We start from the raw sequence: 51,851 nt of genomic DNA, 5'->3' as shown, positions 1-51,851 counted from the left end.
GCGGCGGCCGCCGCCCGGCCCGCAGCTGGGCCCCGGCGCGTTCGTCCCGGGGCTCGGCACGTTCGCGGACTCCGGTCTCGTCCCGATCCCGTCCCTGCACGCGCAGGCGAACGGGCTGGGGCTGGCGGTCAGGCTCGACGCGGTCGACCCGTACCTGGCGGGCTTCGGCAGGCGGGGCGAGGCGGACCCGGTGTGGTGGCAGCGCGAGCTCGGCCGCGCCTGGCAGGTGCTCTGCGAACGGCATCACCACGCCGCCGGGACGATCGCGGCGGTCTTCACCACGCTCGTGCCGCTGGAGGGCCGTGATCGAGCGCGGCCCGCCAGCGCGACGTCCGGCTGGGCGTACGGGGCGATCGCGCTCTCGCCGCCGCCCGACCCGGTCGCGTTCGCGGAAAGCCTGGTCCACGAGGTGTGGCACCTGGTACTCGGCGCGGTCGAGGACATGGTCGAGCTGACCGATCCCGACGACGGACGCCGCTGGTACGCGCCCTGGCGCTCCGACCCGCGACCGCTCGGCGCGCTGCTGCAGGGCTGTTTCGCGAACTTCGCGATCACCGCGTTCTGGCGCGCCGAACGCCACGCGGACCCGCCCGACGAACGCCACGCCAGCCCGGCCGACGAACGCCACGCGGGCCCGGCCGTCGAGCGGGCGGAGGCGGAGTTCGCCTACCGCCGGGCCATCACGTTCGAGGCGCTGACCCGCGCGAGCGGCTCGGGCGGCCTGACCGGGCCGGGCGAGGTGCTGGTGGACGGGCTGCTGGGCCGGCTCGGCGAGTGGCTGCACGAGCCGGTGCCCGCCTCGGCCGAGCGGCGGGCGGCCGAGCTCCGGGACGGGCACCGTGCGCGCTGGCTGAGCGCCAATCCCGGGTTTTCGATCTAGGCCGTCAGTCGTTCATGGGCTCGATGCCCAGGTTGACCCGGCCGTACTGGGCAGCCAGCCGGGCATGCGGGTGGTCGGGCATGATCGAGCGCTGGTAGCCGTCGAGCATCTTCTCCCGCAGGCTCTGGGCGCCGTCCTTGTCTCCGTCGGCGTTGCGGTCGAGGGACAGGTTGGCCATGGCGGCCAGGGTGTTGGGGTGGTCAGGGCCCCGCGTCGTGAGGTTGCGCTCGAGCACGGTCTCGCCCAGCCTCCGGGCCTGCCCCACCTCGCCCAGCGCGGCCAGGTCGCTGGCCAGGTTGTACATGGCGATCAGGGTGTTGGGGTGGGTGTCGCCCAGGAGGGCCTTCATCCCCTCGGCCGCCCGCTCGCTCAGCCCGCGGGCGCCGCCCGGATTGTTCCTGACGCGCAGCACGATGGCCAGGTTGTTGTAGGCCGCCAGCGTGTTGGGGTGGTCGGGGCCGGCCACCTTCTCCAGGCTCAGCACCGTCTCCTCGCCCAGCCGCTGGGCGCCGGCCAGGTCTTCGGTGAGCCGGTAGTCGTTGATGAGGTTGGTGGCCGACTGCAGCGTCTGGCGGTGCTCCTGGCCGAGGGTCGACTTGTGCCGCTCCCAGGCCTTCACTCCCTGGACGAAGGCGTCCTCGTAGAGGCCGACCCGGTTGAGCGCCACGCTGAAGTCGATGGCGACCAGGAGCCGGAACTGGTTCCACGGCTGGTTCTTGCGGTCGATGGCGTTGCTGATCCGCCGGATCAGGTCGAGGGACTCCTCGTAGCGCCCCAGCCCGCGCAGGTCGCGGGAGCGGCCGAACTGCGAGCTCAGCGTCGCGTGCTCGACCGGGCCGAAGATGCGCTGCCGCTCGGCCAGCGTCTCGTCGTCGTAGCGCAGGGCCTCCTGGAAGCGGCCCAGGCAGCGCAGGCTCACCGCCACGTTGCTGCGGATCCGCAGCGTGTCGGGGTGGTCGGGGCGCAGTTGCTGCTCGAAGAGCGGCAGCAGCCTCAGGTCGTTGTCCAGCGCGTCGGCGTAGCGGCCGAGCAGCCGCAGCCCGACGTCGTGCACCCGGGCGCAGCTCAGGTAGACGGCGTCCAGCTCGCCGAAGTTGTCACGCAGCCGCTGGAGGGTGTCGGCGTGCAGGCGCAGGCTCTCCTCCCACTGGCCGGCGGTGCGCAGCGCGTTGCCGACCTGGACCGCCAGGGCCAGGGTCTGCTTGTCGTCCTGGCCGAACCGCTGCCGCCACAGCTCCAGCGTCGGCAGGCCGATCCGCAGGCTCTCCTGGTGGCCGCCACGGCGGTAGAGCTGCTCGACCTGGTTGATGATCAGCTTGCGGACCAGGCGGTCGGCGGACTCGACCGCCCGCGAGGGCACCAGGTGCTGCAGGGACCGCTGGTAGATCTGCTCGCTGTCCTCGCGGTCGACCGCTCCGGGATCAGAGGCGGCCATCAGGAGGTGGGCTGCCTCCTGGAAGCGGGCCGCGGCCTCCGGGTCCTCGCGCACCATGCGGTCCCTGGTCACGGCCTGCACGACGCGGTGCAGCTGCACGACGTTGCGCACGCCGTCGAGCTTGAGCATGGAGTAGCGGCCCAGCTCCCTGGCCGCCCTGCGGAACTCCGTCACGCCGCTCAGCACCCGGTCGAGCGGCGGCGGCAGCTTGGAGGCCACGGCGGGCTGCACGAGCAGCTCCTCGGCGATCGGCTCGGCGGAGAGGCTGGCCAGCAGCTTGAACAGCGCGTCTGCCTCCGGCGAGATCTTGCTGCGCGAGACGCTCCACGTCGTCGCCACGGTCTGCGGGTATTTGATGTCGACCGAGCTGGCCAGCAGCGCGTGCGCGTTGTCGCGGAACAACTCCAGGTATTCGGAGATGCTGGTGCCGGTCTCGTTCAGATACGCGGCGGCGTGCTCGGCGGCCAGCGGGAGGTTTCCGAGCTGATTGGCCAGCTCCTTCGCGTCGGCCTCGGCTTCCACGGAGCCGGACCTACCCGGGTCGGCCAGGGCGGTCACCCGCCTATGAAAGAACTTGACCGTTTCGTCGGGAAGGAACTCCCCCACCTCGATCCCGTCGAGGTCCATCGCCCGCCGCCAGTGCCGGTCGCGCGTGGTGATGATGACGTGGCCGCCGCCGCTGGGCAGGTAGTGCTGCACCGCGTTGGCGCTCTCGACGTTGTCGTAGATCAGCAGCCATCGCTCGTAGAGCTCGCGGTTGGCGAGGGCGGACAGGACCAGCCTGGCGGAGTAGTCGCGATCGTCGGGGCGGAAGCCGTCGAGGGACATCTTGCGGCCCAGCCCGATCAGCGAGTTGACGATGGTCTCCTCCTGCTCGGCCCTGATCCACCAGACGAGGTCGTAGTCCTCCGCGTGGCGGTGCGCGTATTCGGCGGCGATCTCGGTCTTGCCGATGCCGCCCATGCCGTAGACGGGCTGGGGCGGCTGGCCGACCAGCGCGGTCGAGTGCTGCGCGAGCCGGCTGTGGAGCTCGGCGAGCTCACGCTCACGACCGGTGAAACAGCGGTTGCGGAACGGGATCTCCCGCCCCCAGAGGGTGGGGCGGCGTTCCTGCCGCGCGACGTCCTCCATCACGATCACCGCCACTGGTCGCTATTCGGCTTTCGCCACCGATCCTAATGCGATATCTGCCCGCCGCAGGTCGCGTCCGCACCCAGCGGAAAGAGCATTTCCCTCCGAAGCGGACCGCCCTTAATGGCGGTTTGCTGCGTCACTTAAAGCGCTCTTTGTCGGGATTACTAACATATATTGGGCTATGTCGGAGATGACGCCGCGCCACCATGCGGCCATTCTCGGCTATTGACTGCGGCGGCCCTTTCATGGACCCTCTGAAGGGTTCCGCACCTCGCCGCCATGACCCGGAAGGCGGTGACGCGTGCACGCCGGTGGCATCGACCGCGAGAACGAGGCCGCCTGGGATCTGCTGATCGGGGATCTCAACAATGGTGACTGCATCCCCTTTCTCGGCGCGGGAGCCAGCGCGGAGCGGCTCCCGCTCGGTGGTCAGCTCGCCGCGAAATGGGCCGGCAAGATCAACTACCCGTACGCGGATTCCGACAACCTGGCACGCGTGATGCAATACGCGACCACGATGGTCTATCGTGACGCAACCAGGACGAAACGCGAATTCCTGAGGGCCGAGTTCGCCAACGCGACCCCGCCCGACCGGACGGATCAATTCCCCGTGCACGCGGTGCTGGCCCGCTACCCTCTCCCCCTGTACATCACCACGAACTACGACGACTTCATGTTCCTGGCGCTGCAGCAGGCGAGGAAACAACCCATTTGGGACTTGTGTCCGTGGTATGCGATGTCTTCCGACGACTGGACCGGGAGTCCTTTTCGTGAACCAGCCTTCACCCCGTGCGTGGAGCGGCCACTCGTGTTCCATCTGCACGGCCACCACAAGGAGCCGCACTCGATCGTGCTCATCGAGGACGACTACCTCGACTTCCTGGTCAGGCTGGCCCAGGACGGCAGGCACACCAACGCGTCGTCCGCTGCCCTCCGCGGCGGACACCCGATGACGCTGCTGCCCTTCCCGGTCCGCACCGCGCTGCGGACGAAGGCGCTGCTGTTCATCGGCTACGGCCTGCGCGACTGGACGTTCCACGTCATGTTCCGGACCCTGCTGCACGGCCTGCCCGGCACCATGCGCAGGGAGCACACGAGCATCCAGCTCAACCCGGACGACCACTCCGCCGAGGAGCGCCAATACCTCGCGCGCTACTTCCAGGCCCAGAGCATCCGCATCCTGTGGGAGACCCCGCGCTCGCTCAACGACAAGCTTGCCGCCGGACTCCGGGGGACGCCATGACCAGCAATCCCGAGCCGTACGTCGGCCCGCGCCCCTTCCGCCGCACCGAGTCCGCCCTGTTCCACGGCAGGTCGGAGGAGGCCCGCCACCTGCGGGACGCCTGGCTGTCCGAGCGGGTGGTCGTGCTCCACGGCCCCGCCGCAGTCGGCAAGACGTCCCTGCTGCACGCCGGGGTCCTCCCGCTGCTCGACGACGAGCCGCGCACGCTGACCCTGCCCGTCGGACGGCTGATCCACCAGCCCACCTGGCCCCTCGCGCACGCGTCCGGGCCGGGCGGCTACCGCTTCACCCTGATCAGCAGCTGGACCCCCGCCCGCCAGACCCCCGACCCCGGGCAGACGGTCGGCTCGGCGCTGGAGAGCATCCTCGCCGGCGCCGCCCCGCACCGGGTGCTGGCCGCGATCGACCACATGGAAGAGCTGTTCACGGCCTTCCCCGCCCGGCTGCCCGAGCGCGACCGCCTCATCGGCGAGCTGGCCCAGGCCCTGCGGGACCTGCCGCTCAACCTGCTGCTCCTGGTGCGCGACGACCAGCTCGCCACGCTGAGCGGCTACGAAGGGCTGCTGAGCCCCCAGCCGTTCGCCTATGTGCGCCTCGACGGCCTGGGGCAGGCGTCCGCGGTGGCCGCGGTGACGAGACCGGCCTCGCAGAGCGGCCACCGCTACGCGCCCGGCGTGGCGGAGCGGCTGGTCGAGCGGCTGCGCAAGACGACCTACACCGACCGGCTGGGCGAGAGCGTCGAGATCGTCAATGAGCGGGTCTCGCCCTTCGAGCTGCAGATCGCGTGCGCGGCGCTCTGGTCGGGCCTGGGCGACTACGACGACACGATCACCGCGGAGCTGCTCGCCCAGCTCGGCGACCTCACCGGCATCCTCGCCGCCTACTTCGACCGCGCGGTCCGCGACGTGAGCCTGGAGACCGGCGTGTCCGAGCCGGAGCTGCGCGCCTGGATCGAGACGACCTTCATCACCGAGCGGGGCACGCGCGGCACCGCCTACCGCGGCCTGACGCAGACCGCCGACATGCCCAACGCCGTGGTGGACGCCCTGGTGGCCCGGCACATCCTCACGGAGGAGCAGCGCGCCAGGAGCCTGTGGTACCAGCTCGGCCAGGAACGCCTGGTCGAGGCCATCCGCACCGCTCACCACGTCACGCCTGCCCGCGACCGACCGCAGGAGCACACGCCCGCCGACTTCCGCGCCGCCGCCGAGGCCGCGCTCGGTGAGGGCAACTTCATCTCGGCCCGCCGCTTCGCCGACGTGGCGGCCAGCCGCTCCTTGGAGCAGGGCGACGAGCGGCAGTTCGCCAACCTGCTGGCGTTCAAGGCGGAGGTCGCCAGGGTCGAGGGCGACCTGGAGGCCGCCAGGGAGACGCTGACCGCGGCGCGCTCGCAGTTCGAGAGCCAGCAGGACGCCCTGGCCACCGTACGGGTCCTGACGGCGCTCGCCGAGGTCTGCCTGTCGATGGGCAGCCCGGACGAGGCGGTGGACCTGGGCCGGCAGGCGGTGGCCAGGATGCCGGGAGACGTCCCGGCCCGCACGCTCCTGGCCCACGCGCTCTGGCGGGCCGGCTCGCCCGCGGACGCGGAGGCCGCCTTCAACGATGCGCTCGACCTGGACCGCAACGCCGCCCGGGCACTCTACGGCCGGGGCCAGGTCCGGATCGCGCTCCGCGATTTCCGCGGCGCGCTGGCGGACCTGGACCGGGCACTGGCGCTCGGCCTGCCCCGGTCCGAGGAGGACCTGGCCAGGGAGGCGCGCGAGCAGGCACTGAGGCGGCTCGTCGGCTATCCGGAGAGCTGAACCGTCGCGATCTCCCACGGCTTCAGCGCCAGGCGGAGCACGCCGTCCGCGACCGGGAGCCGATCGCCGGGGCGGCCGCGCAGGTCGGCGTGGCGGGCCTCGGTGAAGGCGCCCTCGATGACGGCCTCCGTGGCGGCCGGCGTGAGGGCCACGACCCTGAGCTCCTGCCGGTCGTCACGCATCCGCAGCGAGGTCATCACCACGCCGTCGCCCGTCACCGACAGCCCGGGCGCGGGATCGGGCAGCGCCGAAGCGCGGTCGCCCCGGCCCGGGATCACGAGCAGGTCGTGGCGGAAGGTCTCGGCCTGCGGCACGACCTCCTGCCAGGACTCCGCGTACGGCATCAGCGCCAGGCTCACCGAGCGGATCCCGCGTGACTGGGCGGCCGGGGTCGGCAGCTGCGGCCCGGCCGGCTCGGGACGCAGGGCGTTGCGGTTGCGGGACAGGTAGGCGACCGAACGCAGGAGCGTGAGGGCCAGCTCGCCGTCCGCCACCTCGTACTCCGTCACGTGCTCCAGCAGCGCCGCCACGCCTCCGGCCGCCACCCACGAGGAGGCGGGGAAGGTGGGCAGCGGGGTCTCCCCGCAGCCGCCTTCCGAGGTGAGCCCGCGGGTGACGACCGCGAACTGGCCCTCGGCGTGCGACTCCGTCGCCGGGGCGGGCAGCGGCACGTGCAGCCGAACCCGATGGTCCGCGCACCGGTTGTCGAACTCGACGCGCAGGCGTGCGTACGGCTCGCCGGCCCGCAGCTCGACGCGGGTGGTGACGACGATCTCCTCGGTCCGCGGGGCCCGCGAGGGAGCGGGCAGCTCGGGCGCGCCGTCGATCCCGTCCCCCGACGCCGGCCACCGGTACGTACGCCGTACGTCCACCGCCGCCACCAGCGGACCCGAGCAGATCAGCTCCGTCTCGACGGACGACGGCTCGGACACGAGCAGGTCGTCGGCCGGAGGCGCGTGGTTGTAGGTGTCGCCGACGTCGCCGCCGTCCACGATGCGCCCGGCTCCCGTGACCGTCGTGCCGTCGGCACCCACCAGCGTCAGCGTGCCGTCGCCGGCGATCGTGACCCGCAGCAGGCCGTTGTCCAGCACCTCCTCGTCGCCGCGCACCGGCGTAGGAGCCGGCCGGCCCTCGCCGGCGGGTGACCCCTGCACGTGCTCGCGGGGCACCGGCCGGATGCTCGTGTGGCCCAGCGGCGGCACCTCCACCAGGGCGGCGACCGTGCGCCTCGGCTCGGCGAGGATGCGCACCCGCCGCACGCCACCGGTCGCCGCGCGCAGGTCGTCCAGGTCGATCACGGCCGACGTCTCCCGCGCCACCGTGAACGTCAGCGTCCCGCCCTCCACCGACCACGCCGTGATGTGCTGCCCGTACAGCTCGGTGCCGTGGACGAAGGTCAGCGCCGTGGCGGCGTCCATCTCCTCGTCCAGCAGCAGCGTGGGCGCGTACTCCAGCGGCTGCACCGGCACCGGCGCGCCCGAGGGGTCCACCAGCGGGTCGGTGCCGGCCACGTCCACGACCACGACGCCGCTGCGCGCGGCGGGCGTCGGGTTGACGAGGAGCACCCCGTCGGAGGGCACCGATGCGGCCAGCCGGGCGGTCACCATGTCGCGTACGGCCTGGCCGAGGTGCTCGGCCTCGGCGATGCGCGCGGCCACCTGCTGGGCGGTGTCGTCCACGCCGCAGCCGGTCACCGAGTCGTGGCCGCTGGCGTCGACCAGCCGCCACCACGCCATGTCGAGGAAGCGGCCCGGCCACTCGGCGCCCCAGAGGGTGGCCAGCGGCTCGGCGTAGCGCTCGACCATCCGCTCGGCGCGGCCCATGGCCTGCTTGACGTGGGCCCGGACCGAGATGACGCCGGGCAGGATGTTGGCGCGGGCGTGGGAGCGCAGCTCGCCTTCGACGCGCGGCAGCCCGTCCACCTCACCGGAATATTTCCCGATATATCCGGACAGGGTGTCCATCCGGGCGCCGATCGCCGCCACCATCTCCGGCAGCCCGCGCACCGGCGCCGAGTGGTCCGTGCCGTACATGGCCAGCAGCGCGCCCTCGGGCCCGTGCCACTCCCGCATGGTCGTGACGAACGCGGCCGCCCGCTCGGTCAGCCCGGCCGAGTCAGAGAACAGGTGCGCCCCGTTCCCGTAGCCGCCCGCGGGCAGGTACTGGGTGCGCAGCGCCGTCCCGTCCGGCGCGACCCAGGCGAAGGCGTCCGTGGTCACCGAGGACGGCACCCCGCGGTAGACGCACGCGTGCAGCAGCCCGGCCTTGCGCAGGATCTGCGGCATCTGCGCCGTGTGCCCGAACATGTCGGGCAGGTACCCCACCGGCATCGCCCCGCCGAGCTTGTCCGCCCGGCTCATGCCCAGTTCGAGGTTGCGCACGATGTTCTCGCCCGAGCACAGGAACTCGTCGAGCAGGATCTGCCACGGCCCCACCGCCAGCCGTCCCGACTCGACGAGCGCGGCGATCCGGTCGCGGTTCTCGGGCCGCACCTCCAGATAGTCGTCCACGCAGGCCAGCTGCCCGTCGAGGGTGAAGTGGTAGGCGGGCTCGCGCTCCATGGTGTCGAGCACCTCGTCGAGCAGCGCCACCAGCCGCAGCCGGAAGCGCTGGAACGGCTCGTACCACTCCCGGTCCCAGTGCGTGTGCGGTACGACGACAATCTCGGTGCTCACGCGCCCTCCCCTCCGATGGGCAGATCATGCTGTACGGCGTAACGAGCGGCGATCCGCTGGGCGGTCACGATGTCCTCCAGCCCGCCGCCCGCGTCCGTGAGGGGCGGCTTGCCATCGTTCACGAAAGCATGAAAGGCGGCCAGCTGTACCTCGAACGCCTCGGTCACGTCGCGGTATTCGGTGCGGCTCTCGGCGCCGGAGACCACGGTGAGCGTGGTGGGCGCGTTCATCAGGTAGGGCGAGGGGAAGACCAGCTCCAGCGAGCCCCTGTCGTGGTGGATGGCCACGGTCTCGCGGTAGGCCGGGTAGTCCTCCAGGTAGTGCCAGCGGATGGAGAACCGCCCCCGGACGGGCAGGGGCCCGGTGATCTCGATGGACCCCGGCGCGGGCCCCCACGCCTCAACGTACGAGATTTCCGTAGGCGACCCGGTAAAGCGCCTCAAGAGCGACAAATCGTGGCATATCGAGCCCAAGGCCACCCCGTACAGCGCCCGTACCTGCTCCGGCGCCGACTCCCCCAGCGCCCGCGAGACCAGGTCGCGCTCGGCGGCCCGCAACGAGTCGAGCAGCCCCGGATCCACGTCCCGCGCCTGCGTCAGGTTCGCGAACGCCAGCTGCGACTCCCCGCTCGGATGCAGCACGGTCACCTCGACCGACCTGATCGCCTCCGGTCCGCCCAGCTCGGCCAGCAGTTCCTCGGCCCGGCGCACGGCCGGGTCGTACTGCTTCATGTAGCCCACCATCAGCCGCCCCTCGGGGAGGCCGGCCACCTCGGCCCTGGTCAGCGCGAGCGGCTTCTCGCACAGCACGGCGTACCCGCCGGCCAGCGCCCGGCCGACCGTCTCCCCGTGCGAGCCCGAGGCGAGCACCAGCACGGCCTCGAAACCCCCGGCCGAGAGCAGCTCAGCCACCGACGTGAAGCGCCCGGCCGCGCCCAGCCGCTCACCCACCGCGTCGGCGAGCGTCCGCGACAGGTCGCAGACCGCGACCACCTCGAACAGGTCGCGCCGCCTCGACAGCAACGGCACGTAGACCGCCTGCGTGACGGCGCCGCATCCCACCAGCGCGATTCTCACAGTCCCAAGTCCTCCAGCCTGCGGCGGTTGACCGCCTGGTCGGCGATGTTCTGGGCGACGGTGCGGCGTCCGGGCAGGGTGTCCTGCTCGATGACGACCCAGCCCGCGTAGTCGATCTCGTCCAGGACGCGCACCACGGCGGGCAGGTCGAGCTCGCCCTCACCGAGCGGGGCGAACCCGCCGCGCCCCATGAGCTCGCGCAGGTCCACGCCGTCGGCCAGGGCCTGGGCGAGGATCTTCGTGTCGCCGTCCTTGATGTGCACGTGCCCGACCCGGCCCGACCAGTCGCGCAGCGCGCTCACCGGGTCGCCCCCGGCCAGCAGCAGGTGGCCGGTGTCCAGGCAGAGCTGCACGTCGGTCAGCTCCAGCAGCCGCTCGACGTCGTCGGGGGTCTCGACGTAGGTGCCGAGGTGGTGGTGGAACACGGGCTCCAGCCCGCGCTCGCGGCACCGGTCGACCGCGTCCTGCACCCGGGCCGCGTAGCCCGCCCACTCGGACACCGCCAATCCTGGAACGCTCCCACCCGGGCGCGCGAACCGCTCCGGCGACCCCGAGCAGGCCAGCGTGGGCCGCGGCCCGAACCCCTCGGGCGCCGGCGGCGCGGCGGCGAACACGTCGAGCGCGGCCTCCAGCGAGGGCCGCCCGGCCTCAAACGCCGCCGCGTCGCTGTAGGGCAGGTCCACCCAGCCGCCCGCGAGCAGCAGCCCGTTCCCGGCCAGCCGGTCGGCGAGCCCGGATCCGGTGCCCAGGTAGCCGATCGGCCCGGAGTCGATGCCCTCGTACCCGGCCTCGGACAGCGCGCGGACCATCTCGTCGGCGCTCAACGGTGGCGGCTCGGTGGCCAGCTCGAAGACACCGAAGCTCACGGGCGCGTTGGCGACCTTCACTCGCATAGCGCGATCACCTCGTTCTCGTAGGTTTCCAGGCGGTGGCGTCCGTCAAGGGCCCGCAGCAGGACGCGCTCCCCGCGTACGACCTGCCGGGTGCCGTCGGGGCGTACCAGGACCAGGCCGTCGGCGTCCAGGGCGAGCAGTTCGTCGCCCAGCCTGAGCAGCAGCGGCCCGTCGGGGCCGGGGGAGACGGCGGTGTGCCCGGCGCGGACGCCGTCCAGCACCGTGCTCGTGTCCTCGGCCAGCACCCACGTCGTCGGTCCGCCGGGCAGGCCGTCGGAGCCGTGGCGGTGGAAGTCGCTGCCGCCGATCGCGATCACGTCGTCACGCCAGGCGTCCGCCCAGGCCAGCGGCGCGCCCCAGCGGCGGTCCCACCAGCCGGAGCTCCAGACCTCGGCGATCCGGGGCCGCCGGGTGATGGGCAGCAGCCAGGCGCAGTCGCCGCCGAGCGGGTGGTTGATCGAGATCAGCCCGCCCGCGCGCTCGGCGTGCTCGACCCAGGAGTCGGCCGGCTGCCGGAAGTCCACCCAGCCGACCTCGCCGAACACGTTCGCGTGGCCCCGGTCGGTGGTGACCTCCTGACCCGGGATGAGCGTGATCCCACGGTCGATCTTGCCCAGCCAGGGGTGGTGGCTGACGGTGTTGTGGTCGGTGACGGCCAGGAAGTCGAGGCCGCGCCCGTGGGCCAGCTCGGCCAGTTCGGCGATGGTCAGGCTGCCGTCGCTGTGCAGGGTGTGGGCGTGGAAGTCGCCCGCGAACCACCGCAGGCCGTCGACCGACGGCACGTCCCGCCGGGGCGGGCGCTCCCCGTGCGGCGGCTCCTCGGCCACCGGCCCGGCGGGGGCGACGGCCGAGGTGGTGATCTCCAGCGAGTAGTCGAGGCCCTGCGGCGGGATGCGGTGCAGCCGCAGCCACACGTGCCACGTGCCCGCCTCCGGCTCGCCCGGCAGGTAGCCGGGCGTTGCCCAGTCCGGGGTGATCGTGTACTCGTCGCGTGCGCCGCCCGACCAGCCGCGGAAGCCGTCAGGAGCGCCGCAGCCGAGGTCGATGACACCCGCCGACCGGTCGTACGCCAGCCGCACGGTCACGGCGGCGGTCCCCGCGGGCACCTCGAAGGGCACCTCGCGCAGGATCCGCTCCAGCCGGTCGTCCAGGCTCCAGTGCCCTCTCAAACAAGCTCTCCGTCCCGGTAGACGAGGGCGCGGTCACGCCGGGGCGTCGCGTAGCCGTCGTCGCCGATCTCGGGCTCGCTCCCCTCGGGCACGACGGCCTGCACGGTCACGTCGTTGACGTCGAGGGTCACCAGGTGGGACGCGCCGAGGTTCTCCACGATGGCCACCTTGCCGCCCAGCGCGCCCCCGCCGGGCTCGGGCGAGTAGGCCAGGTATTCGGGTCGCACGCCGTACACGATCTTCTCCCCGTCGGAGAGCCGTCCCTCGGCCGAGGCCGGGACCGCCACCTTGCACCCTGCCACCTCCAGCGTGTCACCTCGTACGACGCCGTCGAGCAGGTTCATGGGTGTCGAGCCGATGAATCCGGCCACGAACGTGTTCGCGGGCCGCTGGAAGACCTCGGCCGGCGTGCCGATCTGCCGGATGTGCCCGGCTTCCATGACGGCCATCCGGTCGGCCATGGCCAGGGCCTCCGCCTGGTCGTGGGTGACGAAGACGGTGGTGACGCCGAGCTCGCGCTGGAGCTTCTTCAGGAACGTACGCGCCTCCAGCCGCAGCCGGGCGTCCAGGTTGGACAGCGGCTCGTCGAACAGGAACGCCTGCGCCTGCGTGGCCATCACCCTGGCCAGCGCCACCCGCTGCTGCTGCCCGCCCGAGAGCTGGCCCGGCCGCCGGTCCATGAGCTGTTCGAGCCCGAGCCGCGCCCCCACCTCGGCGGCCTTGTCGCGGCGGGCGCCCTTGGCGACCTTCTTGATGCGCAGCGGGTAGGCGATGTTGTCCGTGACGTCCATGTGCGGGAAGAGCGCGTAGTCCTGGAAGACCATGGCGACGTCCCGGCCGCCGGGCTGCACGCCCGTCACGTCCCGGTCGCCGATGACCACGGCTCCGCCGGTGGCGGTCTCCAGGCCGGCGATCGTGCGCAGCAGCGTGGTCTTGCCGCAGCCGGAGGGGCCGAGCAGGGCGAAGAACTCGCCGTCGGGGATGACCAGATCGAGCGAGTCGAGCGCCTTCACCCCGCCGGGATAGACCTTGGTCAGCCCGCGTAGTTCGATTCCGGCCATTAACGCTTGATCCCTCCGTGGAAGCGGAAGCCGTACTTCTTGCTGACGAACAGGTACATGAGCACCACGGGGACCGAGTACAGCAGGCCGAACGTGGACAACATGCTGAGGTTGGCCTGGCCGCCCTCGGTGTAGAGGGTGTACGTGATCACCGCCGCCGGCTGCTTCTCGACGTCGCTCAGCAGCAGGTACGGCATGAGGAAGTTCCCCCACACGTTGGCCACCGCCCAGACCCCGACCGTCGCCAGGCCGGGCCGCACCAGGGGCACCACCACGTGCCGCACGATCTGCAGCGGCGTGGCCCCGAAGACCCGCGCCGACTCCTCGTACGACTTCGGCGTGGAGTCCATGAAGTCCTTGAGCATGAAGATCGCCGCCGGCAGCAGCCCGCCGGTCAGGATGAGGATCAGCCCGAGCTGCGAGTCGATGAGGTTGAGCTCGACCGCGAGCTGGAACAGCGGCACCATGGCCGCCGTCCCCGTGATGATCGACGACAGCAGCAGCAACGCGTAGAGCAGCGCGTCCCGGCCGGGCAGCCGCACCCGGCTCAGCGCGTACGCGGCCAGCGCCGCCAGGATCACCACCAGCACGGCCGTGCCGACGGACAGCACCAGGGAGTTGTAGAGGGACGGCAGCGCGTACGGATGCTCGGCCACCGCCCTGAAGTTGTCCAGGGTGAAGTCGGGGACCTTGACCTCGTAGGTCGGGTCGGAGGTGAAGGGCGCCGTCACCAGCCACAGCAGCGGGATCGTGAAGAAGGCCAGCAGCACCGCGATCAGCGTGTAGAAGCCGATCCGGCCCAGCACGAAACGGGTCATTTCCTACTCCGGAGCAGCCGCAGGTAGAACACGGCCACGACCAGGTTGATCAGCAGAATGATCGCGGAGACCGCGGCGCCATAACCCAGCTCGCCGCTCTGCAGCGCGACCTTGTACACGTGCACGGCCAGCACCTCGGACTTGCCGTCGGGGCCGCCGGCGGTCAGCAGGAACGGGGTGAAGTCGTTGAACGTCCACAGGCTGATCAGCAGCAGGTTGGTCAGGATGTGTCCTCTGATGTGCGGGAACACCACGTCCCTGAGCTGCTGCCAGCCGGAGGCCCCGGCCAGCCGGGCGCTCTCCAGGTGCGACGGGGGCACGTTCCCGAGCGCGGCGCCGTACAGCATCATCGAGAACGCGGTGCCGCGCCAGATGTTGAACACGATGATCGAGAGCATCGGGTGGTCGAGCAGCCAGGCGAAGCCCTGGATGCCGAGCAGCGCGTTGAGCGTGCCGCCGTCGCGGTCGAGCAGCGCCACCCACAGGAACGACACGATCGCGCCGGGCAGGATCCAGGCCAGGATGACCAGGCCCTCGACCAGCCGCTTCAGCGGGCCCCGCCGGTCGCGCAGCAGCCAGGCGATGGTGAAGCCGAGCCCGACCTGCCCGATGACCGCCGAGCCCAGCACGAACTCGACGGTCAGCCAGGTGGAGCTCCAGAACTCGGGGTTGGCGGCCGCGTCAAGGAGGTTGGCGAGCCCCACGAACTGCGGCTCCGCGGCGGCGGCGCCGGTCAGGCGGTAGTTCGTGAGGGCGAGATAGAGCACCCAGAGCGCGGGGAAGACCAGGAACGCGGCGACGAGCAGCAGGGCGGGGGCCACGAAGACCCCTGCCCGCAGCCTGCCCAGGCCCGCCGCGTCCGAGCTGTAACGGCTCGGCGCGGCGGCCTCGGTGGCCTCAGGAGGCGATGTTGCCAGGGCCACCGACGATTCCTTCGAGCTTCTTCTGGTAGTCGGCCGCCGCCTGGTCGGGCGCCGTGCCGCCCACCACCGCGGCCGTGGCCTCCTGCAGCGCCACCGACACCTGCGGGTAGACGGCCACCGGCGGCCGGTAGGCCGTCAGCGGCAGCACCTTCTCCGAGATGAACGTCAGCAGCGGCTCACCGGCGAGGATCTCCTTGTTGACGTCGGTGCGGGGCGTGATGCGGACGTTGCCGTCCTTGGTCTCCTCCTTCAGCCCCTCCGGCGAGAGCGTGAAGGCCGCCAGCTCGAAGGCCTCCTTCGGGTGCTTGCTGTTGGGGTTCACCGTACGCAGCGCGCCGCCCGACATGCTGACGAAGTCCTGGCCGCGGATGCCCTTGCCGGGCTCCATCGCGGGGATCATGGCATAGCCGACGACCTGGTCGCGGTCGGCCATCTTGGCCACGCCGGTCGCGGGGTTGACGACGCCGCGCCAGAAGTAGTCGCCCTCCATCAGGATGCCGATCTTCCCCTCGGCGAACTGCTGGAACGACTTGTCGCGGCCCTTGGCCTCCTGCTGGAGCTTGGGGTCGCCGAGGCCGCCGCCGTAGATCTTCTGGTAGAGGCCGAGCGCGTCCTTCAGCGGCTGGGAGGCGCCCGCCCACTTGCCGTCCTTCTGCACCTCGCCGCCCGCGCCCGCGAGCAGCGGCAGCACGCCCTGCATGGAGGTGGCCTCGCCCATCGCCGTGCCGGCGTTGATCTGGATCGGCACGGGCACGCCGGAGGACTTCAGCTTCGTCCCGGCGTCGAGGACCTCCTGCCAGCTCTTCGGCTGCCAGTCGGCCGGCAGCCCGGCCTTCTGGAAGAGCGTCTTGTTGAAGTAGAGCACCCGGCCGTCGGTGCCGACGGGCAGCGCGTACTTCTTGCCGTTGAACGTGGCCAGGCCCTGGACGGCCTCGGGGATCTGCGACCAGCCGTCCCAGCTGTCGGCGTCCGCGCCGGCCAGGTCCGCCAGCGGCTTGAGGTAGCCCGCCTCGGCGAACTCGCCCGCCCAGATGCCGTCGATGTCGATCACGTCGGCGCCCTTGCCTGACTTGAGGTCCAGGGAGAGCTTGGTCTTGTACTGCTCGTCGTCGACGCCGCTGGGGACGAACTTGACCTTGACGTTCTTGCCCTTCGCCTTCTGCGCCGCCTCGAACTTGGGGATCACCCAGTTCGCGATGAAGTTGGCGCCGGCGGCGTTCTTCCCGCCCGCGATGGCGTTCTGGGTGATCGTCAGCTCGATGGCGTCACCGCCTCCGCCGCCGCCGGACGACTGGCCGCAGGCTGCGAGCCCCAGCCCGGCCGCGGTGATGACCGCGACCACACCTATCGACCGTTTCCGCAATGCCATCCAAACCCTCCGACAGGTCCGTAAGGAGGTAACACCCTGGGCCAATATGTCATGACATCCATATGACGTAAAGGCCTGGCCAAATTTGCGGAGAGTGCTCACACGCTGTGTCTTTGCTCAGCGGGCCGGGAGCCAACCGTCCGAACAGGCGCGTTGTGCGTCGCCCGGGGGTTTGAGCGGAGGGACATTAGGTTACATAGCGGACATCCGAATGTCATGACAATATGCCATAGTGTCGAAGGTAAGCTCCATCCTGGAGGTGCTTTGTACGACCTGATCACGTTCGGGCGCTCCGGCGTCGACGTCTACCCGCTGCAGACCGGGGTCGGCCTGGCCGACGTCGAATCCTTCGGCAAGTTCCTCGGCGGCAGCCCCACCAACGTCGCCGTCGCCGCGGCGCGCCACGGGCTGCGCTCCGCCGTGATCACCGGCGTGGGAGCGGACCCCTTCGGAGAGTTCGTCCGCAGGGCGATCCGCGGGTTCGGCGTGGACGACGCCTTCGTGAGCACCATCGAGGGCCGGCCCACTCCCGTGACGTTCTGCGAGATCTTCCCGCCCGACCACTTCCCGATCTACTTCTACCGCGGCGAGCATCCGCCTGACCTGCAGATCTCCCCGTCCCATCTCGACCTCGGGGCCATCGCGGAGACCAGCCTGTTCTGGTTCTCGCTGACCGGGCTGAGCCAGGAGCCGAGCGCCGCCGCCCACGCCGCCGCGCTGTCGGCGCGCACGTCGGGCTGGACCGTGTTCGACCTCGACTGGCGGCCGTCGCTGTGGAAGTCGCGGGAGGCGGCCCACGAGGCCGCGCGGCGGACGCTCCCGTACGCGAACGTCGCGGTCGGCAACCTCGACGAGGTGGAGAACGCGGTCGGCGTGCGCGACCCGGAGGCCGCCGCGCAGGCGCTCCTGGACGCGGGAGTGAAGGTCGCGATCGTGAAAATGGGCCCTGAGGGGGTTCTCGCGCGTACCTCCGAGGAGAGCGTGGTGGCGGAACCGGTGGAGGTGAAGGTGGTCAACGGCATCGGAGCGGGTGACGCGTTCGGCGGGGCGATCTGCCTCGGGCTGCTGCGCGGCTGGCCGCTGGAGCGCACGGTGCGCTTCGCCAACGCGGCGGGCGCGTTCGTGGCCGCCCGGCTGGCCTGCGCCGACGCCATGCCGTCCACGGCCGAGGTGGAAGACCTGCTGAACGGAGCGGGCTCGTGAGCGACCTCACCCTGCCCAGGACCTCCGGCTACGAGCGGCTCACCCAGATCCGGGCCACCCGGCCGGAGGAGATCGCCGAGGCCGCGGCCCGGCGGCAGCGGCGCGGCCTGCCCGGCGAGGGCGAGCGGCTGCTGATCATCGCCGCCGACCACACGGCCCGCGGCGCCCTCGGCGTACGCGACCGGCCGATGGCCATGGCCAGCCGCGCCGACCTGCTCGACCGCCTCCAGGTGGCGCTCACCCGCCCCGGCGTGGACGGCATCCTCGCCTCCCCCGACGTCATGGAGGACCTGCTCCTGCTCGGCGCCCTGGAGGGCAAGCTGGCCTTCGGCTCCATGAACCGGGGCGGCCTGCTGGGCTCGGTCTTCGAGGTGGACGACCGTTTCACCGGCTTCGACGCGGCCTCGATCGACGAGATGCGCCTGGACGGCGGCAAGATGCTGCTCCGCATCGACCCGGCCGACCCCGCCACGGTGGCCACCCTGGAGTCCTGCGCCCGGGCCGTCACCGACCTGGCCCGCCACCGCCTGCCGGCCATGGTGGAGCCCTTCTGGGCGCTGCGCTCCGAGTCGGGGGCGCTGCGCAACGACCTGTCCCCCGAGGCCGTGATCCGCGCGATCAGCATCGCCCAGGCGCTCGGCACCACCTCCGCCTACACCTGGCTCAAGATCCCGGCGGTGGCGGAGATGGAGCGCGTGATGGCCGCCACCACCCTGCCCGCGCTGCTGCTCGGCGGCGACCCGCCGGACATCGACGCCGCCTACGCCGACTGGGACCGCGCGCTGAGCCTTCCCGGCGTACGCGGCCTCGTCGTGGGCCGAGCCCTGCTCTACCCTCCGGATGACGACGTAGCGAAAGCGGTGGACAACGCCGCGGCACTGGTACGGGAGACCCGCGCATGACATACGTTCCGTTCGGCAAGGCCGCGAACGGCCCCTGGTCCGTCGAGATCACCCCGTCCCTGGCGGGCTGGACGTACTCGGGCCTGCGCATCGTGGACCTGGCGGACACGCCGGTCTCGTTCGACACCGGCGACGAGGAGACGCTGGTCCTTCCGCTGTCGGGATCCTGCACGGTCACCACCTCCGCCGCGACGTTCGAGCTGACGGGACGGCCTTCGGTCTTCAGCGGGCCGAGCGACTTCGCCTACGTCCCGATCGGCTCCCACGTCACCCTCCGGGGCAGCGGGCGCATCGCCCTGCCCTCCGCCCTCGCCACCCGCGCCCTCGAGCCCCGCTACGTGCCCGCCGACCAGGTCTCGGTCGAGATCCGCGGCGCGGGCCAGGCCACCCGCCAGGTGAACAACTTCTGCGCCCCCGGCGCCTTCGACTGCGACAAGCTCATGGCCGTGGAGGTCATCACCCCGGGCGGCAACTGGTCGTCGTACCCGCCGCACAAACACGACACCGACAACCCGGGCGAGGCGGTCCTGGAGGAGATCTACTACTTCGAGGTGGCCGGCCAGGGCAACGCCTACCAGCGCGTCTACTCCTCCGAACGCGGCCACATCGACACCCTGGCCGAGGTCTCCTCGGGCGACGTCGTCCTCGTCCCGTACGGCTACCACGGCCCCGCCATGGCCGCCCCCGGCTACGACCTCTACTACCTGAACGTCCTGGCGGGCCCGGCGGAGGAACGCTCGATGGCCTTCTGCGACGACCCCCGCCATGCGTGGATCCGCTCCTCCTGGGAAAGCCAGCCCACAGACCCGAGACTGCCGTTCGGGAGGACTTCATGACCCGATTGACTGTTGCCCAGGCCGTCGTGCGCTTCCTGGCCCAGCAGTGGAGCGAGCGCGACGGCGTGGAGCGCAGGTTCTTCGGCGGCTGCTCCGGCATCTTCGGCCACGGCAACGTGGCCGGGCTCGGCCAGGCGCTGGCCACCTCCACCGAGGACCTCCCCTACCACCTGAGCCGCAACGAGCAGGCCATGGTCCACACGGCCGCCGCCTACGCCCGGGCCAGCAACCGCCTGGCCACCCTGGCCTGCACCACCTCCATCGGTCCTGGGGCGACCAACATGATCACGGGCGCGGCGGGCGCGACGATCAACCGGCTGCCGGTGCTGCTGCTGCCCGGCGACATCTTCTCCACCCGCGTGGCGGGCCCGGTGCTGCAGGAGCTGGAGGACCAGCGCTCGTACGACATCTCGGTCAACGACTGCTTCAAGCCGGTCTCCCGCTACTGGGACCGGATCAACCGCCCCGAGCAGCTCCCGTCGGCGCTGCTGGCCGCCATGCGCGTGCTCACCGACCCGGCCGAGACCGGCGCGGTGACGCTGGCGCTGCCGCAGGACGTGCAGGCGGAGGCCCACGACTGGCCGGAGGAGCTGTTCGCGCGCCGCGTCTGGCACGTCCCCAGGCCGCTCCCCGAGCGGGCCGCCGTGTTCCGGGCGGCCCAGCTGGCCAAGTCGGCCGTGCGCCCGCTGATCGTCGCGGGCGGCGGGACGATCTACAGCGAGGCCACCGAGCAGCTGCGGATCTTCGCCGAGACGTACGGCATCCCGGTCGCCGAGACGCAGGCCGGCAAGGGCGCGCTCCCGTACGGGCACCCGCTCGCCGTGGGCGCGATCGGCGCCACCGGCACCACGGCCGCCAACGCGCTGGCCCGCGAGGCCGACCTGATCATCGGCGTGGGCACCCGCTACAGCGACTTCACCACCGCCTCCCGGACGATCTTCATGCCCGACGCCCGCTTCCTCAATCTCAACATCACCGCCTTCGACGCCGCCAAGCTGTCGGGCCTGCAACTGGTCGGCGACGCCCGCGACGGGCTGGCGGACCTGGTGGAGGCGTTCGCGGGCTGGAGGGGCGCGCCGGAGGACTACCGCGCGCGGGCCGCCGAGCTGACCAGGGAGTGGGACGCGGCGGTGGACCGGGCCTACTCGCTGGAGGGCTCGCCGCTGCCCCAGTCCGCGGTGATCGGCGCGGTCAACGCCGCGGCGGCCGAGGACGGCGTGGTGGTGTGCGCGGCCGGTTCGATGCCCGGCGACCTGCACAAGCTCTGGCGGCCGAGCGGGCCCGGCAACTACCACGTCGAGTACGGCTACTCCTGCATGGGCTACGAGATCGCCGGCGGGCTGGGCGTCAAGATGGCGGTGCCGGAGCGCGAGGTGTTCGTCCTGGTGGGCGATGGCTCGTACCTGATGATGGCCCAGGAGCTGATCACCGCGATCTCCGAGGGGATCAAGCTGGTGGTCGTCCTGGTGGACAACTCCGGGTTCGCCTCCATCGGCCGCCTGTCGGAGAGCGTGGGCGCGGAGCGGCTCGGCACCTCCTACCGGCACCGCGACGGCGGGCCGCTGCCCGTCGACCTGGCCGCCAACGCGGCCAGCCTCGGCGCCACGGTGCTGCGCCCCGAGTCGGTCGCCGACCTGCGCAAGGCGCTCGAGGAGGCCCGCTCGGGAACCGGGACCACGGTGATCTACGTGCGCACCGACCCGATGGCGGACGACGCCCCGTCCTCCGAGGCGTGGTGGGACGTGCCGGTCGCGGAGGTCGGCGGCACGACCGGCGCGGCGCGGGAGACGTACGAGGAGAGCAAGCGCTCCCAGCGCCTCCACCTGACGCCGCCCGACTGACCAGGGTTGCCCTGCGCCCCCTGTGGGAAGGCCTCTGACCAGGCACGATAGGGGGCAGGGATGGAGCCGTGGCGGCTGCTCGGGTGGATCGCGCTGGCGGCGGTGGTCGGCTTCTGCCTCTACCAGGTCGGCACGATCGTCGTCGCGATCGTCGTAGGCGTGTTCATCACGGCGCTGGTGCTGCCCCCGGCCCGCTGGCTCAGGAAGCGCGGGCTGAACCGGGCGCTGGCCACCGCGATCGTCTACGTCGGCGGGCTCGTGGTGGCAGCGGGGCTGATCGCGCTGCTGGTGCCGCCCACCATCGACAGCGTCGAACAGTTGCGGGTCAGCTTCGGCAAGGTGCTCGACAACCTGTACAAGCTGACCCACGAGTTCGGGATCGACCCGCGCAAGCTCGCCGCGCAGGCCAAGCAGTACCTGTCCACCGAGGGCCGCCAGATCACCACGGGGGCGCTGGCCGGGGTCAGGACGGTGGGCGAGATCGTGGTGGGGGCGGTGGTGGCGTTCGTCCTGTCGGTGTACTTCGTCCACAGCGGCGACCGGCTTTTCAGCTGGCTAGTGGACCTCGCGCCCCCTTCGGCCAGGCCGCACATCACCGAGACCGCTCGCGTGGCCTTCACCGTGATCGGCCGCTACATCCGCGGCATCGCGATCGTGGGCGCGGTGGAGGGGTTCCTGATCGGCATCACGCTGTGGATCCTGGGCGTGCCGATCGCGCTGCCGCTGGCGGTGCTGACGTTCGTGGGGGCGTTCCTGCCGATCGTGGGGGCGTTCACGGCGGGGCTGCTGTCCGCGGTGGTGGCGCTCGTGGCCAAGGGCTGGATCGTGATGCTGATCGTGGTCGGCGTGACCGTGGCGATAGGCCAGCTCGAAGGACACGTGCTGGCGCCGCAGATCTACGGCAAGGCGCTCGCCCTGCCCAGCGCGGTCATCCTGGTCGCGATCGCGGTGGGCAGCCTGCTCTGGGGGATCGTCGGCGCGTTCCTGGCCGCCCCGGTGACGGCGGTGATCGTGGCCCTGCTGCACAGGCCGCGGGCCGAGCCCGCCCCGGTCACTCTCGCTCCGCCGCGGCCTCCTCCAGCGACTCCCGCGACCACGTGATCCGCCCGGCCCGCAGGTCGTCGATGACCCCGCGCAGCCACCGGGTCTCCGCGGCCGTCACCTCGCGCAGATATTCGATCTCCAGCATGGCGATGCGCGGCAGGTCGGCATCGTCGGCCAGGCCCGCCTCCAGCCCGGCCAGCGTTTCGGCGACCGCCCGCTCGCGCCGCTCGAGCGCCGCCGCCAGGTCTTCAGGGGCGAGCATGAGCGCGTTCGCCAGCGCGGCCGGGAACTGCGGAAACTCCTGCTTGGGCGTGCTCAGCATCTCGTCCAGCCACTTGAGCAGCGCCGTCGTGCCCTCCGCCGTGAGCTCGTAGACCGTGCGCTCGGGGTACTGCTGGTCGCGCCCCGTCTCCCGGACGCTGATCAAACCGGCCTCCAGCAGCCGGTCGATGGTCCGGTAGAGGCCGGCCCGCTGGCCCACGTTGACCACCAGGTCCTTGCCCCACTGCTTGAGCAGGCGCTGGATCCCGTACGGGTGCAGCGGCTGGTGGCGCAGCAGGGCCAGCACGGTCAGGGCGAGCGGCGAGCCACGGTCGAGTGCCATGGGCCAATATTAGCTTCACCATTACTAGTTGACGAGAGACTAGTTTCACTGAAACTATCCAATCCATGAGCGACATCGAACGCATCCACACCGACCACGCCGTCACCCGGCGCCTGGGCAACTGGACCACCGCGGGCCGCTTCGAGGTCCGCACCCGTTACGGCCAGACCACCCTCGACCTGCGCTCCCCCGGCCTGCCCGCCGAGATCGAGCTGCGGCTCGACCTCGACCGCGGCGTGGTCAAGCTGCTGGTCCCCGAGGACGCCACCGTCGAGCACCAGGACCTGCGCTGGAGCGGCAGGGGCCAGGTCAAGGACCACCAGGCGCCCACTGAGGGCTCCGCGCGGCGCATCCGCCTGCTGGGCAGGGCCGCCGGCAGCGAGATCCGCGTCCGCCGCGGCGGCGTCGCGATCCTCACCGCGATGCTGTCCCCCGAGTACGTACGCGACGTCCGCCAGGCCCACCGCAACGGCACCCACCCGACCGTCGACGACCCCGCGCGCACCCTGGAGAAGGCATCATGAAGCAGACCCCCGTCCTGATCGTCGGCGGCGGCTACGCCGGCCTCGCCTCGGCCCTCTTCCTCTCCCACCAGGGCGTGCCCTGCCTCCTGGTCGACCGCCACCCCGGCACGTCGCTCCTGGGCAGGGCCCGGGGGATCAACTTCCGCACCCTCGAGATCTACCGGTCGCTCGGCCTGGACGAACGCGTGAAGGAGGCGGGCCGGCCCTTCGACGAGGAGGCCGGCGTGGCCCGCTGCGCGACGCTGGCGGGCGAGTGGCAGTGGCTGTTCGGCGACGACTCCCCGCGGGCGCTGCCCGAGCTGACCGCCGGCGAGTTCTGCATGGCCGACCAGAGCACGGTCGAGCCCATCCTGATCGAGGCCGCCCGCGCCAAGGGCGCGGAGCTGTGGTTCGACACGCAGTGCCGGTCGATCGAGCCCGACACCGACGGCGTGACGGCCGTGGTGGAGGACCGCGCCACCGGCGAGCGGCACACGATCAGGGCCCGGTACGTGATCGGCGCCGACGGCTACGGCGGCGCCACCAGGGAGCGGCTCGGCATCGCCCGCTCCGGCCTCGGCCCCCTGCGGCACTTCGTGACCTACGTCATCAAGGCGGACCTGTCCGAGATCATCACCAAGCGGGCCCTGTTCTGGATCGTCGGCGAACCCGGCGGCACCGCCTCGGCGGCGTTCGTCTCCCACGCGCTGCCCGACCACTGGGGCCTGTCCCTGCTCTACGACCCGGAAACGGAGTCGCCCGACGACTTCACCGACGAGCGCTGCGCCGCCGCGGCCAAGGCGGCCATCGGCCGCGACGTACCGGTCGAGATCATCAGCAAGGCGTCCTGGACGGAGGCGGTCGGCGTGGCCGACAGCTACCGCTCCGGCCGGGTCTTCCTCGTCGGTGACGCCGCGCACGTGTGGCCGCCCGCCCAGGGGCTGGGCGCCAACTCGGCCGTCCAGGACGCGCACAACCTGGCCTGGAAGCTCGCCGCCGTGCTCGCGGGGCGGGCCTCGGACGCGCTGCTCGACACGTACGAGGCCGAGCGCCGCCCGGTGGCGCTGGAGCTGGCCGACGTGACCGTGCGCAGCCAGGCCGCCAGGTTCGGCTCCGGCCCGGAGGACGACCCGGTGGACCCGATCACGTGCGTCCTCGGGCAGCGGTACGCGTCCACGGCGATGGCCGGGACCGCGCCCGAGTCGGTCTTCGGCGACGGGGTGTCACGACACGCCCGTCCCGGCACCCGGGCCCCGCACCTCTGGCTCTCCCTCGACGGGCGGCGGATCGGCGTCCACGACCTGTTTCACGACTCGTTCGTGCTGCTGTGCGGGCCCGGCGGGGAGGAGTGGGCGCGGGTGACGGTCGAGGGGGTGCGGGTGTACCGGGTGGGGTCGGAGCTGGTCGACGTCGAGGGGCACTGGGAGTCGCGGTACGGCTGCGACGCCGTCCTGGTGCGCCCGGACGGCTACGTGGCCTGGCGCTCGGACGATTCGGCGAGCGAGGCCGACCCGGCGACCCGCCTGACAGCCACCCTCCACCAGATCCTCCACTGACCCCGCCGGCCCTCACCGGCCCGCGGCACCCCCCACCGCTCAATGCCCGCCCCAGATCGGCCCCCGGCGCCCCTCACCGGCCCGCGCGGGGAGCGGGAGGGTCAGAGGAGCAGCTCCAGCTCCAGCTCGTGCCGGATCGGGATGCCGTCGGCCTCGGCGGGGATGCCCGGCTTGAGCTCCCGCGCCCGGTCCACGCCGTTGCGGTGCAGGGCGATCAGGTCGAACCCGTACCGCTGGTAGAACCGCAGGGCGTGCGTGTTGTCGTTGGTGGTGACCAGCCAGAGCCTGGCCGCCCCGCCCTCGGCCGCGACGGCGCGCACCGCGTCCAGCAGCGCCGCCCCCACCCCCCTGCCGGGCACCACCGCGTCGATCGTGATGATCTCCACGGAGTCGCCACGCCGGGCGTACGTGATGATCCCGGCCGGCTCGCCCTCGCTCTCGGCGATGAAGCCCGGCTGGGCGGCGGCGTCGACCAGCTCCCCGCGGCCCAGGGCCACCACGGTCGAGCCGCCCCAGCTCTCGGTCAGCACCCGGGTCACGTACGCGAGATCTTGCGGCTCGATGGGACGCACGGATATCGCCATGTCCCTCATTATGAGATCTATGCGATGGGTAACGTTCGACTGCTTCGGAACACTTGTCGACTGGCGCCACGGCATCCGCACCAGCGCCGAGCTGATCGCGCCGGGTCAGGGGGCGCGGCTGCTGGAGGCGTACAACCGGCACGAGCACGTCGTACAGGCCGAGTCCCCGACACTCCGCTACCGCCACGTGCTGGCCGAGGCGCTCCGCAGGGCCTGCGCCGACGAGAAGGTGGAGCTGAACGAGGACGACGCCCAGGTGCTGGGCACGACGATCCCGTACTGGCCGGTGTTCCCCGAGGTGGGCGCCGAGCTGTCGGCGCTGCGCGGCGCGGGCTGGCGCCTGGCCCTGCTCACCAACTGCGACCGCGACCTCATCGCCGAGACGCGGCGGCGGCTGCCCGTGGCGTTCGACGCGGTGCTGACGTCGGAGGACGTGGGCGCGTACAAGCCGGCCGACGCGCACTTCGAGACGTTCAGACGCTCGTACGAGCCCACTCAATGGGTGCACGTGGCGCAGAGCTACTTCCACGACATGGTCCCCGCCCACCGCCTCGGCATCCCGCGCGTGTGGATCAACCGCCAGGGCGAGCGACCCGCCGACGAGAAGATCATCCAGCAGCGGCTGCCCGACCTCGGCGGGCTGCTCTCCGTGGTCGAGAACGCCTAACGGCGCTGCTCCAGCACGTCCGCGATGCCGGCCAGGAAGGAGTCCACGTCCGCGATGAGGTAGCCGGACCGGAACAGCACGGTCGAGAACTTCGCCGCCCGCACCTCCTTGGCCGTCACCGGGAAGTCGGTCGTCCCGCGCAGGGTGGCCACGATGCGGTCCAGGAAGGCGTCGATCTCGTCCTCGTTGTAGCCGGTGCCCATGCGACCCGGGCGGAAGGCCACCCGTTCGACGCGGGCCGCCTGGGTCTCGAACCACTCCTCGCGCAGCATCTCGCCTGTAGGCTCGGCCATGGCGAGGCGTACCGGCCGCTTGGCCTGGGTCTCCAGCGCCACCACGAACGCCTCCAGGGCGAAGTCGACCGCGGTCTCGACATATCCGCCACGCTTGGCGCGGAACGTGGCCCGTCGCACGTCGTCCGCGCTGACGGGCTCCACAGTGGGCATGCCCCTGCCCAGGGTCGACTCGATCCGCCCGATCAGGGCGTCGACTTCGGCGGGGTCATAGCCTGAACGCATACCCATGACGCGTGGAAAGCGATTCAAGCCCACTCCTCTTGAGAACGTGCTGGGGGCGTCTCCATTGTGGGGCTCTTTATGCTAGCGATGCGACCCGACATATAGCGTTACAAGACCATGCGTCTGTCCAAGGTCTCCTTCCGCTACCGAAGACGTGATCCTTTCGTCATCGAAGACGTCGACACCCAGCTCGCCCCCGGCGAGGTGATCGAGCTGACCGGCGTGAACGGGGCAGGCAAGTCGACTCTGCTCCGCCTCCTCGCGGGCCTCACCCGGCCCACGATCGGCACGATCGCCGGGCGTCCCGAGGTGGTCGGCTTCGCTCCCGACCGCTTCCCGACCGCCCAGCCGTTCACGGTCACGGCCTATCTGCGCCACATGTCCCGGGTACGCGGAGGCGCCCGCTGGGAGCCCTGGGCCGAGCGCCTGAACATGGGCCACCTCCTCACCGTCGCCCTGGACGAGCTGTCGAAGGGCAGCGCGCACAAGGTCGGCCTGGTCCAGGCGCTGATGTCGGAGCCCGGGCTGCTGATCCTGGACGAGCCGTTCGCCGGGCTCGACGTGGACACCCGTGAAGCGCTCCCTTCGATCGCCGGTGAGGTGGCGGGCCGCGGCGGCATCGTCATCGTCAGCGACCACCAGGGCGGTCTGCGCTCTCTGCCCGAGATACGCCATTGGTCGCTGGTGGACGGCCGCCTCAAGGAGAGCACGACGGCACCCGGTCTCGAACCGGTCGAGGACAGGGGGACGGTCGTGGCCGTCACGGTGCCCGCGTCCGAAGTCCACGGCTTCCTCGCCAGGATGCGCGGCGAGGGTTACCTGGCCCGCGAGATCGAGGAGTCCGGATGATCGCCCTGGCCACGTTCCGGCTGGCCGCCTACATCCGTTCGCACCGCATGTTCCAGGCGCTCCTTCTGGCCTTCGCCATGCTGGCGATCCTCTACGGCAGCCGGGCGCCGCGCGGTGGCGAGGCCTCGGCCCTCACGGACGGCGCCGTACTGATCATCCCCATCCTGGCCTGGGCGGCCAGGAGCCTCCTCGACACCGAGCCCGACCGGCAGCGCGAGCTGTCCGCGATCCAGGTGGGCGGGCGGGGCAGGGAGGTGGCGGCGGGGTTGATGGCGGCGTTCGCGACGTGTGTGGCGTTCGCGGCGCTCGGCATGGGCGCGGCGCTCCTGCTCGGTGTGAGCCAGGCTCCGTCGCGCGGCGTGCTGGCCGCCGCTCTCGTCCTGAACGCCCTGGCCGCGCTCACCGGCACCGCGCTGGGCGCCCTCACCAGCCGTGCGGTCATCAACTCCCCCGCACTTTCGATCATGGGGCTGCTGCTGGGGTTCCTGGCGATGCTGCTGCTCAGCTCCTCGCCCCTGCACTGGCTCACCGTCCCGCTCATCGCCTGGATGAAGGCGGCGAACGGGGGTCACCTCCTCGACCAGCTCCCCGAGCTCGGCGCCATCACCCTGGTCTGGTGCCTGATCGGGCTGGGGGCGTACGTGTGGCTCCGGCGTAGGGTAGGTTAGTGAGCACTCACCCACCCTAGAGGAGACAACAGTGAAAATGATCTGCCTGGGTGACAGCATCACCCGCGCGCAGGTGAGCGCCGACTACGTGGCCATGCTCCGCTCCCGGCTGCCCGAGGCGACCGTGATCAACGCCGGGGTCAACTACGAGCCGTCGTCGGAGACGGTCAGACGGCTCGACGACGTCGTGGGCCAGGACCCCGACGTGGTGACCGTACTGATCGGCACGAACGACGCGAACTCCACGCTCAGCGGGACGCTCGCCAAGACCCTGCGCAAGCGCTGGAAGCTCTCCGCGGACCCCACCCCCGAGGCCTACGCCGCCAACCTCACCACCATCGCCCGCCGTCTCCAGGACGAGACGATGGCCCGCGTGGCGATGCTCTCCCTGCCCGTCATCGGCGAGGAGCTCGACTCGGTCTCGGTGCGGCGGGCCGCCGAGTACAGCGAGATCGTCCGGCGGGTCGCGGCGGCCGAGGGTGTCACGTACCTGCCGCTCAACGAGCGGATGACGGCTTACCTGGAGGAGCAGGGCCGGGCTCCCGGCATTCGCTACCAGGCGGAGGGGCGGCTGGCGCAGACCGCCGCGATGCAGCATTTCCTGCTCGGCCGCAGCCTGGACGCCATCTCCAAGGGCCGCGGCCTCCAGCTCACCACGGACAACATCCACCTGAACAGCAGGGGTGCCGCCATGATCGCCGACCTGATCGAGGGCTTCGCCGCCCGCTCGATCGCACCCCACTAGCCCCGTTCCGCCCGGGGGACTCGCGGCGGGTGGGTTATTCGGCGGCCGCGAGCTGGCCGCAGGCGCCGTCGATCTCGCGGCCGCGCGTGTCGCGCACCGTCACCGGCACGCCGTGGAACTCCAGCCGCCGTACGAACGCCCGCTCGTCCTCGGGCCGGGAAGCCGTCCACTTCGACCCCGGGGTCGGGTTGAGCGGGATCAGATTGACGTGCACGAGCTTGTTCCGGACCAGCTTGCCGAGCAGGTCGGCCCGCCACTCCTGGTCGTTGATGTCCTTGATCAGCGCGTACTCGATCGAGACCCGCCGTTTGGTCTTGGCCCCGTACGCCCAGGCCGCGTCGAGGACCTCGGCCACCTTCCACCGCGTGTTGATCGGCACCAGCGTGTCACGCAGCTCGTCGTCGGGCGCGTGCAGCGACAGCGCCAGCGTGACGGGCAGCCCCTCGTCGGCGAGCTTGCCGATCGCGGGCACCAGCCCGACGGTGGAGACGGTGATGCCCCGGGCCGAGATGCCCAGCCCGTGCGGCGCGGGCTCCACCAGCCGCCGCACCGCGCCGATGACCTGCTTGTAGTTGGCCAGCGGCTCTCCCATGCCCATGAACACGACGTTGTTCACCCGGCCGGGCCCGCCGGGCACCTCACCGGCCGCCAGCGCCCGGGCGCCGGCGACGACCTGCTCGACGATCTCGGCGGTGGACATGTTGCGGGTGAGGCCGGCCTGGCCGGTGGCGCAGAAGGGGCAGTTCATGCCGCAGCCGGCCTGCGAGGACACGCACATCGTGACCCGGTCGGGATAGCGCATGAGCACCGACTCGACCAGCGCCCCGTCGAACAGCCGCCACAGCGTCTTACGCGTGGTGCCCCGGTCGGTGGTCATCTCCCTCACCGAGGTCAGCAGGTCGGGCAGGAGCGCGGCCAGCTTCTCGCGGGAGGCAGCCGGCAGGTCGGTCATCGCGCCGACGTCGGTGGTGAGCCGCTCGAAGTAGTGGCGCGAGAGCTGGTCGGCGCGGAACGCCTTCTCCCCCAGCTCGGTGACCGCGGCCCGCCGGTCGGCCATCGACAGGTCGGCCAGGTGCCGTGCGGGCTTGGCCCGCCGGGGCGCGACGAAGGTGAGCTGGCCTGGGGGCTGGGACACGTTCCTGCCTTTGCTTTGAGTGGCTTTCAATCAGGGTAATGAACGTTCGGATCGGAGGTGGCATTCCTGGTTACGGTACGGCTCGCATCGTGGCTGCCACCGGATCTACAGTCATCACGTATGGCGATTTTTCGGTCGGCATCTGGCGAGGGTGGCGCCGAGGTCGTTCTCGCCGCCGGCAATCCGTACGGCAGCCGGACGCTCGTGGTCGAGCGTGACGAGGACTCCTCGGTAGCTTACCTGTGCTCGCCCGACGGCACGGTGCACGGCGCCGTCTGGCTGGCCAACCATCGCCCCGCCCCGGCGGTGGTCGACCTGGCCCGCATCAACGCCGGCCTGCCGCCGCTGATGCCCAGGGCCAACACCCTCCACCCGGACGGCCGCAGGCCGCTCGGGCAGCTCACCGCGCTGTGGTTCGAGGAGGGGGACGGGGTCGCCCTGTACGAGGACGAGGAGCTGCTGGCGGTCATCCCCGGCTGGGCCGACATGAGCAGGGGCATGCCCGGCTACTCCCGCGACGCGGTGGGCGAGTCGCCGTTCGCGTGGGCGCTGTCGGAGGCTCTCGAAGGGCTGCAGCCCCGCCTCTCCAACGCCAGGTCCTACTGGGGCTGGCGGCACAGCGAGGGGTCGTGGCCGTCGTTCCAGCAGTTCGTGATGGGTCATCTGGACGGGGCGCTCGGTCCCGCGGGGCGCTATTGGGACGCCAGCGGCGAGCGGCTCCCGACCGTCGGCATCACCGAACGGCCGCCGCATCAGGGCCGCGCCTACACCGTGCTGTCCACGGTGGGGATGAGCTGCCAGCGCATGCCCACGGTCGAGCAGTGGATCGACAAGCCGGGCGCCTACGCCAGGATCGAGCTGGCCGTGGCCACCCGCGAGGACCCGCGCGACGCGGCGCTGCTGCTGGTGTGGCTGTCGCAGTATCCGTGGCACTCGGTCACGTGGCTCGGCCACGGGCACACGGCGAAGTGGTATCACGAGCCTTCGACGTTCCCGTTGGGGCCGCGGTATTCGGGGGTCCTGATGCTGGCCAACGCACCCCACATGCCAGACATGTCGGGATTCGCGTTCGGGGGTGAGGCCGTACGGTGGCTCTGGCTCTCACCGGTCACCACCGCGACGCTGGAGGCGCAGCAGCGGTAGCTAGAAGAACAGCGTCATCAGCAGCCAGACCGGCACCAGCGTCGTCACCAGCGAGTCGAGCCGGTCCATCAGACCGCCGTGTCCAGGCAGGATGGTGCCCAGGTCCTTGATGCCGAGATCCCGCTTGATCATCGACTCGATCAGGTCGCCCACGGTGGCCAGCACCGCCGCCAGCGCGCCGATCAGCGCGCCCTGCCAGATGGCGCCGTGCATCAGCCAGACCACCAGCCACGCCCCGACGGCCGTGCACGCGATCACCGACCCGGCGAGCCCTTCCCAGGTCTTCTTCGGGCTGATCGCCGTCATCTTGTGCCGGCCGAACAGCACGCCCGCGAAGTAACCGCCGATGTCGCTGGCCACGGTCACCGCGATGAAGATCAGCACCCGGTGGTCGCCGTCGTGGAGACGCAGCATCATGGGCACGAACGCCGCGAGCATGGCGGGATAGAACAGCGTGAGCACCGAGGCCGACGCGTCCCGTACATAACCGTCGGTCCCGTCGCTGAACATGCGCCAGACCAGGAGCACCAACGCGAACACCGCGAACGTGGCCAGCAGCCACGTCGGCCCGCCCCAGTACGCGCCCGCATGCATCGCCACCAGGCCCGCGAGCACCGGCACGGCGGGCACCTTGATCCCACGGGTGGCGAAGGCCTTGATCAGCTCCATCGCGCCGACGCCCACGGCAGCGGCGACCACCGGGAGGAACAGCTCCTTGATCGTGTAGATCGTGCCGATGACCAGCGCGCCCAGCACCACACCGACCGCGATCGCGGCGGGCAGGTTCCTTCCGGTACGGCCGCCGCCGCTCGAGCTGGTGTCAGCCGTACGTTCTTCCACAGAGTTTCTCCAAGAGCCACGGCCCCCGCCACTCGGGGCGAGGGCCGTTCAAGACCCGCTACCTGCGGCGGCCCGCCCAACGCGACCACCGTAGGCCCAAGCCGCTACCCGCGACGACCTGCCGCAGGCACGAACCACCACCCAACGACGACCTGCCGTAGGTGCGAACCGCCGCCCGCGACAACCCGCCGCAGGCACGAACCACCACTCACGACAACCCGCCGCAGGCACGAACCACCACCCACGACAACCCGCCGCAGGCACGAACCACCACTCACGACAACCCGCGTAAGTGCGAACCACCGCCTGCGACGACTCGCCATAGGTGCGAACCGCTGCCTGCGGCGGCCGGCCCAACGCGACTACCGTAGGCCTGCTGCCTGGGGCACGCGGTCCGCCGTGCGGCGTGCCGCTCAGACTTCGAGCAGCTCGGCTTCCTTGTGCTTGAGCAGCTCGTCAATCTTCGCGACGTGCTTCTGGGTGAGGTCGTCGAGCTCCTTCTCGGCCCGCCTGACCTCGTCCTCCCCCGCCTCGCCATCCTTGATCATCTTGTCGAGGACTTCCTTGGCGGAGCGGCGGATGTTGCGCACCGACACCTTGGCGTGCTCGCCCTTGTTCCTGGCGACCTTGATGTACTCCTTGCGCCGCTCCTCGGAGAGCTCCGGGAACGTCACGCGGATCACCTGGCCGTCGTCGGTGGGGTTGACACCGAGGTCGGAATCGCGGATGGCCTTCTCGATGGCGCCCATCGAACTCTTGTCGAAAGGCTGGATGAGCACCATGCGCGCCTCCGGCACATGGAACGACGCCAGCTGCTGGATCGGCGTCGGCGTGCCGTAGTACTCGGCGTTGATCTTGTTGAACATCGAGGGGGTGACGCGGCCCGTACGGATGGTCGCGAAGTCCTCCTTCGCGACCGAGACGGCCTTGTCCATTTTTTCCTCGGCTTCGAGGAGGGTTTCGTCGATCACAGCGGCTCCCTGTCTTCTAGCTGGCGGTGTCGGGCTCGCTCCCTCATTTGCCTGCGGGACTCACCAGCGTGCCGATTTTCTCACCGCGTACCGCTCGCAGGATGTTGCCCTCGCCCATGAGGTCGAAGACCACGATCGGCAGATCGTTGTCCTTGCACAGGCTGATCGCGGTGGCGTCCATGACAGCGAGGTCGCGGAGCAGCACCTCGCCGTAATCAAGGTGGTCGAACCTGACCGCATCCGGATTTTTGCGTGGATCGGAGTCGTAGATCCCGTCCACCTGCGTTCCCTTGAGCAGCGCCTCCGCGCCGATCTCCAGGGCCCGCTGGGACGCCGCGGTGTCGGTGGAGAAGTACGGCGAGCCGAGCCCGGCGCCGAAGATGACCACGCGCCCCTTCTCGAGGTGCCTGATCGCGCGGCGCGGCAGGAACGGCTCGGCCACCTGCTGCATGGTGATGGCGGTCTGGACGCGCGTCTCGACGCCCCGCCGCTCGAGGAAGTCCTGTAGGGCCAGGCAGTTGATGACCGTGCCGAGCATGCCCATGTAGTCGGCTCTGGCGCGGTCGATGCCTCCTTGCGACAGGGTGGCGCCGCGGAACATGTTGCCGCCACCGACCACGACCGCGACCTGTACGCCTTCCTTGACGGCCTCGGCGATCGAATCGGCCAGATGATCGACGATCAACGGATCGATGCCCAGCGGCTCGCTACCGGCGAACGCCTCTCCTGACAACTTCAGCATCACCCGCTTCCATCTGAGCGGGTTGTGCGGATTTTGAGATGAGGAAGCCGCCGTCCGTGTGGATTCGTGGGCTGGCTCCCGGTGGTCCTGCACGGCGGCGGCCTCCTTCGTTCGGTGAATCAAGTTCAGGCTGTCGGCTAGCTTCTTGCCTTGGCCGGGCGGCCCGCCTTGAGCGGCGGGCCTGCCTGGCCGGTTGCTTGCCTAAGCCTAAGCCTGACCGACCTTGAAGCGGACAAAGGCCTGGACCTCGACGCCGTTCTCCTCGGCGTACTTGCCCACGCTCTTCTTGTTGTCCTTGACGAAGGCCTGCTGGAGGAGGGTGAAGTCCTTGTACCAGCCGTTCACGCGGCCCTCGACGATCTTGGAGATGGCAGCCTCGGGCTTGCCCTCCTCGCGGGTCATCTCCTCGAAGAGCTTGCGCTCCTTCTCGACCACGTCGGCCGGGACGGAGGCTGCCTTGAGGTACTGCGGGGCCATCGCGGCGGCGTGCTGCGCGATGTCCTTGGCGACCTCGGCGTTCGGCTTGTCGAGCTGGATCAGCACGCCGACGGCCGGCGGGAGCGCCGGGTCGGTCTTGTGCATGTAAGCACCGATGTAGCCGCCCTCGAGGACCGCGAACCGGCGGATCTCGATCTTCTCGCCGAGCGCGGCGTTGGCGACGTCGAGGTGCTCCTTGACGGTCTTGCCGTCGAAGGACGACTCGAGCAGCGACGCCACGTCGGCGGGCTTGGTCTCGAGGATGTGCTCGACAACCTGGCCGGCCAACTCCTGGAAGCGCTCGCCCTTGGCCACGAAGTCGGTCTCGCAGTTGAGCTCGAGCAGCGCGGCGGCGGAGTCGCCGTCCTGCTTGAGCGCGACCAGGCCGTTGGAGGCGGTGCGGGCCTCGCGCTTACCTACGTCCTTGGCGCCCTTGAGGCGCAGGAGCTCGATAGCGCGGTCGAAGTCACCCTCGGACTCCTCGAGCGCCTTCTTGCAGTCCATCATGCCGGCAGCGGTGATTTCGCGAAGCCGCTTGACATCGGCCATGTTCACGGAAGCCATTGCTTTTCCTTGTGGGATTTCGTCGTCGTCGTGGATCAGGTGGGCAACGGCACGCCTGCTCACCCTTGGTTCGTACGGCGGGCGCTTGCCGTACGGAAGCCTTTGTCTTGCGTCAGCCTCTGTCTTGCGTTTCGGGGCCCGGCTCGCCTGGCATACTGCCCAGCCTCGCCCTGGCTTACCATCCTGGACCATCACCAGCCAGCACTGACGCCACCCGGCCGACCCGCCGCGCCCGGTTCGGGCAAACCGCCCTCTCCGGCCCGGCCGACCACCCTGGCCTGCTGAACTACCCGGTCCAACCCGGCCCGGTCATCCGCCCCGGTCACCCGGAACGGCCCGGCTCACCACCGGCCCGGCCTGCGACCCAACCCTGGATCGCAACCCAGACCTCGGCTCACAGCCCCAGCCCGCGACCCAGTCCTCAGGCCCCAGCCCGGACCCAGACCTCAGGCCCCGGCCCGAACCTCGGCTCAGGGCTTCGGCCCCGGGCCTTGAACCGCGACCTCACGGACCCGGCCCTGAATCACAGCCCTTGAACCGCGACCTCACAGGCCCGGCCCTGGACCACAGCCCTTGAACCGCAACCTCACGGACCCGGCCCGGCCCTGGACCGCGACCCAGGCCTTTGACCTACGGCCCAGATCCCGGCTCACAGCCTCAGCTTCAGCTTCGGCATCGGCCCTGAACCTTGAGCCTCGATCTCAGCCCGGCTCTTGGTCCTTGCCTGGCTGGGAAGCGTCCTCGCCTGGCGATCACTCACCCGGCGAGGCCGCGGCCCCTCGCTCAATCGTTCACTTGTCTTCGTGGCCCGTTCCTTGCCCGGTCACGGCAGGACCAGGGACATCCCTCGTCCTGCCGTTCCGTTCGCCGGAGCAAGGCGCGCGCCCTGCCTGGTGGACTCTTCACCCACCCGACCGGGACGGGCCCGTACCTGGGAAACCCGGGTACCTGAGCGCTGACGTCAGGCCTGCGGCTCGGCGTCAGCCTCACGAGCGGCCTCCTCAGCGGGGGCCGCCTCAGCCACCGGGGCGGCCTCAGGAGCAGCCTCAGCCGCGGGGGCGGGCGCCTCAGCCTCGGCGGCGGGTGCCTCAGCGGCTGCGTCGCCGGTGCCCTGCTCGATGAGCTCGCGCTCCCACTCGGCCAGCGGCTCGGCGGCGGCGGGCTTCTCGTCACCGCGAGCGGCGCCGGAGCGAGCCATCAGACCGGCCGCGACACCGTCGGCGACGACCCTGGTCAGCAGACCGACGGCGCGAATGGCGTCGTCGTTGCCCGGGATCGGGTAGTCGACCTCGTCGGGGTCGCAGTTGGTGTCGAGGATCGCGACCACAGGGATGCCAAGCTTCTTGGCCTCGCTGATCGCGATGTGCTCCTTCTTGGTGTCGACGACCCACACGGCGCTGGGCACGCGGCCCATGTCACGGATACCGCCGAGCGTGCGCTCGAGCTTGTCCTTCTCGCGACGGCGCATGAGGAGCTCCTTCTTGGTGAGCCCCGAGCCCGCGACGTTGTCGAAGTCGAGCTCCTCGAGCTCCTTCAGCCGCTGAAGCCTCTTGTGCACGGTGGAGAAGTTGGTGAGCATGCCGCCCAGCCAGCGCTGGTTGACGTACGGCATCCCGACTCGGGCAGCCTGCTCGGAGATGGCCTCCTGAGCCTGCTTCTTGGTGCCGATGAACAGGATGGTGCCGCCGTGGGCGACGGTCTCCTTGACGAAGTCGTACGCGCGGTCGATGTAAGAGAGCGACTTCTGCAGGTCAATGATGTAGATGCCGTTGCGCTCGGTGAAGATGAATCGCTTCATCTTCGGGTTCCAGCGCCGGGTCTGGTGACCGAAGTGAACGCCGCTCTCAAGCAGCTGTCGCATGGTGACGACGGGGGCCATGTGCTGGTCCTCCAGGTCTTGGCGCCCTGCGTAAGGGCGCGGTTCTCGGTTGTGCCGCAGCAGCGCGTCGTCTGCCGCCCTGATGCCCCGAAACCCCGCCAGCCGGGCCCATGGCCCGGACCGATGGCGCGGTCCGCAGTGGGGCATGCGAAGTCGGCCTGTGGTCACAGGCCACCGAAAAGTCTACCTCCCGCACCAGCCCAGCCTGACCGTCAACGGTCAATCAGACATCCAGCTCTCTCCCCCCACACCCACCCCCATCGTGATCACTCAGTCATCCAGACACCAAACACCATCAACATCTGACATGCACCGCGCCAACATCGGCCGCTTCCTGCCACTCGACCAGCACAGGGCAGTGCACCCCCACAAACCACCAGGCCAAACCCGCACCTCAGCCGCGCACCAGAGCACGGCTCCGCACGTCGACCACCGTGTCAGCCAGGCCCTCCGCCCAACCCTTGCCGAGAGCCACAACACGGTCCAGCACGCCAACCACTTTCAGCTGCGGACCAGAGCACAATCCCGCACGTCAACCACCGCCTCAGCCAGGCTCTCCGCCCACCCTTGCCGGTTCCACATCAGCCGGCCGCATCGTGATCCTCGGTAGGCAGCCCCGGCGTCGGCCTCTTCGCGACCGGGAAAAGGTTCAGTTGCGCTTCGGCGATCCTGGCCCCGCTCGGCGCGGCCTTCTCATCGCGATTGGCGATGAGGTACGGCTCGACCAGCTTCTCGATCGACTCGTTGAGCTGAGCCAGCTCCTCCGGGTCGACCCTGATCCGCATTCGGTTGAACCGGGTGACATCCCGCCACTCATCAGGCTCAGCCTCAACGGCCGCCATAGCGCGATCCGCCTCTTCATGCGCTTCCCGGCGGAACGCCAGCATCAGAGCCATCTTGGCATCCCGTACGTCCGGCTGATCGCCCGGCTTGACTCCGACGCTGATCGGCTTGTTCACGCTCTTCCACAGCCGTTCCCTGCCATCACCACGCGGCGGCGCGTCCTCCACGAACCCGTACTTGGCCAGCATGCGCAGGTGATAGCTCGCGGCACTGGGTGTGATCCCCGCGATCTCCGCCACCTCGGTGGCAGTGGCACTGCCCTCGAGACCCAGCCGATTGAGGATCATCAGGCGCGCCGGGTGGGCCAGCGCCCGCATCGCCCTGGGATCACTGAGCCCCTCACTCATGCCGCCAAGATTACCCGTCCCAAGGTGTGAAGCATTGCCTTCAAAACTATGAAGGGATATCTTCACAGTTATGAAGCGTTCCCTTCACAACTCCACCATGCCCCCGCACCAGCCAGAACGCTCGTCAATCACCCCAAGCCACGCCGACCAATACGTCCAGCACCCCGTCCCCCACCCTCACAACACCAACGCCGAAGCCACTCCCACCACCCGCGATCAACCCACCGGCCCGGCACTCCCCGGAGCCTGGGCACCCCACAACCAACGACGACCCAGACCACATCCCCCGCAACCCATAACCAGCCAAAAGGCCCGACAACCAGGCCAACCGCGCTCAGCCCAGCACCACCAAACGCCAACCCCGTACATAAAGCCCAAACGCCCACAACCACCAACCCACCCGGCCCTTAGCGCCGCGCACCCCAGTAACAGCCACGAGGCCGGCGCACAAGCCCGACCCCAGTCAGCTCAGTCCACCCCTCCAGCCGGCCACATCCGAGGCTGAAGGCGCCATGACCAAGTCGCCACGCCATTGACCGAGGATCAAATGCCTGACCGCAACCTCACCAACGAAAACCGCGCCCCTCACCACAACCACACCACCAGTGCGCACCACATCCCCCAGCGCCACACCCCCGACCCCAAGCACGCGGCTCGTGATGGCACCTCCCACTCGAATCACCCCAATCACGATGACCGCAGCTCAGACGCGCCCATCCCCCTCAGAAAACAGCGCGACTACCGCCTCCTCTGGGCCGCCCGAACGATCTCCGTCACCGGCTCGGAGGTATCCAAGCTGGCCATCCCCCTGACCGCGGTAACCCTGCTGGCCGCCTCCCCCGCCCAGATGGGCCTGCTGACGGCCGCCGCCTCGGTGCCCGCCCTCGTGTTCGGCCTGCAGTCAGGCGCCATCGCGGACCGGCTCACCCGGCACCGCCCCCTCATGATCGCCTGCGAACTCGTCTCATGTGCAGCCGCCGCCACAGTCCCCCTGGCCTGGCTCCTCGGCCTCCTCAGCGTCGCATGGCTGATCACCGTGGCCCTGGTGATCGGCACAGCCGGCGTACTCTTCAGGGCGGCGAACTTCCCCTACCTGGCAGCAGTCGCCGCCCCTCCCCAGCGAACCGAGGCGATGGCCGGCTTGCACGCCTCCTACTCGGTGGCGTCCGTCAGCGGCCCCAGCCTGGCCGGTCTCCTGGTTCAGCTCTTCACGGCCCCGCTGGCCGTATTGGCGGAGGCATTGTCGTTCCTGGCCTCAGCCCTCTTGCTCCGCGCCATCCGCACCCCGGAGAAGAACGAGCCGGCAACCTCCCGAGGCATGTGGAACGACGTCATGGAGGGCCTGCGGACCAGCGTCACCCATCCCGTACTCCGCGCTCTCCTGGGCGCAGGCGTCACGATCAACTTCTTCGCCATGGCGTACACGGCCATCTACATGCTCTACATGGTGAACACGCTCAACATCCCCAAGCCCCTGATAGGCGCCCTCATCGCCTTGAGCGGCATCGGCGGCATGCTGGGCGCCTGGGTCACGGCCCGCCTGTCCAAGCGCTATGGCGAGAACCGCATCCTGCTCGTCTCGGTGCTCTTCTTCCCCATCGAAATCCTCGCGGTAGGCCTGCTGACCGGCCCCCTTTGGTGGAAACTCTCGCTGCTCGCCCTAACCGGAACGATCACAGGCGGCATCGTCGTAGCCTTCGCCACCTGCATGGGCGCCATCACCCTGCGCGCAACCTCCCCAGAGCTCCGCGGCCGGGTGAACGCCACCATGACCTTCGCAGTGCAAGGCGTCCTGGCCCTCGGCGGCATAACCGGCGGCATCCTCGCCGAATTCATCGGTCTACGCCCGGTCATCCTCATTTGCGCAGCAGGCATAGCCCTGAGCGCCATCTGGATCTGGACATCTCCGCTACGCCCTCACCGCCGCCCAGGCCCCACTCACCTGGCGAAACCCGGCAGCGAGCCGCCCTCATCCCAAATCATGAACTCCTTGATCGCTTGCAAACGCTACGCTCCTCGCTGACCCGCCACCCCTCAGACGAAGCCCAACCCGAGCTCCGAAACCAACAGATGGCGGGCGAAAGTGCGGTCGGGTCAGAGGCGTTTGATCACTTCAACCCCCCGAAGAAGACCCGCAGATCCTTCGCCAGCATCTCCGGTGCCTCCATGGCCGGAAAGTGTCCGCCCCGCTCATGCTCCGTCCAGTGGGCCTCGGCGGGCGGGTTGATGAGCTTGCGGACGGTGGGATCAGCGCTGAACACCGCGAAACCCTGCGGCACGGCCGGAGGCGCACCCCACTCGGAAGAGTGGGCCTGTTCGTACAGGAATCGAGCGGCGGAGATGCCAGAGCCGGTGAACCAGTAGAGGCTGGCGATCGTGAGAAGCTGATCCCGGTCATAGGGCAGGTCGGTCGACCGCTCGAAGCTCTCTGCGATCCAACCCAGCTGCCCGGCGGGCGAGTCGTTGAGCAGGTAGCCGATGTTCTGGGGGCGGGTGTTCTGGATCGCCAGATAACCGGAGCCGTCGGCGCGGAACTCGGCCATCCGCTCCAGGGCAGACTGGTCGACCGGGTCCGCCGGGTCGAGCCTGTCGGCCATACCGGGCAGGAACGTGGCCGTGGCCGCCGCCGTGTACGGATCGGTCACCGCATGAACGCCCACGACATGCTCGCCATCAAGGCCGGCCACCGCGCCGGAGACGCCGGCACCGATGTCGCCACCGTGGACACCGTATCGGTCGTAGCCGAGCCGCCGCATCAGCTCTATCCAGGCCCGAGCGGTACGAGCCATCGCCCAGCCCGTCTCGCCCACCGGCGTGGAGAAGACGAAGCCGGGCAGTGACGGTACCACCACGTGAAAGTCCTGCCGCAGGTGCTCGATCAGCATGGTGAACTCGGCGAACGCGCTGGGGTAGCCGTGAGTGAGCACCAGCGGCAGAGCGTCGGGGTTGCCGGATCGGACGTGCAGAAAGTGGATCCGCTGCCCATCGATCTCGGTGGTGAACTGTGGGTACTCGTTGAGCCGCGCCTCGGCAGCGCGCCAGTCGTAACTCTCGGCCCAGTACGCAACCAGCTCCTTCAGAAACTCCAGCGGCACCCCGCGACTCCACCCGATGCCGGGCAGTTCGTCCGGCCAGCGAGTCCGGGCCAACCGGACTTTCAGGTCATCGACGTCGGGCTGAGGGACAGCGATGGTGAACGGCCGAATCTCCATCTGACGCTCCTTGTCGGCTTGAAGTGTTGGCCACGCTAGGAGCCAATGCGGCACATTTCCTTCCGCAATCGCCCGACGATTCAGCACCTGCGATCCACCCAGCAACCGTCGCCCCGGTAAAACCCCGCCGGTTCCCCACACACGCGCCCCGACCAAGACCGTCCGCGCATGTCCCCTCCCACTGACCTGCACAAGGCCAGAACCGGCAGCCCCATCATCGCAGCGCTTCATCCCACCCCGATCCACCATCGGGCCAGTTATCCACAGCTCACAAACGCCTCGCCCGCTCCATCCCCAGAACCCCATTCGCCTCCCAACCACCCCGACACGCTCAACCAAACTCGCGCCATGACCTCTCTCCCTCCCACCCCGGCAACCCACCCACCAGCGTCAACAACCACCCTCACAACCGAAGGAAGGCCCACCCACTCCACAGAGCCCGACACCCACCACCCCATCGGCGCCCCCACCCTGGACTGCCTCCACCAAACACTCCACCCCAACAGAACGCCTTACCCACCCAAGGCAACGCAGGGCACCCCACCACCGCCCACCCACCGGTTCCCCAAACCGGCCCAAGACGCCACATCATCTCCACCCCACCACCCCCTCAACCCACCCCGAGAAGACCAACCACTTCACACTCACCAAGCCCCCACGCCCAGCCAAGAACCCACACCACCCCGTACTGGCCAGGCCCCCACACCCAGGCAAAAGGCCACACCACCCCGGCCTCGCCAAACCCCCACACCACCCGGTACTGGCCAGGCCCCCACACCCGGGCAAAGAGCCATGTCGCCCCACCCTCGCCATGCCCTCACGGCTGCCCAATGTGTCCTGACAACACTGCTCTTCGCTGCCGCCGCGATCGTTCTTCTCCCCGCTCCCTCAGCAAGAGCATCTCCACCCACATGGCGCTGGCCACTAGACGGACATCCCCGCGTGCTGCGCCGCTTCACCCCACCGCCCGAGCCCTGGCTTGCCGGACACCGCGGCATCGACCTGGCCGCTCCCCCATCCACCCCAGTCCTCGCAGCCGGCCCCGGCACAATCCGCTTCGCCGGCCCCGTAGCCGGAAAAGGCGTGGTCACCGTCGAGCACGAGGGCGGCCTCCGTACGACGTACCTCCCTGTCAAAGCGTCCGTACGGCGAGGCGAGCCCGTCGCCCCGGGATCCAGGCTCGGCGTCGTAGAAGCCTCATCAGGCCACTGCCGGGAATCTTGCCTGCACTGGGGCCTCCGACGCGGCACCCATTACCTCGATCCCCTCCTGCTCCTGGGCCAGGCGACTATCCGCCTCCTCCCCTTCTGGCACGAAGACGAGAACCCGCTCCCGCATGAGCACTCTCTACGGGATGTCGACGAGCACGAGCACCTCCTCCAACCACCAGTCGGAGAGACCACCGGCCCGCTCACCACACAGCCACGAAGATCCCCAGCCGACCTCGGCCCTGCACCACCAGCAACGCCAAGGGCCCTGACCGCCACCCCACCCACCCTCACCTTGATCAAGCACGAGACCCACAGCCTGCCCCGGGACACCCCATTGCCAAGCCGTCACGACAGCACACCAGGCCAACGCCACCCCCTGGCAGCCGCCGACTCCTTCACTCCCACCACCTCACGCCGGAGACACCACCCCGCTCGCTCCACCCCGGCGCTCGACTTCCTGACCCGCTCGGCCTCGACCGCCACCACGACATCGGCCATCGGCCTCGGCACCCTGCTAGGGATAGGTCTCCTGATCACAGCCCTGCGCAGCCACAGACGTACTCGAACAGACCGCCGTCCCCGACGAAGGGGCCAGCACCGCGCCAGCACAGGAGAAGAGCAAGGGCCCGCGAACACCGGCGCCCGACACCGTGGTGAGAAGCACCCAGCGCCCAGCCGCCCCACAACCACCAACGCGAAGTCCGGCCGCCACCGCAAATCCGCGACCGACAGAAACTAGAAGATCATCCGACGACGCATTCAGCCAACCATCGACCTACCCGCGTACTTGATCATCGCTATCCCTCATCAGGCCCTCGGATGCGCCTGTCGGTAAGCCGCCCGCAGCCGCTCGATCGAGACATGCGTATAGATCTGCGTGGTGTTCAGAGACGCATGTCCAAGCAGCTCCTGAACACTCCGTAGGTCCGCACCACCCTCAAGCAAGTGAGTCGCCGCACTGTGCCGCAACCCATGCGGCCCCATGTCCGGAGCCCCGTCCACCTGAGCCAGCCGCGCATGCACGACCCGCCGAACGGTCCCCGCATCGATGCGGCCACCCCGTACCCCAAGGAAGAGCGCAGCCCCTGACCGCGCCCGAACCCACAACGGCCGCCCGTGAATGCACCACTTGTCCACCGCCCGAAGAGCAGGCAGCCCAAAAGGCACAGACCGTTCCTTGCGCCCTTTGCCCAGGACCCGGATGACATGCCGATCCCGATCCACATCATCGACGTCGAGCCCGCACAACTCGCTCACCCGCACACCGGTGGCGTACAGCAACTCAAGAAGGGCTTGATCTCGAAGTTCCTTCGGCTCCCCAGCCGAGGGCACCTCCAGGACGGCCTGCGCCTGCTCCTGAGCGAGAACAGCAGGCAACGGCCGAGCCGCCTTCGCGCTGCCCAGCAACAGCCCCGGATCGGCCGCAAGCCAGCCGCGGCGGTAGCAGTAGGCGGTAAAGGTACGAACGCAAGCGGTCCGCCGCGCCAGCGTGGCCCGAGCCTTGCCGGCCCGATACTGCCCAGCCAGCCACTCACGAAGCACCCCGATATCAAGTCCTTCCAGCCGCCCATCCACATGATCAAGCAAGGAGTTGACGTCAGTCAGATAGGCCCGCACCGTGTGCTGCGAAAGATCCCGCTCAATCCGCAGATGCCGCCCGAACTCCCCCACCACTTCTTCACGACCGACACCCCCACTCATCCCAGAACTCACACTCCGACCCCTCCCACTAACTGCCATGCCACGACAGGCAGAAAAACTTCATCGCCCCACTCAAGCTCAACCCCATCCCAGGAACAACTCATAACCACCGGAGTCAGAACAACACCGCACCTCTCAACCACGAACCAACCCCGCCCGTGGTCAACCAGCGCCTTGTTTGCCCCGTTTCAGGTCATTTCGCGCCAGGTTCGCCAGCCCCTGGAGGCGCCCAGGACCCCGTTGCGCGCCAGGCCAGGCCCTCGACCCGGGCCCGCAGATGTCCAGCCGCCCGCCCGGGTTAACGGCACTTCGGAGACCCGTTCGAAGTCGGCCAGGTTGCGGGTTCTCGTAGGTGCTGTGGTGAACGACCTCGGTTCCCTCCACCCTGGCATGGACCACCTCCACTCAACCCGGGGCACACCACGACTCCACCAGACTCGGGGCACACCAGTTCGAGAACACGTCCATCGTGGCATGACAATCCAGAAACGCGACTCCATCGAACCCAGGGCACTCCAGGGTCTCCATCAAAGTCGGGGCGGTTCACGTTGCCTTCCCGCGTTGAGCCGACCCAGCACCATGGAGTGGAGTCACACCACCTGGCCGCGCATCTTCGCCCTGGACCCTTTCGGCCATGACAGCAGCAGGCGCAGTGCCACCTCAACTTGATCGTGGTCTGCGCCATAGGACCGAGCGAACTCGGACGACCGCTCACGAGCGTGGAGTTGGAAGTTCAAGAGCGAGGAGCTGGGAAATGGTGACGGCCATCGCTTGTTCCTTCGAGGGCCTAAGTCGAGACCGAAGGAGAGCAAAGCGATGGCCGCAGACATCAGTCTGCTCCGCGAGCGGTGGTTCGCGAAGGGGATCCGCAACCGGTGACCCCGACTTTGTCGCAGCCCGTGATCAATGCTCTGACCAGCACAGACAAAGCCGTTCACATCCCTGATTTCACTGACATCTTCGTCGTTCCGCTGACATTCACCAGTTGAGGCGGCCGACATTTGAACGGGGAGAAAACCCTCCCTCAGCCCCGCTGGGTCCACCGACTCCTGGACGCCGGGCGCCCCTCCGGCGGACCAGCGGACGCGCGGTCTGAGGATGATGTGGTTGAGGCGGGGAGGGCACACAGCGGTGGGTGTCGCCGAAGGCTGAGAGCGCTTCAGAAACGACGGGCTCTGGAGCGCCCATGCGCTCCTCAAAAACAAAACGCTGGGCGGGGCGGGCGCGAATGTTTGGCGGCGACCCGGGGCGCGGGGTTACGTCCCCCGGGAAGCCGGCATGCAGGAGTATGTTCGCCTGCCTCCACGTCTCAGCGACGGTGACTTATGGCATCGCCCGAACGGACACCCTCGCCTCGCACCAAACGGTCCTGGCAGGTCAGACAACTGTCCCCACCTACCCACTCACCGCCCAGCCCACCGCATAGACAAACTCGGCGGTCTTGTCCGGGCCGGAGTTGTCCGTCAGATGGCGACACACCGTCCAGCCCGCCGCCGTCCAGCCCGCCGCCGTCCAGCCCGCCGTCCAGCCCGCCGCCAACCGCCGACCGCCGACCGCCGACCGCCGACCGCCGACCGCCGACCGCCGACCGCCGACCGCCGACCAGAGCATGGCGGGCCGTTACCCACGTGACAAGTCGTTGCCCAGTTCCCAAGGCTCTGTCGTGTCGGACGCCATCCCCGTACATCACGGCCGGCTGTCGGCGCATGGCTGGGCGGCTGGGCGGCTTGGCGGGCCATTCCCTGCCCGAGCTGGCGGGCCATTCCCTGCCCGAGGGCCCTGTACCGATCGGGCAGCAGTTTCTCGGGCCATAGCGGTCGTCGCATTGGCTCGGTCCGGGTGCCTTCAGAGGTGGATTGTTTGTGCCTCAGCGCCAACCGTGCTGCTCGGGTTCGAGGGGGAAGTCGTCGTCTGGGAACGGGGGATCGTCGGATGCGTCGGGCTCGGGGGTAGCTGGGGGTTCTAGGGCCGCGGAATCGGGGGCTTTGGGGTAGGAGGCGAACTGTTTGCGAAGGCGCCAGCCGTTTGTGGTTCGTTCTATGTAGCCTGCGGCCGCTAGGCCGCCCAAGGCGCTCAAGGTGGCGTCCAGGCTTAGCCCTGCGGCGACCGCTATGGACGCAGGACCTGCGCCACCACGGGTGGGGATCGCGTCGAGGACTTTTCGGGTGGGTTCGTTGAGTTTGTCTCTGGGGACTGCAGGAGCTCGGGACGGAGGGGCCAGGTCGTCGCCTATTACGCCGACCAGGTCGATCATCTCCTCCGGAGAGGTTACGCATACGGCTTTGCGGTCGCGGAGAAGCTTGTGACAGCCGGCCGACATGGTCGAGATGACCGGGCCCGGGACTGCCGCCAGGTGTCTGTTGAGCGATACGGCGTGGGCGGCTGTGTTGAGAGCTCCGCTGCGTAGGGCTGCCTCGACCACTACCGTCCCCCTTGACAGGGCGGCTATCAGGCGGTTTCTGATGAGGAAGCGGGCTCGAGTGGGGTGGACGCCGGGCGGGCATTCGCTGATCACGACGCCCCGATCTCTAACGGCGGAGAACAGGACTTCGTGGCTCGCCGGGTAGCAGATGTCCACACCGCAGGCCAGGACTACCACCGTTGGTGCATCGGCGGCCAGGGCTCCTCGGTGCGCCGCACCGTCCACACCGTGGGCGCCGCCTGACACGACGGTCCAGCCCGACTCGCCGAGACCGGCGCCAAACTCGGCTGCGATGTGGGTGCCGTACGACGTGGCGGCTCGTGCCCCCACGACCGCCACTGACTTGAGGCAGGAGAAGCGCAAGTCGGCCGTGCCATGGAGCCACAGACCGAGGGGGCGGCCGGGGCCTAGCTGGTCCAGTTGGGTGGGCCATTCCGGGCTTCCCGGGGTGACCAATCGGGCTCCGGACTTTTCTCCGTTTTCCAGGTCTGCTGCTGGGTTGGCCGCTGCCAGGCGGGCGTGCCAGGCGTTGAGACGGGCGGTGAGGTCGGGGGGACGATCTTGGTGAGCTTCCTGAGCCCGCTTGACTTCCTGGGCTACGAACTCTGGTGGCAGAGTGCGGGCGCGGATCGCCTCCACTACCGATGAGGCCCCGTACCGCATCACTAGACGGCCCATGATGGGGTCGCCGACGTCCGCCGCCCTCATGAGCGCGGCTCTGGCCTCAGTTTCGCTCCTGGCCGAGATTGAGTCCGAGGTCGATGTAGTGGCCGAGGTCGATGTAGTGGCCGAGGCAGCGACCGTAGCCGAGGGGGCGACCGTAGCCGAGGGGGCGACCGTAGCCGAGGGGGCGACCGTAGCCGAAGGGGCGATGGCGGGCGAGGTGGCGACCGCAGCCGAGGTAGTGGTCGTGGACGAGGTGGTGATCGTGGCAGTGGTGGCCACAGCTTCTCCCGGGATTGAGCTGGGCATGAGGGCTCCTGAAGGGATGGGGGTGGCCGGTGGCGAGAGCTGAACGGGATGAGGACCTGGTCGTAGTGCGGGAGCAGGTCATGGTGCCGGAGCACGTCGCGGTGCCGGAGCACGTCGTAGTGCCCAAAGCACGTCGCGGCGCTGCGTGGGGCGCGGTGTGGGGTGGGGTGTGGGGTGGGGGGTCGGGTTTGGGGTGGGGGGTCGGGTTTGGGGTGGGGTTAGGACTTCACTCCTAGCCAGAAGCTGAGGGCGGCATTTGTTTCGTCCTCCTCCGGGGTGTCCTTGTCGGCCAGGTCGGCGAGGGTCCATGCGACTCGTACGACGCGGTCCAGGCCGCGGGCGGTGAGGGTGCCGGAGTCGAGGCAGGACGTCATGGGCTTCATGGCCTCGTTGGACGGGCGGTAGTCGGAGTGGAGCAGGGAGGAGGGGATTTCGGCATTCGTGCGCCAGGGCGTGCCGGTCAGGCGTTTGGCGGCGCGTTCGCGGGCCAGGAGGACGCGTTCGGCCACTGTCTTGCTCGTTTCTACGAACTGGCGGTCGGCCAGGAGTTCGCGTCTGGACGAGCGGACCACGGTGACCTTCATGTCTATGCGGTCCAGGAGCGGGCCGGAGAGCCTGCCCAGGTAGCGGCGCTTGATCGTTGGGGTGCACTTGCAGGTATCCCCTTGGTCCTCGGCCTGGGCGCACGGGCAGGGGTTGGCCGCCAGGACGAGCATGAACCTGGCCGGGAACGTGACCGAGCCCGCGGACCTCGACACCGTCACGCGGCCGGACTCCAGAGGCTGCCGGAGGGCGTCGAGCACGTGGCGGGGGAACTCGGGGGCCTCGTCCAGGAAGAGGACGCCTCTGTGGGCGAGGGAGACGGCTCCTGGGCGTACGATCGCGCTGCCTCCGCCGATGATCGCGGCGGACGTCGCCGTGTGGTGGGGGCTGACGAACGGGGGTCTGCTCATCATGGGAGCATTCGGCGGCAGGGCGCCCGCGACGGAGTGGATGGCCGTGACCTCCAGAGCGTGGTCGAGCTCCAGGTCCGGCAGGAGGGTGGGGAGGCGTTCGGCCAGCATGGTCTTGCCGGTGCCCGGCGGGCCGAGCATCCAGAGGTTGTGGCCGCCTGCCGCGCACACCTCCAGAGCCCGTCGGGCGACCGGCTGGCCCACGACGTCCGCAAGATCTACCGCCGGGCCGTCGGTGGACTTGGGCAACTCTGCGCACTCCTCGACCCGGGGCTCGGGCTCATCGTCTCCCCCGCGCAGCCACTCCACGAGCTGGCGGAGGTGTGAAACCGGGATCACTTTGACGTTGGGCACCAGGGCGGCCTCGGCTGAGTTCGCGGCGGGGACGACGACGGTGACGTCACCGTGTTTGGCCGCGCCGAGGATGGAGGGCAGCACGCCGCGTACAGGTCTGATGCGGCCGTCGAGGCCGAGCTCACCCAGGAAGAACGGCTCCGCGATGCGCTCGGCCGGGATCATGCCCGCGGCGCCCAGAATGGCCACGGCAATGGCGAGATCGAACTGGGAACCGCGTTTGGGGAGGCTGGCCGGGAAGAGGCTGACGATGATGCGGGCGTCGGGCCAGGGATAGGCGCTGTTGACCATCGCGGACCTGACCCGATCTCGGGCCTCGCTGAGCGCCGTGTCGGGGAGGCCGATGAGGTGGATGCCGGCCAGGCCGTTGCCCACGTCGGCCTCGACCTCGACGGTGCGGCCGGCGACTCCGATCACGGCCACGCTGCGCGTACGGGCCACGGCCATCTAGATCGCCCCCCGTACGTGACTCAGGGCGAAGTCACCGGCGAAACGCTCAAGGGCGACCACGTCCACCCGTACGGTGCGGAACGTGCGCGGCTGCGCGGCCAGCCACTTGGCCGCGAGCATCCTCAGCCTGGCCAGCTTGACCGGGCTCACGGACTCCAGGGCTGTGCCGTGAGATCTGCCCGATCGGGTTTTGACCTCGACGACGACCAGGGTGGAGCCCTCTTCGGCGATGATGTCGATCTCGCCCTGGCGGCAGCGCCAGTTGCGGGCGATTATCTGCATCCCCTCGGCCTCCAGGTAGGTCACCGCTACCTGTTCGCCTTGTTTGCCGAGGTCTTGGTCGTGTTTCGCGGCCATGTGCCACCTCCGTCGTCGGTCTGGTGCTGGTCCGGGCACCGACTTTCGTGGATGAGGGGTGGTGGGGGTGGGGCCGAATGGGGTTCTGGGGATGGTGGGGGTGGGTCAGGGCTCGGTTGTGGATAGCGCGGTTGCGGACGGGCGGCGTTGCGGACGGGCGGCGTTGCGGACGGGCGGCGTTGCGGACGGGCGGGGTTCTGGGTCCAGGGATGGGTGAGGGGCTGAGGCTCGGCGGTGCTGGTCGGCGAGTGGCTCGGTCGCACGGGCCTCACGCGGTGGGGGCACGGGTCCGTGGACGAGGCTCGGGTCATGCAGGGGCCGACGGTCTGAGGGCCAGCGGTCTGAGGGCCAACGGTCTGAGGGCCAGCGGTCTGAGGGCCAACGGTCTGAGGGCCAGCGGTCTGAGGGCCAACGGTCTGAGGGCCAGCGGGCTGGCCCGCGGCTGGGGCCGTGGGTCCGGTTCGCGGGTGAGGCTTGCAGTGCCGATGGCTGTGGTGTCTGGCGTTTCGGCCAGCTGGTCGCATGTGGGCATGGGTGGTGTGGCTGTGGGCACGGTGGCACGGCTCGACGCGGTGCCGTGGGGCGGTGTGGTGCCGTGGGGCAGCGTGGTGCCGTGGGCGAAGCGGTGCCTTGGGTGGTGTGGGCAGGCCTGTGGGCATGCGTGGGTTGCCGCGGCTGTGCGTTATCGCGGCTTGTGGCGGTGGATTGCGTCGCTCCTCGAGCGACGATGGGCCTTAGCACTGGCACGCAACGGCCGCTGCAAGGTGGCAGCTTGGGGACCTGAGGGATGACGCTCGTGGGAGTGGTCCGCGGCGTCAGTCGACCTGACCGGCGCACCAGGGTTAGCGGCTGGCTCACAGGGGTCGGTGCGGGTGGCGGTTTGGGGGCTGTACACCGCGGTGAGCCATCCGGGTGCCACAGCGCCTGCATAGGGCGCTCTGGGGCGCCATAGGGCACGGTGGGCTCATGAGCGTGGGTACGCGGCGCTGGCCGCCCCGCACGGCGTACGGTGACGGCTTGCCGGGGCATGCACAGTAACGGCTGACCGTTCCAGTCCTCAGTAGTGGCCGACCGTTGCAACCCTCAGCAGCGGCTGACCGTTGCAGTCCCACGGCGGTGGTTCGCCGTTGCAGTCCCACGGTGACGACTCGCGGCTACAGTCCACGGCGACGGTTCCTCGGTGGGAAGCACGTGTGTGGCCCGCGAGGGGGTGTCTGTGGCGCCTGGTGGTGAGGTTGTGGGGCGCGTGCTGGCTGAGCCCGTCCAGAGGCATGCCGCCGGCGGCCGGTCAGGCTGCGAGAGGGTACGGCCCCCGCCTCGTCACCCCGAGAACCCCTCCTTGGGCATCTCGAGGTCCGCCTTGGCCAGTTCTTCCACGTTCACATCTTTAAACGTGACCACCCGAACGTTCTTCACGAACCGCGCCGGCCGGTACATGTCCCACACCCAGGCGTCCTGCATCTTCACGTCGAAGAAGACGTCGCCGTTCTCCGCGGTACGGACGTCGAGGTCGACCGAGTTGGTCAGATAGAACCGACGCTCAGTCTCGACCACGTACGTGAACAAACCGACGACATCCCGGTATTCGCGGTAAAGCTGCAGCTCCATCTCGGTTTCGTACTTTTCGAGATCTTCTGCGCTCATCGCGGTCCTCCTGTCGTACCGGTCCCCCGGTTCGCCTGGTCAGGCAACCCCGGCCCCCATTTCATTTTCACCCATCCCCCTCGCCACCGTGACGAAGGAGTATCGGTGATCAGGACACGGCCCGTGCGTTTCCAGCGCCAGCCGGTGTCCTGGTGTGACATACCCCTTGTGCACGGCGAAACCGTACTGCGGGTAGCGCCCGTCGAGCGCGACCATGAGGCGGTCTCGAGTCACCTTGGCCACGATCGACGCCGCCGCCACGCATGCGGCCACCTGGTCCCCCTTCCACACGGCCAGCGACGGCGCCGGGAGGCCCGGCACCGGGAAGCCGTCCGTCAGGATGTACTCCGGGTCACAAGGCAACTGTGCGACAGCCCGCCGCATTCCTGAAACGTTGCATTTGTGAAGACCTTTAGCGTCGATCTCCCCCGGCGGGATGATCACCAATCCGATGTGGGAGACGCGGACGATCTGGTCGTACAGACGTTCGCGCACCGCCGGGGACAGCAGCTTCGAGTCGCCGAGGCCGTCGATCTGCCTGCGCAGGATCACGGCCGCGACGACGAGGGGGCCCCCCCCCGCGCGTCGGTTTATTAAAACTATTTAAATCACATAACAAATCTCAAAAAAAGTTTT

44 protein-coding genes are annotated in these 51,851 nt (G+C 69.7%); 18 read left to right on the top strand and 26 right to left on the bottom strand.

From position 1 onward, the window contains the following. On the top strand, positions 1 to 880 hold an 880-nt coding region (locus tag ACWDX9_RS20480), incomplete at its 5' end, for an aKG-HExxH-type peptide beta-hydroxylase (RefSeq protein WP_449956108.1). 4 nt (positions 881 to 884) lie between these two features. On the opposite strand, the gene fxsT is transcribed toward ACWDX9_RS20480, so the two are convergent. Then, complete coding sequence (gene fxsT / locus ACWDX9_RS20475; protein WP_449956105.1) at positions 885 to 3,461, bottom strand: FxSxx-COOH system tetratricopeptide repeat protein; 2,577 nt, start codon at positions 3,459 to 3,461, stop codon at positions 885 to 887. A gap of 289 nt (positions 3,462 to 3,750) precedes the next feature. On the opposite strand from fxsT, the gene ACWDX9_RS20470 reads away from it, so the two are divergent. Together ACWDX9_RS20470 and ACWDX9_RS20465 are read left to right on the top strand one after the other, a co-directional pair. Next, positions 3,751 to 4,692, top strand: a complete 942-nt coding sequence (locus ACWDX9_RS20470; protein ID WP_449956102.1) for an SIR2 family NAD-dependent protein deacylase — start codon at positions 3,751 to 3,753, stop codon at positions 4,690 to 4,692. Beyond that, complete coding sequence (locus ACWDX9_RS20465) at positions 4,689 to 6,494, top strand: tetratricopeptide repeat protein (RefSeq protein WP_449956100.1); 1,806 nt, start codon at positions 4,689 to 4,691, stop codon at positions 6,492 to 6,494. Before ACWDX9_RS20470 ends, ACWDX9_RS20465 begins: the two co-directional genes overlap by 4 nt. Here the strand turns inward: ACWDX9_RS20465 and ACWDX9_RS20460 are convergent. From ACWDX9_RS20460 to ACWDX9_RS20425, 8 genes are read right to left on the bottom strand one after another with little or no spacing between them, the layout of a single operon-like run. Then, positions 6,479 to 9,169: a glycoside hydrolase family 38 N-terminal domain-containing protein gene (locus ACWDX9_RS20460; protein WP_449956097.1), complete on the bottom strand. Its 2,691-nt coding sequence runs from the start codon at positions 9,167 to 9,169 to the stop codon at positions 6,479 to 6,481. The genes ACWDX9_RS20465 and ACWDX9_RS20460 overlap by 16 nt on opposite strands. Beyond that, complete coding sequence (locus tag ACWDX9_RS20455; protein WP_449956095.1) at positions 9,166 to 10,245, bottom strand: Gfo/Idh/MocA family protein; 1,080 nt, start codon at positions 10,243 to 10,245, stop codon at positions 9,166 to 9,168. The genes ACWDX9_RS20460 and ACWDX9_RS20455 overlap by 4 nt, the downstream gene beginning before the upstream one ends. Next, entirely contained in the window at positions 10,242 to 11,138 is an 897-nt protein-coding gene (locus ACWDX9_RS20450; RefSeq protein ID WP_449956092.1) for a TIM barrel protein, read from the bottom strand. Before ACWDX9_RS20450 ends, ACWDX9_RS20455 begins: the two co-directional genes overlap by 4 nt. Further along, the gene (locus tag ACWDX9_RS20445) at positions 11,129 to 12,307 is read right to left on the bottom strand and encodes a CehA/McbA family metallohydrolase (protein WP_449956090.1); all 1,179 of its coding nucleotides are present in this window, start codon (positions 12,305 to 12,307) and stop codon (positions 11,129 to 11,131) included. Before ACWDX9_RS20445 ends, ACWDX9_RS20450 begins: the two co-directional genes overlap by 10 nt. After that, complete coding sequence (locus ACWDX9_RS20440) at positions 12,304 to 13,368, bottom strand: ABC transporter ATP-binding protein (RefSeq protein WP_350738999.1); 1,065 nt, start codon at positions 13,366 to 13,368, stop codon at positions 12,304 to 12,306. The genes ACWDX9_RS20445 and ACWDX9_RS20440 overlap by 4 nt, the downstream gene beginning before the upstream one ends. Beyond that, a complete protein-coding gene (locus tag ACWDX9_RS20435; RefSeq protein WP_364250619.1) occupies positions 13,368 to 14,186 on the bottom strand; it encodes a carbohydrate ABC transporter permease in 819 nt (272 codons plus the stop codon). The genes ACWDX9_RS20440 and ACWDX9_RS20435 overlap by 1 nt, the downstream gene beginning before the upstream one ends. Next, positions 14,183 to 15,109, bottom strand: coding sequence for a carbohydrate ABC transporter permease (locus ACWDX9_RS20430; RefSeq protein WP_449956085.1), 927 nt, complete (start codon positions 15,107 to 15,109; stop codon positions 14,183 to 14,185). The genes ACWDX9_RS20435 and ACWDX9_RS20430 overlap by 4 nt, the downstream gene beginning before the upstream one ends. After that, positions 15,084 to 16,478: an extracellular solute-binding protein gene (locus ACWDX9_RS20425; protein WP_449956082.1), complete on the bottom strand. Its 1,395-nt coding sequence runs from the start codon at positions 16,476 to 16,478 to the stop codon at positions 15,084 to 15,086. The genes ACWDX9_RS20430 and ACWDX9_RS20425 overlap by 26 nt, the downstream gene beginning before the upstream one ends. A gap of 264 nt (positions 16,479 to 16,742) precedes the next feature. Between ACWDX9_RS20425 and iolC the strand changes: the two genes are divergently transcribed. Genes iolC through ACWDX9_RS20400 form a run of 5 tightly spaced genes read left to right on the top strand, consistent with a single transcriptional unit; the run spans position 16,743 to position 22,361 of the window. After that, a complete protein-coding gene (iolC, locus tag ACWDX9_RS20420; RefSeq protein ID WP_357743276.1) occupies positions 16,743 to 17,681 on the top strand; it encodes a 5-dehydro-2-deoxygluconokinase in 939 nt (312 codons plus the stop codon). Then, a complete protein-coding gene (locus ACWDX9_RS20415; RefSeq protein ID WP_449956079.1) occupies positions 17,678 to 18,583 on the top strand; it encodes a Cgl0159 family (beta/alpha)8-fold protein in 906 nt (301 codons plus the stop codon). Before iolC ends, ACWDX9_RS20415 begins: the two co-directional genes overlap by 4 nt. After that, positions 18,580 to 19,419, top strand: coding sequence for a 5-deoxy-glucuronate isomerase (gene iolB / locus ACWDX9_RS20410; RefSeq protein ID WP_449956076.1), 840 nt, complete (start codon positions 18,580 to 18,582; stop codon positions 19,417 to 19,419). The genes ACWDX9_RS20415 and iolB overlap by 4 nt, the downstream gene beginning before the upstream one ends. Then, a complete protein-coding gene (iolD, locus tag ACWDX9_RS20405) occupies positions 19,416 to 21,260 on the top strand; it encodes a 3D-(3,5/4)-trihydroxycyclohexane-1,2-dione acylhydrolase (decyclizing) (protein WP_449956073.1) in 1,845 nt (614 codons plus the stop codon). The genes iolB and iolD overlap by 4 nt, the downstream gene beginning before the upstream one ends. A gap of 60 nt (positions 21,261 to 21,320) precedes the next feature. Continuing rightward, positions 21,321 to 22,361, top strand: coding sequence for an AI-2E family transporter (locus ACWDX9_RS20400; RefSeq protein ID WP_449956070.1), 1,041 nt, complete (start codon positions 21,321 to 21,323; stop codon positions 22,359 to 22,361). Here ACWDX9_RS20400 and ACWDX9_RS20395 read toward each other — a convergent pair. Beyond that, positions 22,312 to 22,908 carry a PadR family transcriptional regulator gene (locus ACWDX9_RS20395; RefSeq protein WP_449956067.1) on the bottom strand — a complete coding sequence of 199 codons (597 nt, stop codon included), beginning with the start codon at positions 22,906 to 22,908 and terminating at the stop codon, positions 22,312 to 22,314. The two genes, ACWDX9_RS20400 and ACWDX9_RS20395, sit on opposite strands and share 50 nt — an antisense overlap. Before the next feature lie 65 nt (positions 22,909 to 22,973). Between ACWDX9_RS20395 and ACWDX9_RS20390 the strand changes: the two genes are divergently transcribed. Next, on the top strand, positions 22,974 to 23,432 hold the full coding sequence (locus ACWDX9_RS20390) for a hypothetical protein (protein WP_449956064.1): 459 nt from the start codon (positions 22,974 to 22,976) through the stop codon (positions 23,430 to 23,432). Then, positions 23,429 to 24,967, top strand: a complete 1,539-nt coding sequence (locus ACWDX9_RS20385) for an FAD-dependent monooxygenase (RefSeq protein ID WP_449956061.1) — start codon at positions 23,429 to 23,431, stop codon at positions 24,965 to 24,967. Before ACWDX9_RS20390 ends, ACWDX9_RS20385 begins: the two co-directional genes overlap by 4 nt. A 101-nt stretch (positions 24,968 to 25,068) precedes the next feature. Here the strand turns inward: ACWDX9_RS20385 and ACWDX9_RS20380 are convergent, their stop codons facing one another. Further along, positions 25,069 to 25,551 (bottom strand): N-acetyltransferase family protein, encoded by a 483-nt coding sequence (locus tag ACWDX9_RS20380; protein ID WP_449956059.1) that lies wholly within the window; start codon positions 25,549 to 25,551, stop codon positions 25,069 to 25,071. A gap of 19 nt (positions 25,552 to 25,570) precedes the next feature. On the opposite strand from ACWDX9_RS20380, the gene ACWDX9_RS20375 reads away from it, so the two are divergent. Further along, on the top strand, positions 25,571 to 26,218 hold the full coding sequence (locus ACWDX9_RS20375; RefSeq protein WP_449956056.1) for an HAD-IA family hydrolase: 648 nt from the start codon (positions 25,571 to 25,573) through the stop codon (positions 26,216 to 26,218). On the opposite strand, the gene ACWDX9_RS20370 is transcribed toward ACWDX9_RS20375, so the two are convergent. Next, positions 26,215 to 26,769, bottom strand: coding sequence for a DivIVA domain-containing protein (locus tag ACWDX9_RS20370; protein ID WP_350739033.1), 555 nt, complete (start codon positions 26,767 to 26,769; stop codon positions 26,215 to 26,217). The genes ACWDX9_RS20375 and ACWDX9_RS20370 overlap by 4 nt on opposite strands. 84 nt (positions 26,770 to 26,853) lie before the next feature. Between ACWDX9_RS20370 and ACWDX9_RS20365 the strand changes: the two genes are divergently transcribed. Genes ACWDX9_RS20365 through ACWDX9_RS20355 form a run of 3 tightly spaced genes read left to right on the top strand, consistent with a single transcriptional unit; the run spans position 26,854 to position 28,998 of the window. Next, complete coding sequence (locus tag ACWDX9_RS20365) at positions 26,854 to 27,585, top strand: ABC transporter ATP-binding protein (RefSeq protein WP_449956053.1); 732 nt, start codon at positions 26,854 to 26,856, stop codon at positions 27,583 to 27,585. Next, positions 27,582 to 28,253 (top strand): hypothetical protein, encoded by a 672-nt coding sequence (locus ACWDX9_RS20360; RefSeq protein ID WP_449956050.1) that lies wholly within the window; start codon positions 27,582 to 27,584, stop codon positions 28,251 to 28,253. Before ACWDX9_RS20365 ends, ACWDX9_RS20360 begins: the two co-directional genes overlap by 4 nt. Before the next feature lie 37 nt (positions 28,254 to 28,290). Then, positions 28,291 to 28,998, top strand: a complete 708-nt coding sequence (locus ACWDX9_RS20355; protein ID WP_449956116.1) for an SGNH/GDSL hydrolase family protein — start codon at positions 28,291 to 28,293, stop codon at positions 28,996 to 28,998. 34 nt (positions 28,999 to 29,032) lie between these two features. On the opposite strand, the gene rlmN is transcribed toward ACWDX9_RS20355, so the two are convergent. After that, positions 29,033 to 30,133, bottom strand: a complete 1,101-nt coding sequence (gene rlmN / locus ACWDX9_RS20350; RefSeq protein ID WP_449956048.1) for a 23S rRNA (adenine(2503)-C(2))-methyltransferase RlmN — start codon at positions 30,131 to 30,133, stop codon at positions 29,033 to 29,035. Between the two features lie 120 nt (positions 30,134 to 30,253). Here rlmN and ACWDX9_RS20345 point away from each other — a divergent pair, with 120 nt between their 5' ends. Beyond that, on the top strand, positions 30,254 to 31,276 hold the full coding sequence (locus ACWDX9_RS20345) for a suppressor of fused domain protein (RefSeq protein WP_449956046.1): 1,023 nt from the start codon (positions 30,254 to 30,256) through the stop codon (positions 31,274 to 31,276). Here the strand turns inward: ACWDX9_RS20345 and ACWDX9_RS20340 are convergent, their stop codons facing one another. From ACWDX9_RS20340 to ACWDX9_RS20315, 6 genes are all read right to left on the bottom strand, one after another. Then, the gene (locus ACWDX9_RS20340; RefSeq protein WP_350739047.1) at positions 31,277 to 32,116 is read right to left on the bottom strand and encodes a phosphatidate cytidylyltransferase; all 840 of its coding nucleotides are present in this window, start codon (positions 32,114 to 32,116) and stop codon (positions 31,277 to 31,279) included. It lies immediately after the preceding gene. 413 nt (positions 32,117 to 32,529) lie between these two features. Further along, positions 32,530 to 33,087, bottom strand: a complete 558-nt coding sequence (gene frr, locus ACWDX9_RS20335; RefSeq protein ID WP_192790776.1) for a ribosome recycling factor — start codon at positions 33,085 to 33,087, stop codon at positions 32,530 to 32,532. Positions 33,088 to 33,130: 43 nt separating this feature from the next. Then, a complete protein-coding gene (gene pyrH, locus ACWDX9_RS20330; protein ID WP_350739050.1) occupies positions 33,131 to 33,829 on the bottom strand; it encodes a UMP kinase in 699 nt (232 codons plus the stop codon). 207 nt (positions 33,830 to 34,036) lie between these two features. Next, a complete protein-coding gene (tsf, locus tag ACWDX9_RS20325; protein ID WP_449956043.1) occupies positions 34,037 to 34,870 on the bottom strand; it encodes a translation elongation factor Ts in 834 nt (277 codons plus the stop codon). A gap of 961 nt (positions 34,871 to 35,831) precedes the next feature. Beyond that, positions 35,832 to 36,749: a 30S ribosomal protein S2 gene (gene rpsB, locus ACWDX9_RS20320; RefSeq protein ID WP_449956040.1), complete on the bottom strand. Its 918-nt coding sequence runs from the start codon at positions 36,747 to 36,749 to the stop codon at positions 35,832 to 35,834. Between the two features lie 581 nt (positions 36,750 to 37,330). After that, the gene (locus ACWDX9_RS20315; protein WP_449956037.1) at positions 37,331 to 37,939 is read right to left on the bottom strand and encodes an ArsR/SmtB family transcription factor; all 609 of its coding nucleotides are present in this window, start codon (positions 37,937 to 37,939) and stop codon (positions 37,331 to 37,333) included. Between the two features lie 547 nt (positions 37,940 to 38,486). On the opposite strand from ACWDX9_RS20315, the gene ACWDX9_RS20310 reads away from it, so the two are divergent. Further along, positions 38,487 to 39,962: an MFS transporter gene (locus tag ACWDX9_RS20310; protein WP_449956035.1), complete on the top strand. Its 1,476-nt coding sequence runs from the start codon at positions 38,487 to 38,489 to the stop codon at positions 39,960 to 39,962. Positions 39,963 to 40,047: 85 nt separating this feature from the next. On the opposite strand, the gene ACWDX9_RS20305 is transcribed toward ACWDX9_RS20310, so the two are convergent. Continuing rightward, on the bottom strand, positions 40,048 to 41,151 hold the full coding sequence (locus tag ACWDX9_RS20305; protein ID WP_449956032.1) for an epoxide hydrolase family protein: 1,104 nt from the start codon (positions 41,149 to 41,151) through the stop codon (positions 40,048 to 40,050). Positions 41,152 to 41,319: 168 nt separating this feature from the next. Here ACWDX9_RS20305 and ACWDX9_RS20300 point away from each other — a divergent pair, with 168 nt between their 5' ends. Then, on the top strand, positions 41,320 to 43,101 hold the full coding sequence (locus ACWDX9_RS20300) for a peptidoglycan DD-metalloendopeptidase family protein (protein WP_449956030.1): 1,782 nt from the start codon (positions 41,320 to 41,322) through the stop codon (positions 43,099 to 43,101). 68 nt (positions 43,102 to 43,169) lie between these two features. Here the strand turns inward: ACWDX9_RS20300 and ACWDX9_RS20295 are convergent, their stop codons facing one another. Then, positions 43,170 to 44,075 (bottom strand): tyrosine recombinase XerC, encoded by a 906-nt coding sequence (locus tag ACWDX9_RS20295; RefSeq protein ID WP_449956027.1) that lies wholly within the window; start codon positions 44,073 to 44,075, stop codon positions 43,170 to 43,172. A 1,855-nt stretch (positions 44,076 to 45,930) separates the two neighbouring features. Continuing rightward, the gene (dprA, locus tag ACWDX9_RS20290) at positions 45,931 to 47,148 is read right to left on the bottom strand and encodes a DNA-processing protein DprA (protein ID WP_449956113.1); all 1,218 of its coding nucleotides are present in this window, start codon (positions 47,146 to 47,148) and stop codon (positions 45,931 to 45,933) included. Between the two features lie 43 nt (positions 47,149 to 47,191). On the opposite strand from dprA, the gene ACWDX9_RS20285 reads away from it, so the two are divergent. Continuing rightward, complete coding sequence (locus tag ACWDX9_RS20285) at positions 47,192 to 47,500, top strand: hypothetical protein (protein WP_449956024.1); 309 nt, start codon at positions 47,192 to 47,194, stop codon at positions 47,498 to 47,500. Between the two features lie 175 nt (positions 47,501 to 47,675). On the opposite strand, the gene ACWDX9_RS20280 is transcribed toward ACWDX9_RS20285, so the two are convergent. The 4 genes from ACWDX9_RS20280 to ACWDX9_RS20265 form a co-directional block, all read right to left on the bottom strand. Then, a complete protein-coding gene (locus tag ACWDX9_RS20280) occupies positions 47,676 to 49,211 on the bottom strand; it encodes a YifB family Mg chelatase-like AAA ATPase (protein WP_449956021.1) in 1,536 nt (511 codons plus the stop codon). Further along, entirely contained in the window at positions 49,212 to 49,571 is a 360-nt protein-coding gene (locus tag ACWDX9_RS20275; RefSeq protein ID WP_449956018.1) for a YraN family protein, read from the bottom strand. Between the two features lie 1,320 nt (positions 49,572 to 50,891). Continuing rightward, positions 50,892 to 51,215: a DUF2469 domain-containing protein gene (locus ACWDX9_RS20270; RefSeq protein ID WP_026215037.1), complete on the bottom strand. Its 324-nt coding sequence runs from the start codon at positions 51,213 to 51,215 to the stop codon at positions 50,892 to 50,894. 39 nt (positions 51,216 to 51,254) lie between these two features. Further along, positions 51,255 to 51,809: a ribonuclease HII gene (locus ACWDX9_RS20265; RefSeq protein ID WP_449956110.1), complete on the bottom strand. Its 555-nt coding sequence runs from the start codon at positions 51,807 to 51,809 to the stop codon at positions 51,255 to 51,257. Positions 51,810 to 51,851 lie beyond the last annotated feature (42 nt).

It is taken from the genome of Nonomuraea sp. NPDC003201 (genome assembly GCF_053590415.1).
This window is presented reverse-complemented; position numbering and strand designations above follow the sequence as displayed.

Coding starts and splice junctions, on each gene's coding strand:
- tsf (WP_449956043.1), bottom strand. CDS start 34,870: ATGGCTTCCGTGAACATGGCCGATGTCAAGCGGCTTCGCGAAATCACC.
- ACWDX9_RS20385 (WP_449956061.1), top strand. CDS start 23,429: ATGAAGCAGACCCCCGTCCTGATCGTCGGCGGCGGCTACGCCGGCCTC.
- ACWDX9_RS20425 (WP_449956082.1), bottom strand. CDS start 16,478: ATGGCATTGCGGAAACGGTCGATAGGTGTGGTCGCGGTCATCACCGCG.
- ACWDX9_RS20465 (WP_449956100.1), top strand. CDS start 4,689: ATGACCAGCAATCCCGAGCCGTACGTCGGCCCGCGCCCCTTCCGCCGC.
- ACWDX9_RS20360 (WP_449956050.1), top strand. CDS start 27,582: ATGATCGCCCTGGCCACGTTCCGGCTGGCCGCCTACATCCGTTCGCAC.
- ACWDX9_RS20365 (WP_449956053.1), top strand. CDS start 26,854: ATGCGTCTGTCCAAGGTCTCCTTCCGCTACCGAAGACGTGATCCTTTC.
- ACWDX9_RS20395 (WP_449956067.1), bottom strand. CDS start 22,908: ATGGCACTCGACCGTGGCTCGCCGCTCGCCCTGACCGTGCTGGCCCTG.
- ACWDX9_RS20275 (WP_449956018.1), bottom strand. CDS start 49,571: ATGGCCGCGAAACACGACCAAGACCTCGGCAAACAAGGCGAACAGGTA.
- ACWDX9_RS20380 (WP_449956059.1), bottom strand. CDS start 25,551: ATGGCGATATCCGTGCGTCCCATCGAGCCGCAAGATCTCGCGTACGTG.
- ACWDX9_RS20305 (WP_449956032.1), bottom strand. CDS start 41,151: ATGGAGATTCGGCCGTTCACCATCGCTGTCCCTCAGCCCGACGTCGAT.
- ACWDX9_RS20270 (WP_026215037.1), bottom strand. CDS start 51,215: ATGAGCGCAGAAGATCTCGAAAAGTACGAAACCGAGATGGAGCTGCAG.
- ACWDX9_RS20435 (WP_364250619.1), bottom strand. CDS start 14,186: ATGACCCGTTTCGTGCTGGGCCGGATCGGCTTCTACACGCTGATCGCG.
- ACWDX9_RS20285 (WP_449956024.1), top strand. CDS start 47,192: ATGAGCGCGGCTCTGGCCTCAGTTTCGCTCCTGGCCGAGATTGAGTCC.
- ACWDX9_RS20400 (WP_449956070.1), top strand. CDS start 21,321: ATGGAGCCGTGGCGGCTGCTCGGGTGGATCGCGCTGGCGGCGGTGGTC.
- ACWDX9_RS20390 (WP_449956064.1), top strand. CDS start 22,974: ATGAGCGACATCGAACGCATCCACACCGACCACGCCGTCACCCGGCGC.
- ACWDX9_RS20310 (WP_449956035.1), top strand. CDS start 38,487: ATGCCTGACCGCAACCTCACCAACGAAAACCGCGCCCCTCACCACAAC.
- ACWDX9_RS20315 (WP_449956037.1), bottom strand. CDS start 37,939: ATGAGTGAGGGGCTCAGTGATCCCAGGGCGATGCGGGCGCTGGCCCAC.
- ACWDX9_RS20355 (WP_449956116.1), top strand. CDS start 28,291: ATGATCTGCCTGGGTGACAGCATCACCCGCGCGCAGGTGAGCGCCGAC.
- ACWDX9_RS20375 (WP_449956056.1), top strand. CDS start 25,571: ATGCGATGGGTAACGTTCGACTGCTTCGGAACACTTGTCGACTGGCGC.
- ACWDX9_RS20345 (WP_449956046.1), top strand. CDS start 30,254: ATGGCGATTTTTCGGTCGGCATCTGGCGAGGGTGGCGCCGAGGTCGTT.
- iolD (WP_449956073.1), top strand. CDS start 19,416: ATGACCCGATTGACTGTTGCCCAGGCCGTCGTGCGCTTCCTGGCCCAG.
- iolB (WP_449956076.1), top strand. CDS start 18,580: ATGACATACGTTCCGTTCGGCAAGGCCGCGAACGGCCCCTGGTCCGTC.
- dprA (WP_449956113.1), bottom strand. CDS start 47,148: ATGCGGTACGGGGCCTCATCGGTAGTGGAGGCGATCCGCGCCCGCACT.
- ACWDX9_RS20440 (WP_350738999.1), bottom strand. CDS start 13,368: ATGGCCGGAATCGAACTACGCGGGCTGACCAAGGTCTATCCCGGCGGG.
- pyrH (WP_350739050.1), bottom strand. CDS start 33,829: ATGCTGAAGTTGTCAGGAGAGGCGTTCGCCGGTAGCGAGCCGCTGGGC.
- ACWDX9_RS20280 (WP_449956021.1), bottom strand. CDS start 49,211: ATGGCCGTGGCCCGTACGCGCAGCGTGGCCGTGATCGGAGTCGCCGGC.
- ACWDX9_RS20300 (WP_449956030.1), top strand. CDS start 41,320: ATGTCCCCTCCCACTGACCTGCACAAGGCCAGAACCGGCAGCCCCATC.
- rpsB (WP_449956040.1), bottom strand. CDS start 36,749: ATGGCCCCCGTCGTCACCATGCGACAGCTGCTTGAGAGCGGCGTTCAC.
- ACWDX9_RS20450 (WP_449956092.1), bottom strand. CDS start 11,138: ATGCGAGTGAAGGTCGCCAACGCGCCCGTGAGCTTCGGTGTCTTCGAG.